Genomic DNA, 57,671 nt, shown 5'->3' with positions numbered 1-57,671 from the left:
ACAACAAAGACAGCGCCGGCGATCTCACCACCTTCGCCTCGGCTGACTCTACCGGCAACGGCATCCTGACCAACAGCCGCGGTAATAACGATGAATTTACCTTCGGCGCGCAGATGGAAATCTGGTGGTAAACCCGCACCGTTTCTGACGGGCGTGCCTGCACGCCTGATGAATCTCTCTGGTCGCGGTGTGCCATTGCCTGGTGCATGCCGCGACCTGTAATAAGGTACGCATAATGAAAATGAAAAAGACGCTGACCGCACTCTGCCTGAGTGCAACATTACTGGCCGGACAGAGCCTGCCCGCCCTGGCGGACGTCAACCTGGTGCCGCAGGATCTCACCTCCGCCCCGGTTGTCCCTGCTGAAACCCTGCAACATCTGAGCTGGCAGCCGCTGGCCGCCTCACAGACCCAGACGACAAAACTCGCCAGCAGCGGGCAGACGCTCAACGCGCCGCACATTGCCGGACCGGTGGCGGCCTACAGCCTGCCAGCGAATATCGGCGAACTGACGCTGACGCTGAGCAGTGAAGTGGCCAACGGGCAGGTTTTTGCGCCTAACGTGCTGGTACTGGATGAAACTCTGCGGCCCGCCGCCTGGTTCCCCAGCCGCTACTTTACCTACCAGAAGCCAGGCGTGATGGCGGCAGACAGGCTGGAAGGGGTGATGAAACTGACCCCGGCGCTGGGCCAGCAAAAAATTTACCTGCTGGTGTTCACCACCGACAGCGATCTGAGCCAGACCACCACCCTGCTCGATCCGGCTAAAGCCTACGCGCAGGGCACCGGCCATGCTGTGCCGGACATCCCCGATCCCATCGCCAGCCACAGTCGGGAGGGCACCCTCAAACTGAAAATGCAGACCAGTTCCGGCTCCTCCATTCTGGTCGGGCCGCTGTTTGGATCGTCCGGTCCCGGCCCGGTCACCGTCGGTAACACCGCGCCTGCGCCCGCTTATCGTTCGGCCCCTGCCGCCACGGCCGCGCCTTTACCCGCGACGAAAACAGCAGCAGAACCGATCATGAGTGACACTGAGCGCTACTTTAATCAGCAGATCACTCAGGCGATTAACAGCGGCAATATCGACAAAGCGCTGAAGCTGCTGGATGAAGCTGAACGGCTGGGCTCCACCTCTGCCCGGCAAACCTTTATCCGTGGTGTTAAAGGCAAGGGGTGAAACTGCCCCGACACCAGGGATGTTGTCCCATCTGGTGCGCTCCGGCGCACCTTTTTTTCGTGTAAAAGTATCCAGGTGAAGGGATCAGGCAGCGGACTTCATGATTGGCTGGCAGGCGTTGGTGCTCAGTCTGAAAGTGACTGTCTGAAGAAATCTGAAAGATCTGAGGCGGAGGTAGCGGCTTTAGCCTCTCTGAGAAGTTGTTCCCAGTCGTCAGGGGGATTGCCCGCTTTTAACATTTTAGCGAACACATTATAGGCGTCCGATTTAGATCCGTAAGCGCGAAGTGAATCAAAATCATTCACCCAGCCAATGACGATTATTTTATGCTCAGCACTGCAGCGATAAAACAGGCGAAATTGCTGCAAAAACTTTACGCGGAACCAGTGTCTGAACTCATCACCTAACGTATCACCCTGACGATACTGAGCGTTGAGAGGATTAGACGCGATGCATTCTTCAATCACGCGTTCAATCGCACGCAGAAGCTTAGCTTCCTTCCTGCGCATAAATTCATCAGGTTTTGCAGCCCTGAGCGCAGAGACCTTTTGAACGAGTTCTTGTATCTGATTCAAAAAACATGCGTGAAAGCAGATTTTCCAGCCATTTATTTCCAAATCTTCCATGTGTTACCGCCGTATTAATCAGGTTAATCATCGGTAAGCGGCGCGTCTAAATCGACCTCAACTCCAGCAGTCAATGTTTTAATACTTTCCCAGACGGCCACGGGTACGGCATGAATGTGCTGTGGGTTTTTCTTCATGTCATTCTCAAGGAAATTCAGAAAATTCGATACAACCGGATCCTCCTGTTCATCCTCCTGGCGGGACATAATGACTTTGCCGCCTGGAAGCAGGCTATATCGGATGTATTCACCGGGCTTGAGATGCAAAGCATCGCGTATTGCTGCCGGGATGGTGGTCTGACTGCGTTCAGTGAGCCGGGACTCAGCGTACAGTGATACGTCCTGGTCTTGTGTTTGAATAGCCATCATTTGACTCCTCTTCATTTCCATCTCTCTCATTACAAGGAAAAGAATGACCGGATGGATAAGACACTATAATGCAATTGCATTTCGCAATGCAATTGCATTACCTGAGGTCTGCTTCAGAGCAGGGACTCAGATCCGCTTCCGTCGCGCCGTCAGATCCCGCAACAGTGCTCGGGTTTCCGCATCACTGAACAGCGCCTCCAGCGTGACGCTCAGCTTGCGTCGCCAGTTCGGGTACTCATCGCTGGTGCCGGGGATATTAACCGGCGTAGCCATATCCAGCCAGTCCTCCGGTTGCAGACCCAGCAGGGCGCTGTGACTGTCCGCCAGATAGCGCTGCATCGCCCGGTTCAGCGCCTTGCTCATCCCGGTACGTCCGGCAGACCATCCAGCCCGTTTCGGCAGGGCGCCCACCTGATGCAGGCTGTTGAGCAGCGCCTGCTTTGCCCGCAGCCGATCCTGATACAGCCCGGCCAGCACCACCTTGTCCGGGTAGAGGCCCAGCCGGGCACCCGTGGTCAGGTCGTCGCTTTGCCACCAGCCGCGCAGCGTCGGGAGATCGTGGGTGGTCGCGACGGCCATCGCCTGCCGCGGCCAGGCGGCGGGTGGTCGGAATCCCGACGGGGAGGTCTGTTCAAACCAGAGCACCTTGTAGGAGTAAACGCCGCCATCCCGCAGCTTATCGACAATCGCCTCCGGCACCGTGCCGAGATCTTCCCCAATCACCATGCAGCGATGTCGCTGGCTCTCCAGCGCCAGAATCGCCAGCAGATCGTCGATGGGATAGTGAACATAGGCTCCGTGCATCGCTGGTTCCCCGGCCGGTATCCACCAGAGTCGCATCAGCGCCATCACATGATCGATGCGCAGTGCGCCACAGTGGCGCATATTCGCGCGCAGCAGGGCAATCCACGGCTCCCAGGCGCGCTGCTGCATGACCTGCGGGTCCATCGGCGGCAGTCCCCAGTCCTGACCGCGCGGGCCGAGGATATCGGGCGGGGCTCCGATACTGGCCTCCATGCAGTAGAGGTCGCGATCGCTCCACGTCTCGGCCCCACCTTTGGCCACCCCGACCGCCAGATCGCGGTAGAGGCCGATGGGCATTGCCTGCTGCTGGCAGCCGTGCCAGCAGTCAGCAAACTGCTGCGCGGCCAGCCACTGCAGCCAGAGCCAGAAACGCACCTGATCGGCATGCTGCTGCAGAAAGGTCTTCACCGCCGGGCTGGCAGGGTCCTGCAACGCCTCCGGCCACATCGGCCAGCCCCAGCGCTGACTATCCTGCGCAATCTGATCGGCGTGCAGGGCATCAAACAGCGCCTGATGCTGCAGACTGATGCCACCCTCTTTGATAAAGGCGTGGAATGCCTGCACCTCAGGATCGGTGACCTCACGCCGGCTGAACTGCGGCCATGCCAGGCTCAGCGCCGTGATTTTCAGGCGGGTAACCGCCGCATAGTCGACCCACTCCGCGGCGCGCGCCTGCGTCAGCGCCTGCTGCGTCTCCGGCTGCTGCCACCAGGCCTGGGCGGCGCTGCTCTGCCGGAAGTCACTGACCGCATTCACATCAATATAGAGGACATTGAGCCAGCGCCGGGAGGAGGGGCTGTAGGGACTGGCACTCTCCGGGCTGGAGGGAAACAGCGCGTGAATGGGATTCAGCCCGATAAACGCGCCGCCGCGTGCCGCGACAGCGGGCAGCATCCGGCGCAGATCGCCAAAGTCGCCAATGCCCCAGTTCTCCGCCGAACGTAATGTATAGAGCTGCACACAGGCTCCCCACAGCGATTCCCCCGCCTGCAACGCTGGTGGCTCATAGCAGCGGGGCGGAGCAATGATGATCCGGCACGACCACTGCCGGGCACCCTGCTGCAGCGTCAGCTGATGGTAGCCCTCCGGCAGCGGCGGCAGATGCAGCGGCTGAGCGGGATGACAGCGACCCGAAGTGACTTCTCCCGCCTCACGGGTGAGTTGCCACTGCGCATCCTGCGTCAGCTGAGGGGAGAGGCTCAGCAGATCGCCGCTGCGAAAGATCACCACCGGCGGCAGCGGCGTGCTCTGCTGACGCGGAGGCTGCATCACCGCCAGCAGACGCTGGCGGGTCAGGGCCGGGATCGCCTGCGGCCTGCCGTGGGCGTTAATATATTCCGCAGCGATACCCGCCACGGAAAAATCATCCTTAACCGGATTCGTTTTCATGGCGTTCCTCAGCGTTTCGCTTGCCAGATGCGCTGCTGGTAATCGCGGATAGCGCGGTCGGCGCTGAACATCCCGCAGCGCGCGGTATTCAGGATAGTGGCACGGGTCCAGGCGTCCTGATCGCTCCAGAGCGCCTCCACCTGCGCCTGGGCCTCCAGATAGGGCTGGAAGTCGGCCAGCACCAGATAGGGGTCACCACCCTCCGGGCCAAGACTGTGCAGCATCGCGTCAAAGGCGTGACGATCGCCCTGGCTGAAGGTGCCATCCTCCAGCGCCTGCAGCACCTGGTTCAGCTGCGGATCTTTTTTACGCCACAGAGCGGGAGCATATCCGCCAGCTTTTAAGGCCACGACCTGTTCCACGGTATGACCAAAGATAAAGATGTTGTCACTGCCAACCTGTTCAGCGATTTCAACGTTTGCGCCGTCGAGGGTGCCGATGGTCAGGGCACCGTTCAGCGCCAGTTTCATGTTACCGGTGCCGGAAGCCTCTTTGCCGGCGGTCGAGATTTGCTCGGAGAGATCGGCGGCCGGGATCAGCCGTTCCGCGACGGAGACGTTGTAGTCGGGGATAAAGACCACCTTCAGACGGTTGCCGATGCGGGGATCGTGATTGACCACCTCAGCCACTTTATTGATGGCATAGATGATGTTCTTCGCCAGGGCATAACCCGGCGCGGCTTTGGCGCCAAACAGTACCACGCGCGGCACACGATTCGCCTGCGGATCGATCACCAGCGTCTGCCACAGGGCGATGATATGCAGCAGGCTCAGATGCTGGCGTTTGTACTCATGCAGGCGCTTAATCTGCACGTCGAACAGCGCCGTGGGATCGATCGTAATGCCGGTGCGGTTTTTGACCCAGCCGACCAGCGCCTGTTTGTTCTGCTGCTTGATGGCGTGGTATTCGGCGCGGAACGCGGCGTCATCCGCAAAGGTTTCCAGCCCCTGCAGCGCATCGAGATCGTTCAGCCAGGGCGTATTGAGGGTTCGGGTGATCAGGGCACTCAGCGCCGGGTTGCACTGATTGATCCAGCGACGCGGGGTAATGCCGTTGGTCACGTTGTGAAATTTCTCCGGCCAGAGCTGGTGATACTCCGGGAAGAGATCCTGCACCACCAGTTTCGAATGCAGCGCGGCCACCCCGTTTACCGCAAAACCACTGGTGACGCAGAGGTTCGCCATCCGCAGCTGATTATTGTGGACCAGCGCCAGCTTCGCCCATTTCGCCTCATCCTCCGGCCAGCGTGCTGAGACCACGGCTTTCAGCCGGGCGTTGAGCGTGTTAATGATCATCATATGGCGCGGCAGCAGGCTGCGTACCAGCCGGACATCCCAGCACTCCAGCGCTTCCGGCATCAGCGTGTGGTTGGTGTAGGCAAAGGTGTGGCGGGTAATCTGCCAGGCCTGATCCCAGCTCAGCTGGTGCTCATCCAGCAGCAGACGCATCAGCTCCGGGATCGCCAGCGTAGGGTGGGTGTCATTCAGCTGAATGACTTCATGATCGGGCAGGGTTTCAATCGACCGTCCGGCCAGATGATGGCGGCGCAGAATGTCCGCCAGCGCACAGGCGCACTGAAAATATTGCTGCATCAGACGCAGTTTTTTACCGTTCTGATGATTGTCATTGGGGTAGAGCACCTTCGTCAGTTTTTCAGCGTCGATGCCCTGCTGCTCTGCGCGCAGAAAGTCGCCGTCGTTGAAGCGATTGAGGTTAAACGGCTGAGCGTGTTTCGCCTGCCACAAACGCAGTGGCTGGGTAATGTTATTCCGGTAGCCAACGACCGGTAAATCCCAGGCCTCACCCACCAGTTCAAACGCCGGTTGCCACTGAGGCTGCCCCTCTGTGGTGACCACTTTGCCGCCGAGTCCGACCCGAACGTTAAGCGCCGCGTTATGATTGAACCAGGGGTAACGATCGCGCTGCCACTCATCTGGCATTTCGTGCTGCGCCCCCTGTTCGAAGCGCTGGCGGAACAGGCCATATTGATAGTTGAGGCCATAGCCGGTTGCAGGCTGGCCCACACTGGCCATAGAGTCGAGAAAACAGGCGGCCAGCCGACCCAGTCCGCCGTTACCCAGCGCCGGATCCGTCTCATTTTCCAGCACGTCAGTCAGCGAAATATGCCACGCAGAGAGCGCGTCATTGACCGCGTCATACCAGCCCAGATTCAGCAGGTTGTTACCGGTCAGACGGCCAATCAGAAACTCCATTGACAGATAGTTAACGTGGCGCTGTGTTGCGGGTGCCGGGGCGCCTGGCTGTGCGGCCAGCATATCCGCCAGCGCACCGCTGAGCGCCTGCCACCACTGTGACGGGGTCATCTCCTGCGCTTCGCGCAGGCCAAAACGCTGCCACTGACGGGTCAGGGCGGCGTTGAACTGAATCGGGTTAAATTCGGGCTGTGTCGTCATGGTTGATCTCCTGGAAAAACAGAAAAAGGGGTCAATATGGCGACATTGTGCCCGCGCGAAAGCTGGCGCTCCTCCTCCTGAACAGAATTAGCGCAGGAGGATAGGGAGGGTGGAGAGGATGAGGCTAATCCGAAATCGGTTCAGGAGTGTGATAGCGCACACTTTTGTAAAGTTTAATTAATGGGTTTGCTTGCATTCATCTGACGAAATGCTGAACCTGTGTAAGGAATAATTACGAAGCGTAAAATAATGCTGCGCTCGACAAACGGAGATACGCGCGCCCATGTTAATACCCGCTAAACTCAGCCGCCCGGTGCGTCTTGATGGCACCGTCATCCGGGAGCGCCTGCTGCAAAAGCTCACCGCAGCCGGAAACTATCGTCTGGTGCTGGTCACCAGTCCGGCGGGCTACGGCAAAACCACGCTGGTGTCACAGTGGGCGGCGGGGAAAAGCGATCTGGGCTGGGTCTCTCTGGATGAGGGCGACAACCAGCCGGGGCGTTTTGCCGATTACCTGATTGCGGCCCTGCAGCAGGCCACCCACGGTGGCTGTCCGCGCAGCGAACAGCTGGCGCAGAAGCGGCAGTATGTCAATCTTAACGCCCTGTTTTCACAGCTGTTTATCGAGCTGGTGGAGTGGCAGCAACCGCTGTGGCTGATCGTCGATGATTACCACCTCATCACCAATCCGGTGATCCACGATGCGATGCGCTTTTTCCTGCGTCACCAGCCTGAAAATCTGACGCTGATCCTGATGTCGCGCAATCTGCCCCAGCTGGGTATTGCTAACCTGCGGGTACGCGAGCAACTGATTGAACTGGGCAGTCAGCAACTGGCGTTTACCCATCAGGAGGCGCGGCAATTCTTCGACTGTCGTCTGGCGGCCCCGCTGGAGAGCGAAGAGAGCAGCCGGTTATGTGACGATGTGGCGGGCTGGGCGACCGCGCTGCAGCTGATTGTGCTGTCGGCGCGGCAGGGAGCCAGTTCGGCTCAGCATTCGGCCCGGCGTCTCTCCGGCATCAATGCCAGCCACCTCTCTGACTATCTGGTGGAGGAGGTCCTGGATCATGTCGATCTCCCCACCCGCCATTTCCTGCTGAAAACCGCGCTGCTGCGCTCCATGAATGATGAACTCATCGCCCGGGTTACCTGCGAAGAGAACGGCCAGATGCGGCTTGAAGAGATCGAGCGTCAGGGGCTGTTCCTGCAGCGCATGGATGATTCCGGCTGCTGGTTCAGTTACCACCCGCTGTTCGGTAATTTCCTGCGGCAGCGCTGTCAGTGGGAACTGGCGGCGGAGCTGCCCGCGCTGCACCGGGCGGCGGCTGAGAGCTGGATGGCGCAGGGTTTCCCTGGCGAGGCGATTCATCATGCGCTGGCGTCCGGCGACGCCAGCATGCTGCGCGACGTGCTGCTGGAGCACGCCTGGACACTGTTCAATCAGAGTGAGCTGCCGCTGCTGGAAAACTCCCTCAAGGCGCTGCCGTGGGAAATGATGCTGGAGAACCCGATGCTGGTGCTGCTGCAGGCCTGGCTGATGCAGACTCAGCACCGCTTTTCCGAGGTGGACAGCCTGCTGGCACGCTTTGAACAGGCCAGCCGCTGCGAGATTGACGCGGCGCTGCGCGGCGAATTTAATGCATTACGCGCTCAGGTAGCGATTAACGACGGCAACATCGACGAAGCGGAGCGACTGGCAAAAGTGGCGCTCGACACGCTGCCCGGCAATCGTCACTACAGCCGTATTGTGGCGATGTCGGTGCATGGCGAAGTGATGCATTGCAAAGGCGAGCTGGAGGATTCCCTCAAGCTGATGCGTCAGACCGAGCAGCTGGCGCGCCGCGATGAGGTGTGGCACTACGCCCTCTGGAGCCTGATTCAGCAGAGCGAAATTCTGTTTGCGCAGGGCTTTTTGCAGGCAGCCTACGAGATCCAGAGTCGCGCCTTTGTGCTGGTGGAAGAGCAGCATCTGGCGCAGTTCCCGCTGCATGAGTTTTTGCTGCGCATTCGCGCTCAGTTGCTGTGGGCTTGGGGACGGCTGGAAGAGGCGGAACAGGCCGCCCGCGACGGCATCAGCGTACTGAACGGTTTTCAGCCGCAGCAGCAGATCCAGTGTCTGGGCCTGCTGGTGCAGTGCTCGCTGGCGCGGGGAAATCTGGATAATGCCCGCAGCTATCTTAACCGGCTGGAAAACCTGCTGAACAACGGCAACTGGCACAGCGACTGGATTGCCAATGCCGATAAGGTCCGGGTGATCTACTGGCAGATGACCGGCGACAGTCAGAACGCACGCGACTGGATGCGCCAGACGCCAAAACCTGCCTTTGCCAACAACCATTTTCTGCAGGGGCAGTGGCGCAACATCGCCCGTGCGCAGATCCTGCTGGGCGATGTCAGCCAGGCGGAAGTAGTGCTGGAAGAGCTGAACGAGAATGCCCGCGCCCTGCGCCTGATGAGCGATCTGAACCGCAACCTGCTGCTGCTGAATCAGATCTACTGGCAGACTGAACGCAAAGCGGAGGCGCAGCGTGTGCTGATTGAGGCGCTGAAACTGGCGCGCAGTACCGGTTTTATCAGTCACTTTGTGATTGAAGGCGAGATGATGGCACAACAACTGCGGCAGTTGATTCAGCTGAATACCCTGAATGAGCTGGACAGCCATCGCGCCCGCCGCATCCTGCTGGAGATCAATAAATATCACCGTCACAAGTTTGCCCATTTCGATGAGGGGTTTGTCAGCCGGTTGCTCAACCATCCTGACGTGCCGGAGCTGATCCGCACCAGCCCGCTGACACAGCGTGAATGGCAGGTGCTGGGGCTTATCTATTCGGGCTACAGCAACGATCAGATTGCCGGGGAGCTGGCTGTGGCCTCCACCACCATCAAGACCCATATCCGCAATCTCTATCAGAAGCTGGGCGTTTCTCACCGCAGTGAAGCGATGAACCAGGTGCAGTCGCTGCTGAAAATGATGGGCTATGTCTGACGTCTGACGCGATGTCCGTCTCCCGGTCAGCATCGCGTCACAGTCCCTGTGACAGAAAGACAATATAGTTTTCCGCCACCCTGTTTAATTATTCATCCGGTACAATTCTTATTAACGCTGTGTTAATATTCCGGCGCTTATTCAGGCGTCCTGCCGAGCGATCTATTTCCGGGAACGCAGTATGACCGTAAAATATCCTTTTTATCTGAATGCCTGTTTGCTGCATTCCCTGCGCCCTGTCTGCAGAAGCGTCCTGACACTCATTATTCTGCTGCTGCTCATTCCTCATCTGGCTTATGGCGAAATACGGGATGGCAAAGCCAATCGTATCGTCAGCGGAATTATCAGCTTCAGCCACTGGCCCGGCCTGAACAGTCCGCCCCAGTTATGTGTCTTTTCATCGGCACGGCATCTCTCCCTGCCGGAAAATATCACTTCGCCTGCTGCAACCTTTACCGTTGTCTATATAGCGACTGTCAGCCAGCTTGCGACGCGCCGGTGCGATGCACTCTATTTTGGCGCGGAAACCTCGCAGCAGCAGGCAAAAACTATTCAGCAGCTACAGGGCAGAGCGGTGCTTACCCTTGCAGAGAATAGCCCGGAGTGCACCGTGGGGGCCGCTTTTTGCCTGATATTTCAACCGGACCGAACGCTTTTTTCCGTTAATCTTGACTCGCTTGCCAGAAGTGGCGTCAGGGTGAGTCCGGATGTGCTTTTGCTCTCCCGCCAGAGAGTCGAATAATATGAAATTCGATAAAGTAAGAAACGACAAATCATCAATACGTAATAAGCTGCAGAAAATAAGCACCATCAATGCGGCGGTAATATTACTGTTGTGCTGGCTGCTGCTCTCCTCGACCTCGCTGCTCTTCATTAAAAATTATGAGAAATGTAATCTCGAACTGATCGGCTCCACGCTCAGCACGACGCTGACCGCCGCGACCGTTTTTGCCGACAGTTACGATGCGCGTAATAAAATTGAACAGCTCGGTGAGCAGGGCCTTTATGCCTCTGCAAAGCTCGTCACCCGGGATAATATTGAACTGGTCCGCTGGCATGCGCAGCAGGAACCGACGGGCTGGTATTCACGCTGGTTACGCGAGTGGATGTATAGCAAACCGCTTAATGTCGCCATCAATCACGCTGACGTCACGGTCGGCACACTGACGCTGGAAGGGACCGTGACCGGCGCGATGCGATTTATTCGCTACTCCTTCCTGATCCTGACCAGCGGAATGCTGTGTGTGCTGATTGTCTCGCTGATGCTGAGCGCCTTTTTGCATCGGGGTATCGTCGCGACGCTGCGCAACATTACCAGTTCCATTCACTATGTGATTCATTCGGGTGATTTTTCCCTGCGCATACCCGGCAGCCCGACGAGTGAGTTTCAGCTGTTCTCCGATGATCTCAATTCGCTGCTGAAGGAGATGCAGTCGCTGAAGGCTTCGCTGATCCGTGACAATCGCTCGCTGGCGGCCAAAGCGCTGGAAGATCCGCTGACCGGGCTGGCCAATCGCAGCGCCTTTACGGCGCATCTCGCCCGCCTTCTGGATCGACAGCAGGAGAGGGGGCGCTTTGCTCTGCTGTTTCTGGATGGCGATCGTTTCAAGAGCATCAACGACAGCTGGGGTCATGCCGCAGGCGATGACGTTTTAAAAGCGATAGGCTCACGCCTCCTGTCTCTGGCGGCCGATCAGGATCTGGTTGCCCGCTTAGGGGGCGATGAGTTTGCCATGCTGGTGAGCAGTCGCGTCAGTGAGGAGGAGCTTCAGCGTCTGGTGCAGTGCATTCATGAGATTATCACGCAGGCGATCACGCTTGCCGGGGATACGCAGATAACGACCTCGGTGACCGTTGGCTATGCCTGGTCACAGCAGGGTGACACGGTCGCGGCCATTCTCGAGCGTGCCGATATGAACATGTACAGGAATAAACGAGCAGGTAAGGCGAAAAGATGAGAATGAAATTTTCCCTGGTATTACTTGTGATGGCGCTGGCGGGCTGTCAGTCGACTTCGCGCTTCAGTGAGGCGCAGATCGCTGCGATGAAAAGCGCCGGCTTTACGCAGAACATGGAGGGCTGGGGATTGGGCCTGTCCGATAAAATCCTGTTTGGTATCAACGAATCCGAACTGACCCCTGCCAGCAAAACGACCATTCAGACGATGGCGAGAAACCTGGCCTCGACCGGTATTGAGCATGTGCGCATTGACGGGCACACCGACAACTATGGCAAACCGGATTACAACCAGCAGCTGTCACTGAAAAGGGCAAACGCGGTTGCGGCGCAGTGGGCGCAGGGCGCCGCGATCCCCCCTGAGAATATCATCACACGCGGGTTAGGCATGAGCGCCCCGGTGGCCAGCAACAGCACTCCTCAGGGGCGGGCGCAGAACCGCCGTGTGGCCATCGTGATCACGGCGCCGTAATCCTTCCGGCAGGCCGGGCGCAGGGTTCCGGCCTCGCTATGATACGACGCTGGCAGCGTGGCGCGCCTGGCGCACGAAGAGAGATTAGCGGATGGTCAGTTCATTCAGCGCCGACAGCAGCGCATCCACTTTGGGCAGAAACTGTTTGCGCCGTGGCCATACCACGCTCAGCGTCAGCCCGTCAGGCTGCAGTTCCGGCAGAATAATGTCGAGTTCACCCGCGTCCACGGCGCGCTGGATCAGCCAGGATGGCATCTGTGCGACACCCAGCCCGGCGATAACCGCCTGCAACTGCGCATCAACGTCCCCGACAGCCAGCCGCCAGGGCACCTCCCGCCAGTGCGCCTGCCCATCCTGAGTAGTAAACAGCCAGGGTTTGGTGCTGCCATCTACCCGCTCATAAAGGATGGCGGGGTGATTCAGCAGCGCCGCCTCATCTTCCGGGCGTCCCTCACGTGCCAGATAAGCGGGTGACGCACAGAACTGCATCTTCTCGCGACCCATATTGCGCCAGCCCAGAGAGGCAGGCAGGTCAGGTGCCCCGCCAATCCGTACCGCGACATCCACCCCCTCTTCAAACAGGTCAACAAAGCGATCGGACAGACTCAGGCTCAGCGCCAGTTCGGGGTGCTGCTGACAAAAGGGCATCAGCAGCGGCATGACGTTAAGGCGGCCATAGGTGGTGGGCACGGCCAGCCGCAGGCGGCCGGAAGGAATGGTGCGCTGCGCCGCCAGCACCGCTTCTGCTTCGGCCAGATCCTCCAGCACCCGCAGGCAGGTCTGGTAATAGGCGCTGCCCGCGTCGGTGAGCTGCAGACTGCGCGTCGTGCGTTCCAGCAGGCGCGAGCCTAAGCGTGTTTCCAGCCGGCTGAGGCTTTTACTGACCGCCGAGCCGGTGACATGCAAACGTTCGGCCGCCGCGGTGAAACTGCCGCACTCGACGCTGGCAACAAACGGCAGGATGTCTTTCAGGCGATGATCGTGCATCGATTCGTGAACTCAGGTTGAGAATGATGTGAATAAATGACAGAGATAAGAACTGAATTCTCTATTAGGCTTAGCATTACGCAAATTGAGGAGAAATCAAATGAAAAAGCACGCTTTGATTGTGGGCATCAGCGGCGTAATCGGTCGCGCACTGGCAGACAAATTACAGCAGGAAGGCTGGCAGGTCAGCGGCCTGTCACGCGGCCGTGGTGCCGTGCCAGCGGGCGCGACCAGCCTGACCGCCGATCTGACCGACGCCGATGCGGTGCGTGACGCGCTGAAATCGGTCAAACCGGATGCGCTGTTTTTCAGCGTCTGGGCGCGTCAGGAGAATGAAAAAGAGAATATCCGCGTCAACGGCGGCATGGTGCGCAACGTGATTGAAGCACTGGGCGATCGCCTGCAGGGTTCTCACGTGGCGCTGGTCACCGGACTGAAGCACTATCTGGGCCCGTTTGAAGCTTACGGTAAAGGTGCGGTGCCGGTTACGCCATTCCGCGAAGAGCAGGGCCGTCAGCCGGTTGATAACTTCTACTACGCGCAGGAAGATGAACTGTTCGCGGGCGCTGAAAAGTATGACTATCGCTGGAGCGTGCATCGTCCGCACACCATCATCGGCTATGCGGTAGGCAATGCGATGAACATGGGGCAGACGCTGGCCGTTTACGCCACGCTGTGTAAAGAGAAGGGCTGGCCGTTTATCTTCCCGGGTTCGCCTGAGCAGTGGAACGGTGTGGCGGATATGACCGATGCGGGTCTGCTGGCTGAGCAGCTGCTCTGGGCCGCCACCTCGCCTAATGCCGCTAACCAGGACTTTAATGCCGTAAACGGCGATGTCTTCCGCTGGAACTGGATGTGGCCGAAACTGGCAGAATACTTTGGTATCGAGGCCGCGGACTATCCGGCGCAGATGATGCCGCTGGAAGGGCGGATGGATGAGGCCGCCAGCGCATGGCAGGCGATTGCAGAGAAGCATCAGCTGCGTGAGGCGGATATCAATAAACTCGCCTCCTGGTGGCACACCGATGCCGATCTGGGACGTCCGATGGAGGCCTTTACCGACATGAGTAAGAGCCGCAAAGCGGGCTTTACCGGCTACCGCAGCACGCTGGACTCCTTCACCCAGCTGTTCGATAAGCTTAAAGCGGAAAAAGTGATCCCTGAGTAAAAACCTGCAGGCGCCCTATCCGGCGCCTGTTTTGTTTCCGGCATATTTGACCAGTCAATGGAGGTTCAGAACCCATGGCGAGATGTTTCATTATCGGGGCTGCGGGCAAGGTGGGTCAGCAGCTGACCCGTCAGCTGAGCAGCAAGGGGCACAGGGTGACGGCACTGCACCGCAAACCGGAGCAGGCTGAGACGTTGCAGGCAGCAGGCGCAACGGCTGTGTCAGGCGACCTTCAGCAGCTGAGCGTCCCGGAGCTGGCACAGCTGATGGCTGAGCATGATGTCGTGGTGTTTACGGCGGGGGCCGGTGGTGCCGGAATCGCGCTGACCAATGCCATTGATGGTGAGGGGCTGACACTGGCCGTGGCAGCAGCAGAGCAGGCAGATGTTCCACGCTTTATGCTGGTTTCGGCCTTTCCCGATGCAGGTCGCGGCAAAACTCCTTCAGAGGGTTTTGAGAACTACATGCGGGTCAAACGACAGGCTGATGCTGAGCTGGTGGCGAGCCGCCTGAAGTGGGTGATCCTGCGCCCTGGCACGCTGACTGACGAAGCGGGCACCGGACGGATTCATGCCGACCTGGCGATCCCCTATGGCGTGGTGCCGCGGGCAGATGTGGCGGCAACCCTGGTCGGGCTGATCGAACAGCCAGCCATTAAATATCAGATCATCGAACTGACTCAGGGCGACAGCCCGATCGATGAGGCGTTGCAGCGGTTGCAGCGTGTCTAAAAAGAATTCGATAGCCTTTTTTGCAGACCGACGCTGAAGACAAAGCAGGGTGAATCTGACAGCAGTAAATTCGCTCAGGGCGCGGGGAACGGGGTCAGAGGAGGAAAGCGTCCCGCGCCAGGACGGCGCGGGCCGAGCGTGTCATGGATGACGGCTTTTGCGTCTTTCCGATCTGACACTGTTCCCTGCGCAGGCTCGCTACCACAGCCAGCATGCCTTCCGGGATCATTGCAGAAAAAAGCCCCGATTCCGGGGCTTTTTCATAACTTAACGCATCTCTTACTTCACACATTTCGCGCAGTGCGCGCGCTCAATATGCTGGAAGAAGTCGTTACCTTTATCATCGACCAGGATAAAGGCCGGGAAGTTTTCGACCTCAATCTTCCAGATCGCTTCCATCCCCAGCTCCGGATACTCCACGCACTCCAGACTCTTAATACTCTGCTGCGCCAGCACCGCTGCCGGGCCGCCGATGCTGCCGAGATAGAAACCGCCATGCTTGTGACAGGCATCCGTCACCTGCTGGCTGCGGTTGCCTTTTGCCAGCATGATCTTACTGCCGCCGTGTGCCTGCAGCAGATCCACGTAGGAGTCCATGCGTCCGGCGGTGGTCGGGCCGAGTGAACCGGAGGCGTAGCCTTCAGGCGTTTTGGCCGGGCCAGCGTAATAGACCGGGTGATCCTTAATGTACTGCGGCAACCCTTCACCGTTATCGATACGCTCTTTGAGCTTCGCGTGCGCAATATCACGCGCCACAATAATGGTGCCGGTCAGAGACAGACGGGTAGAGACCGGGTAGGCGGAGAGCTGCGCCAGAATCTGCTCCATCGGACGGTTCAGATCAACCTGTAAGACTTCACCTTCGCCCTGCTGACGCAGCGCTTCCGGGATCAGTCGGCCCGGGTTGGCTTCCAGTTTCTCAATCCAGATGCCTTCGCGGTTGATCTTCGCCTTGATGTTACGGTCAGCGGAGCAGGAGACGCCCATGCCGACCGGGCAGGAGGCACCGTGGCGCGGCAGGCGAATCACGCGAATGTCGTGCGCGAAATATTTGCCGCCAAACTGTGCGCCCAGACCCAGCTTCTGCGCGGCTTCCAGCAGTTCCTGCTCCAGCTGCACATCACGGAATGCCTGACCATGTTCGTTGCCTTCGGTCGGCAGACCATCGTAGTAGTGGGTCGAGGCGAGCTTAACCGTCTTCAGCGTGCTTTCCGCTGAGGTGCCACCGATAACAAATGCGATATGGTACGGTGGACAGGCGGCCGTGCCCAGGGTGCGCATCTTATCCACCAGGTAATTTTTCAGCTTGCCGGGACTCAGCAGCGCTTTGGTCTCCTGATAGAGATAGGTCTTGTTGGCAGAGCCGCCCCCTTTGGCAATACAGAGGAATTTGTACTCGTCGCCATCCACGCTGTAGAGGTCAATCTGCGCAGGCAGGTTGGTGCCGGTGTTCACCTCTTTGTACATATCCAGTGCGGCGTTCTGGGAGTAGCGCAGGTTATCTTCGATGTAAGTGTTATAGATACCCTGCGACAGCGCGGCCTCATCCCCGCCGCCGGTCCAGACGCGCTGACCCTTTTTACCCATGATGATAGCGGTGCCGGTATCCTGACAGGTTGGCAGCACGCCTTTGGCGGCAATCTCAGAGTTGCGTAAAAACTGCAGGGCGACATATCTGTCGTTGTCGCTGGCTTCCGGGTCAGCAAGGATTGAGGCAACCTGCTGCTGGTGAGCCGGACGCAGCATAAAAGAGGCGTCGTGGAAGGCCTGCTGAGCCAGCAGCGTCAGCGCCTGCGGGTCAACTTTCAGGATCTCCTGACCTTCAAATTCGGCGACTGAGACATGCTCACGGCTCAGCAGATAGTATTCGGTTTCTTCGTGGGACAGCGGAAAAGGGTTCTGATAGACAAAAGGTTTGTTCGACATTTTTTCTCACTTAATGACCGGCTGAACCACCGCGAGCAGGCTGCGGGGCGCAACATCATAGGCGAATTAATCGTTTATTATCCTTCCCCGCCGCGGGTGCCGCGGGGAAGTGCAGGAATGGTATCTTATAACGCGTTGATCTGCATGTTGTATCCGTCAGAACATCCACACCATCCACGGATAGGCAATCACCATCATGGAGACCAGGAAGATAGCGCCGAAGATGGTACCCAGACGCCAGTAGTCTTTAGTCGGCAGATAACCGCTGCCGTAGTAAATCGGACTTGGGCCGGTGCCGTAAGGGGTGATGATGCCCATCACACCCAGAGAGGTACAGAGCATCAGGCAGAAGACCGGCATATTGATGCCAGGAATCGAGGCGGCAATGGTCAGCATGGCCGGTAACAGCGCAGTGGTGTGCGCGGTGGTACTGGCAAACAGGTAGTGCAGCAGGAAGAAGGCGATTAACAGGACGACGGCTGAAATCTGCGGGTCATAGCCCTGCAGCAGCATGCCACCTTCTTTACCTAACCAGGTGATGAAACCGACGCGAGCCAGACCGTCCGCCAGCGCCACCAGGGTAGCGAACCAGGCAAAGGTGTTCCAGGCGGGTTTATTGCTGGTGATGTCGTTCCAGCTGAGCACCCCTGTCCACAACATCAGGACCACGACCAGCAGTGCCGCCAGGGCGGGCTCAATCCACGAGGTCGCGAAGATCCACATCAGCAGGGCGCAGACCACGAACACCAGCAGCAGGATCTCATTGCGGGTCAGTCTGCCCAGTTTCTCCAGTTCAGCCATCGCCCATTTTGGCACTTCATCGTTGATTTTGACTTCAGGCGGATAGAACCAGTAAGCCAGCAGCGGCATGGTCAGAATCAGCAGCAGACCCAGCGGCAGGAAGGCCAGGAACCACATGCCCCAGGAGATATCAAAACCGATGATGCTTTTCACCAGCGCCAGGGCCAGCAGGTTGGGTGCCAGTGCAGAGAGGAACATTGAGCTGGTGATACAGGCGGCGGTAATGGCGACCCACATCAGATAGGAACCGATTTTGCGGGCGCTTGGGTCATTCGGTTTAGAGCCGTAGAGCGGAGGCAGGTTGGCGATAATCGGATAGATGGTGCCGCCACTGCGCGCGGTGTTCGACGGGGTAAAGGGTGCCAGCAACAGGTCAGCAAAGGTGATGGCATAACCCAGCGTCAGGCTGCGGCGACCCAGATATTTGACCAGGATCAGCGCCAGGCGACGACCAAACTGCGTTTTGTCATACCCTGCGGCGAACATAAAGGCACCGAAGATCAGCCAGACCGTGGAGTTACCGAAACCGCTGACCGCCCACTTAAAGGATTCACTGGCGACTTTGAATTTCGGATTAGCCAGCTCTGCCGGGCTGAATAGCAGGAACTGACTGAACAGCGCGATGACGACAACGCCCGTCAGGCCGATCACGGCGCCGGGCAGGGGTTCAAAGATCAGGCCGACGATGACGCCGACGAAGATGGCGAAGAAGTGCCAGGCGTAGGGTTCAAGGCCCGCAGGTGTCGGCACCAGTAACAGCAGCACGGCCACCAGCACCGGCAGAGCCAGCATGATCGCTTTCTTTTTCCCCGCACCCGCAGGTGCGGCTTTTGGGGGTTCAGTTACAGCTGAGAGTGTTTTCATAGTGTTTTATCTGCAAGTTAAGAAGAATACGATTTGCGCCCCGGACCTTCACTGATGAATTTCGTTCTTATTCTTGATAGTGTGAATAAACCGCGATGCACTGATTTTTTTAATCCGCTGCCTGAGGATTGAGCAGCATTTTTAAAAGCCTGTAAATATGATGCGATTTCTGCAAATATAAATTTTGATCCAGATCAAAGAAATTAATTCATTATTCGCGATTTTTTAACATTTATTTTCTATTTATATTTCTGCCACCGGCATTCTGACACTTTTGTGAAGCGGGTCAACAAGTAAGCAGGGCGGAAAAGCAGGAGGTTATCATATAAAGCTATGATAATGAATGAATTTATTTCAATGTAAACAAATGGTTGATTTTTGGTTACCCTTGATTAACAATAAATATAACTTTAGTTCCGCCATTCAGCAAATAAAAACTCCAGATGCTTTAAAAGTTAAATAAGTAAATTTATCGCTTACGTAAGCAAAGAAAGGCGTATATTAACAGCATGACATCGGACCACTTAATTAAGCGATAATTTGCGTCCGCTAAAAAATTTCCAGACTTTTAAATCTTGGAGTTTATCGCAATGAATACACTCACTCCCATCCTTAATCCACTGACCCTGCCAAATGGCGCCGTGTTAAAAAACCGACTGGTGATGGCCCCGATGACCACCTGTACCGGTTTCTATGACGGCACGGTCACCAGTGAACTGGTTGAATACTATCGCGCACGGGCAGGCAGCATCGGAACCGTGATTGTCGAGTGCTGCTTTATCGATAACCGCGGCCCGGCCTTTCCGGGTGCCATTGCCATCGACAGCGACAACAAAATCCCCGGTCTGAAACGCATTGCGGACGCGATCAAATCTGAAGGTTCTACCGCCATTTTACAGATCTATCACGGCGGCCGTATGGTCGAGCCGGAGCTGATTGGCGGGAAAACCCCGGTTGCGCCGAGCGCCATCGCGGCGCCGCGAGAAGGTGCCACCAAACCGCTGGCGCTCAGCGCAGAAGAAGTCGACACCATGATCACCAAATTTGGTGATGCGGTGAACCGTGCAATCAAGGCGGGTTTCGATGGTGTGGAAATTCATGGCGCCAATACCTATCTGATCCAGCAGTTCTATTCACCCAACTCTAACCAGCGCGATGACAAGTGGGGCGGCAGCCGCGACAACCGCGCCCGCTTCCCGCTGGAAGTGCTGGAAATCACCCACAAGATGGCGGAACGCTTCGCCCACAACTCTTTCATCATCGGCTATCGCTTCTCGCCTGAAGAGATCGAAGTGCCCGGCATTCGCTTTGACGACACCCTCTATCTGCTGGAAAAACTGGCCGCGCGTGGCCTGGATTATGTCCACTTCTCTGTGGGCCAGCTGCTGCGTCCGTCGATTGTGGATACCCAGGACCCGACGCCGCTGATCGAGAAGTACCTCGCCATGCGGTCGCCTGAACTGGCAAAAGTGCCGGTGATTGGCGTCGGCGGCGTTGTGAACCGGGCCGATGCCGAGATGGCGCTGGAGAAAGGCTACGATCTGGTGGCGATTGGTAAAGCCTGTATCGCCTACCCGAACTGGGCTGACCGGATCATCAACAACGAGCACCTTGAACTCTATATCGACAGCAACAAACGCGAAGAGCTGCAGATCCCGGAACCGCTGTGGCGCTTCTCGCTGGTCGACGCGATGATCCGCGACATGAGCGAATCGGGCCGTAAATACAAAGCGGGCGTTTATCAGGAAAAAGTGGAAGCAGAAGCGCTGAAGCTGAAAATCAACGTGACGCTCGACACGGACCGTATCACCGACATTTCACTGGTGCCGGATGACACCCTGGATGTCGATTTCACCACCACGTTTGAAAGCCTGCGTAACCGCATTCTGGTGGCAAACAGCCCGCACGTGGACGCCATTACCGGCGCAACCACCCAAAGTGAGGCGCTGAAAAAAGCGGTTTCACGCGCCATGACCACCTCCAGCAAAGCGCATGTGATTGAAGAGGGGGGCAACCCGAATGCACCGCAGAATTACGATGTGGTGATTGTCGGCAGTGGCGGGGCAGGTCTGGCTGCGGCGATTCAGGCGCACGACGAGGGCGCTCGCGTCGTCATCATCGAGAAGATGCCGACCATCGGGGGTAACACCATCAAGGCGTCGGTCGGTATGAATGCTGCCGAAACCCGCTTCCAGAAACTCAAAGGCATCGAGGATAGCAAAGAGCTGTTCTATGAAGAGACGCTGAAGGGCGGTCAGTTCAAAAACAACCCGGTGCTGCTGCGTGAGTTTGTGGATCTGGCACCGGAAGCGATCGAATGGCTGGCTAACCACGGCATCGAACTCAACGACATTACCATTACCGGCGGGATGAGCATTGACCGGACTCACCGTCCGGCTGACCGTTCCGCGGTGGGGGGCTTCCTGATCAGCGGTCTGGTGAAAAACATCAACAGCCGTAACATCGAAGTTCTGCTGGAGACCTCAGTCGCAGAAATCCTGTATGAAAATGGAGCGGTCACCGGTGTGAAGGTGGTCGATGAGTACAACGACAGCCGCATCCTCTACGCGAAAAGTGTGATTGTGGCGACCGGCGGATTCAGTGCCAACCGCGAGCTGGTGGTGAAATACCGCCCTGAACTCGATGGCTTTGTTACCACTAACCATAAAGGCGCTACCGGCAGCGGGATTGCGATGCTGGAGAAAATCGGCGCGGGCACGGTGGATATGGGCGAGATCCAGATTCACCCAACGGTGGAGCAGACCACCTCTTATCTGGTCTCTGAATCCATTCGCGGCGGCGGGGCTATCCTGGTCAGCCAGGCGGGCAAGCGCTTCTATAATGAAATGGAAACCCGCGACAAAGTCTCGGCGCAGATTATCGCCCTGCCTGAGAAGAGCGCCTGGATTGTGTTTGACGAACAGGTGCGGATGAATAACAAAGCGGCCGACGAGTATATCGCTAAAGGCTTTGTCATCAGCGCGCCTACCGTGGCGGAGCTGGCGGTGAAACTTAACATGGGCGAACATCACACCCTGGAAGCGACACTGGCCCGTTACAACAACTTTGTTATCCAGCAGAAAGATGAAGATTTTGGTCGTCAGACCGCGCTGCGTCACCCGTTGAGTGAAGGCCCCTTCTACGCGATTCGTATCGCGCCGGGTGTTCACCACACCATGGGGGGCGTGACCATCGACACCACGACAGCGGTGCTGGACACTCAGAAACAGGTAATCAACGGTGCCTGGGCCTGTGGTGAAGTGGTTGGCGGTATCCACGGCGCGAACCGTATCGGCGGGAACGCCGTCGCCGATATCATCATCTTTGGTATTCTGGCCGGTGGTAACGCCGCCGCTTACGCCCGACGTTAACGGTCCTCCCCGGCATCCGCCTCTGGCGGGTGCCGGTTTTCCCTTTCTGAAGCAGAGTCGCCTATGTTAACTGAAGCGCGTGTCTATGCTTACTCCGCCATCCTGATGGGATCGCCCATCCTGCTCAAACTCTTCGAAGACAATCAGACCCTGGCCGCACAGGTTTTCCGGCTTATCAGACAGCAGGAGAATCTCTTCACCGTGAACCGCGCCGCCTCTGAGGTGATGGCGATCAACCATGCGGCAGGGCAGCATCCGGTGGTGGTCAGCCAGCCGGTGTTCGATCTTATCGCCTGCGCGCATGCGGTGAGCCTGCTGCCAGACAGCCTGTTTAATCTGGCGATTGGTCCACTGGTGAAGTGCTGGAAAATCGGCTTTCAGGGGCACAGCGTGCCGTCACCAGCGGAGCTTCAGGCTCGCAGGGCGCTCATCGATCCTCATGAGGTCATGCTTGACGCCGACGCCCGCAGCGTAATGCTGGCCAGACCGGGCATGGAGATTGACCTGGGGGCCATCGCCAAAGGTTATATCGCCGATCTTGTGCAGGCCTTTCTGCGCCAGCAGCAGGTCAGCCATGCGCTGATCAATCTGGGTGGCAACGTGCAGACCGTGGGGGCACCCCCTGATGAACAGGGCTGGGCAATCGGCCTGAAAAAACCGTTTGGCGCAGCCGACGAGCTGATCGGCGTGATTGGCGTGAACAATCGCTCCGTGGTGACATCCGGCATCTATGAACGTTACTTCGAGCTGAACGGGATCTGTTATCACCACATTCTGGACCCGCGCACCGGGTATCCGCTGGATAACGAACTGCTGAGCGTTACCGTGATTTCTGACCGGTCGCTGGATGGCGATATCTACACCACGCTGCTGTATGGTCTGGGCGTGGAACAGGGCATTGCCTGTCTGGCGGACAAACCGGGTATCGAAGCCCTGTTTGTGACCCGCGACAGGCGGGTCATCTGTTCGTCACAACGTCACTTTTCATTTCAGCTGCTGGATGACGACTACCGGCTGGTTCACTGACAGTACTGTTTGAGCAGGGTGTGATATTCCGGCTGCAGTCGGTAGCGGTAGACCGGGCGACCGGTGACGCCATAGTGAATGCTGGTGAACAGAATATTGATCTGCGCCAGCCAGATGAGGTATTTGCGGCAGGAGACGCGGGAGATATTCACCTCGGTTGCCAGCTCGTCGGTCGAGAATTCGGTCCCCGGATGGGCGTCGATCCACAGGCAGAGCGTCCGCAGCGTCTGCGGCGTCAGTCCCTTCGGCAGGCGTTTCTGTTCGCTGGCCCCCGGCGGGTTGCCATGCAGAAGCTGGTCCACGTCTGACTGCTGGTAAAACTGATGATTATCCATCAGCGACTTCTTCTGTCGCCAGCCGGTGAGCGCCTCTTCAAACCGGGCAAACTGGAAAGGTTTGATCAGGTAATCGACCACCCCGTAGTTAAGTGAGGTTTTGATGGTGGCGGCATCGGCAGCAGACGAGATAATAATCACGTCAACAGGACGGCCTGCGCTGCGCAGCTCCGGGAGCAGGTCGAGACCGTTTTCCTGCTGCATATAGATATCCAGCAGAATCAGATCCACCTGCGGCTCGGCCTGGGCCAGCCGCTCTTTCGCCTGCTGTAACGTCGAGGCCGTTCCGCAGCAGGTAAATCCCGGGATCTGCCCGATATAGCAGCGGTTCAGCTCCGCGACCATGGCGTCATCATCGACAACTAACACATTAATCATTGGGTAATCATTCCTCTCTCCCACGGAAGTTGTACTAAGAATTGGGTAAAGACGCCGGGTTCTGACTCGACGCTGACGCTACCCCCCAGGCTTTCGGTCTGCTGTCTGACCAGAAACAGTCCGACACCGCGATCCTCACCCTTTGTGGAGACGCCCCGTTCAAAGATGGTGTTCAGCTGCGCGGCATCAATGCCGGGACCATCATCACTCACTTCGCAGGCTAACCAGCCATTCTGATAGTGCAGCATGAGGTGGATTTCACCCTCGGTCTCCGGATCCAGCGCCTCAAGCGCATTCTCAATTAAATTGCCCAGCACCGTAATCAGCACCGCGCTCTGCTCCTCACTGCCGCAGTCGGGCAAAAAACTGGCCTCATCGATAATCAGCTGATGGCCCTCATCGGTAACCCGGTTGATTTTACTGAGCAGGAAACCGGCAATGATCGGCGATTTGATCTTCTGCAGCAGCGAACCGATCTCCGTCTGATAGGCGTTGGCGGTTTTGAGAATGTACTCTTCCATCTGCGCATAGTTTTTCATATGCAGCAGGCCCAGAATGACATGCAGCTTATTCATGAATTCATGGGACCGCTCACGCAACGCATCCACATAGTTTACCATGCCGTCCAGACGCTGCATCAGCTGGCTGATCTCGGTTTTGTCCCTGAAGGTGGTCACCGCCCCGATAATCCGGTCACGGCTGCGCACCGGTACGGTGTTGGTGATTAGGATGCGATTTCCCAGCGTCAGCTCTTCATCATACCAGGCTTTCCCGGCATGCAGCGCATCCTGCTGGTGGCGGTGCATCACGCTCTCTTCAGCAATCAGATCGCCGCTGGCTGGCGTTTTCTGCGTGGTCTCATGCAGCAGTTGCTGCGCGGCCTGATTGATCAGGCTGACGCGGGAGTGATCGTCTACCGCGATCACCCCCTCTTTGATGGAGTTAAGAATGGCCTGGCGCTGCTCAAACAGACTGGAAATCTCGTGTGGCTCCAGGCCCAGCAGGATGGTCTTCAGCCGCCGGACCAGAATCAGGATACCCAGCAGCCCGACCACGCCGCCAAACAGGCTGGTCCAGACGATGTTCCAGCGGCTTTTCGCTATCTGCGCCGCCACATCATTCAGCGCAATGCCGATCGCCACCACGCCAATCTGCTGATGCTGCGCGTTAAACACAGGCGTAAAGACCCGCAACGCTTCCACCAGCACACCATGATTGACCGCCACATTCTCCCGACCGCTCAGGGTGGGATAGATATCGTTACCGACAAAGTGCTTGCCGATCACCGCAGCATTGGGATGCGAAAAGCGAATGCCGCGCATATCCGTCACCACCACAAACAGCAGGCCGTTGCGTTTACGCGCCGCCTCGGCCAGCGGTTGAATCTGGCTGCTGCCGTCAGGCAACAGCAATCCCCGCTGAATTTCCGGGCTGTCCGCCAGCGTTCGGGCGACCGCCATCGCCTTATCTTTCAGGTGCGACTGGGCAAAGTTATCGATCTGAACGAAATAGAGCAGATGGACAGCCAGCAGTACGGTGAAGATAACCGCGGTCATCATCAGTGTGGTCAGGGTACTGAGTTTCATGGGTCGTTTCGTCACGGCGTGTCGGTTCTGTGGTTGGCTTGTCATAGGCTTTCAGTACGGATGGGAGATCGCCGGGAAACATACGCTAACTCGCCGCATCAGTACAGTTTTAGCGGCCTGACCGCCGTCGGTTTCAGTAAGAATATTTGTGTTAGGGGATTGTATAATTCAAAGGACACCCTTAATGTGTGGTTAAAATAATCGCTCAATAAAGTAAGCCTTTTGTAATTAAATTAAGGCTAAATTGCTATTTTTAATTTTATAACTAATTTCGCATTAACTCGTAAATAACATTATTTTAAACTTTGAGGACTTTTTTTAACCAGTACGGTCCGAGCTGTAGATTAAAATGATGAATTCACAAAAAGTTATTCCCGCGCTGTCTCTTGCGGCCCTGTTAGTTTCATCCGCACTTCACGCTGAAACCTCACCAGAAAAAACCGATGTTCTGTTAATTGGCGGTGGCATCATGAGCGCCTCCATGGGCACCATGCTGGAAGAGCTGCAGCCTGGCTGGAAACAGATCATGGTTGAGAAGCTGGATGGCGTGGCGCTGGAATCCTCAAACGGCTGGAACAACGCCGGTACTGGTCACTCTGCCAACATGGAGCTGAACTACACACCTGAGCGTAAAGATGGCTCTATCGACGTGTCCAAAGCGCTGGAAATTAACGAAGCCTTTATGGTTTCACGTCAGTTCTGGACCGCACAGGTCAAAGAGGGCGTGATGCACGATCCGCGCTCTTTCATCAACTCTACACCACACATGAGCTTTGTCTGGGGCGACAACGTCGACTTCCTGACCAAGCGCTATGCTGCACTGCAGAAAACCGCGCTGTTCCAGGGCATGAAATTCTCCACCGATCACAAGCAGATCGAACAGTGGGCGCCGCTGGTCATGGAAGGTCGTGATCCGCAGCAGAAAGTCGCCGCAACCTGGACCCCGGTCGGCACCGATGTTAACTACGGTGAAATTACCCGTCAGCTGATCGGCAGCCTGAAGAAGAATAACAACTTCCGTCTGGAAACCTCATCTGAAGTCACCGAGTTCAAGCGCAACGGCGACAATTCCTGGCACGTCACCATTAAAGATGTCAAAAATGGCAGCGAGCGCGCGGTCGATGCGAAATATGTCTTTATCGGTGCTGGTGGCGGCGCGTTGAAGTTACTGCAGAAAACCGGCATCCCGGAAGCGGACAACTACGCGGGCTTCCCGGTTGGCGGCTCGTTCCTCGTGACCGAAAACAGCGCGATTGCGAATCGTCACCTGGCGAAAGTCTATGGTCAGGCTTCCACCGGTGCACCACCGATGTCTGTTCCGCATCTGGATACCCGTTATCTGGATGGCAAGCGCGTCGTGCTGTTCGGACCGTTTGCGACCTTCTCTACCAAGTTCCTGAAAAACGGCTCGCTGTTTGACCTGCTGAGCACCACCACGACCCACAACATCGTGCCAATGACCGATGTCGGTATCGATAACTTTGACCTGGTGAAATACCTGATCGGTCAGGTGATGCTGAGTGATGAAGATCGCTTCGACGCGCTGAGAGAGTACTATCCGGACGCGAAGAAAGAGGACTGGAAACTGATTCAGGCCGGTCAGCGTGTTCAGATCATCAAGAAAGATGCTGAGAAAGGTGGCGTGCTGAAACTGGGTACAGAAATTGTGACCGATCAGCAGAAAACTGTCGCAGCCCTGCTGGGTGCCTCGCCGGGCGCGTCAACCGCTGCTCCGATCGCGTTAAGCGTGATGCAGAAACTGTTCCCGGAAGAGTTTAAGTCAGCAGAGTGGCAGGCCAAGATCCACAAAATGATCCCTGGCTACGGTCAGAAGCTGAACGACAACGTGCCGTTGCTGCAGCAGGTTTGGAATGACACTGCGGCAACCCTGCAGCTGACCACGCCGCCTGTGATCAACATGGATGGCAAATCAGCACCGGCGCCAGCGGCTCAGCCTGAGCAGGCAGCGCCTTCAGCCAAACATGACATGGCGCTGTAATCGCGTCCTGATGTGAAAAGCCCGCGCGGGTCACCCTGCGCGGGCTTTTTTATTGCGTGCTGTTCAGTGCCTCAGGCTGACGGCTTGCCACGTCACGGATTCCCGGCAGGCGGGCAGTTGTGTTTAGTGTCAGGCAAAGAGGGTGTTTTAAGGCTTGTGGTGGTTTCAGGTGATGGATGTCTGATTTGAGCTAAGAGCAGAAATTACCCCAAACAATAATAGCTGTCGGCTGAAGCATTCGCCCTGCAAATTGAAAAAGTAATTGATACAAGTGAGGTAGTACAATAGATCTCGTATGAGATGCGTTATTACATACTGAGCAGCCAGACTATAAGTCATCACGATGGGTGCGAAAGTGAGGTAAAGTAACTGCAGAAAGGGTGCAACAGTGGCATTCATGGTGATAACGAATGTAGTCGTGCTCCGTTCACTTAGACTTGAACAGCTGCTCCCGGCTATTATAAAGGCTGTAATTAAATCTTAAAAATTATGCAGACTAATCATGAATAACAAGCAACTTAGCGAAATAAGCAAGTTCCTGAGTTATATCTTGCGCCATGAGCCTCACACTATCGGATTGCAACTCGATGCAGAAGGCTGGGCAGACATTAACTCTTTGATTACCGGCGCAGCGAATGAAGGTCATATACTTGATCTGGCACTGATTCAGACAATTGTGAATAGCAGTGATAAGAAACGGTTTACCCTCTCCGACGATGGTCAGCGTATACGTGCCGCCCAGGGGCACTCAGCACCAAACGTGAATCTCCAGCATAGAGAAAAAGAACCGCCAGAACTCCTCTACCATGGCACTGCAACACGCTTCATTGAATCTATTTTTCAGCAAGGATTGATTGCAGGCTCACGCCACCATGTGCATCTATCGCAGGAAACCCGGACGGCTATTGCTGTCGGACAACGCTACGGTAAACCAGTACTGCTGGAGATTGAATCCCAGCGAATGTACCAGCATGGATATAAATTTTTCCAGGCTGAAAACGGGGTTTGGTTAACCGAAACAGTTCCCATTAATTTTATTTCATTAAAAAGTTAATCACCTGGTAGTTCATTAGATACCTTCTCTGTTAGCAGTTATTGTTCAGCAATAATGATTATGTCGGCTTTTGCCATAGAGCGGACGATGTGCAGGCCAATGTCCGCTAAGAGCGAAAAGCGGACATTGATAACAGCCTTCTGTGTGAATTATCAGGTAGCAGGTCAGAAGGTGTAAAGAACACCTTTGCATTAGATCAAATTTAAATCAGTATCATCTAGGGATCATTTTATAAACGTTGATATTCTGGTCCGGACTCACGGACCGGAGAAGCTTTACATGTCTGAATATACCCTGCAGGACTGCAACATTACGGTGCCTGACGTATTTCGCGATCGCACCATGAACCTCTTTACCCTAAGCCATACGAATGCCAATGAATTCACCTTTGTGATTTCACGTGCAACCGCTGCTGCAGAAGACACGCTTCAGTCAGTATCCCAGAGACTGTCTTCCGAACTGCAGGCGACTTTGCAGGATCTCTCACTCAATCATGCCCGGCTCACTGAACTGAATGGCAGGCAGGCCCTGGAACTGTTTTACAGTTTCAAATCTGGCGAAAGAATCATCTTTCAGAAGCAGAGGGTGGTACTGACATCTGAAAATAATACGGGTAAAAAGCTGCTCTGTTTCATTGGCACCTGCCCGGATGCGTTTGACGATTACCATGGCCGTATCTATGACAACATCACGGACAGCATTACCTTTCCGGACGATGCACCAGATTCTACCGCAAGGGGGAGCCAGATCCCCGCCGACAGCCAGGAACTCTTCTTTAGCTTTGACCGTGATAGCCGCGAACTGAATGTGTTCCCTTCAATTTCTGACCTCTACTCATCGATTGATCTCAGCCGGGCCAGGAACGGCAACTATCTGTTCTTTGACGCTGTCGGTGAACCACTGATGTTGTCTCCGATACCTGATGGCGAGCATGCTGGCCGCTTTGCGCTGTGGGAGATGGCAGGTACCAGGAGACCTGGACTGATATCAAGTTTGCTTCTGGCCAGAACTGTCCGGGGTATTGACGGCCTTGATACCACTGAAGTCGTTGAGGCTTACCTCCGCCAGCGGATAAATGAAAAATGAGTGGTGCCGCTGAAGCTTTTTCCGCTGCACGCGTGGGGGACGGCATAGAACACTCCGCCTCTAAAGGCTGGCTGGTGCTCGGTCTGATAGGCGGGGCCATTGCCGGTGCGGCGTTCACGCTGGCCACGGGGGGCGTCGGAACAGTAGTCCTGGCCGCGACGGTCGCAGGCGCAGCTGGCGGCGGCGGACTGGGAGAAGTTCTCGGCAGTATGTCATGGGCACCCCACCACGAAACCGGCCATCTGGTTACTGGTTCATCAAACGTATTCATCAACGGAAGACCGGCGGTGATGTCGCATATGTCTGTAGGTGACTGTGACGAGCATGGCCCGGCTTTACAGCGGGTGGCAGAAGGATCTTCACGCGTCTGTATCAACGGACTACCCGCTGCCAGGATGGGGGACCGCCTGACTTGCAGTGGGGTCATCAGCGGCGGATCTACTAACGTCATTATTGGTGGCATTAAAGAGCAGACTGACGTAATCAGTCCTGAAATTCCTGACTGGGTGGACAGAGTACTGCTGGGCGTGGGCCTTGCGGCCACGACCGTTCTGGCAGGACCGGCGATAGCCCTGCTGGGTTTTGCGGGAGGTCTTGGTGGAGGTTATGGCGGCGCTTACATAGGCGGGAAATTATGGGGAGAAGGCTCTGACGGTCAGAAGTGGCTTTCATTAGGCGGTGCGTTTGCAGGCGGCCTTGCAGGTGCAAAAGGAGGCGCAGCCTTTAATGCGTGGCGTAACACGCCTAAGAGCCTCATCAACCTTAAAGAAATAGAACCCCAACTGGCCACTGATCCGGACAGTGCCTTTTTCTGGTCAGGACGTACTGAAGGTGTCGGCGGTCCTGACGTCGCAGAAGCCATCGCGAAGTCCCGGGGCGGTGTCACGCTCGAATCCATAATCAAAGATAAAAATATTAAAATGCCTGAATGGGATTTCGATAACCCGCAGAGCATCAAGGCCTGGGAGGATGTCTCCGCGTCTTATGCAAAACAGGTCTCTGGAGAAGTCAGGGCCGTAGTGGGGCAGTCCCTGCGTGAAGGTAATATATGGGAAAACGTTGAGTTACCGCGCCTGATGGGCAATGATAATGTCACGAAAATCAGTACAATCGATCCGATATCACAGACGGAAAAAGTCATTTTTGTAAGGGATAACTGATATGAAAATTACAGGCACAAGTTCATATGTGATGCTTGATATCGAGGGCAAAAAAATCAGGGCAGAAGGTGAAATGGTCGTGGGTGGTTTTGTGGCTGAAAAAAGCACCATGAAACAGTTTGAACCCCCCTATGAAAGTGAACCTGTGACTGATGCTGTTCGCCAGCATTATATTGATGAAGCAGTCAAAAAAACCCAGGGATCTCATATGGTCCTGAAATTTGTTTAAATCTGTACGGTGAAGGTAGCCTGCTAATTACTTTCACATATTACTTCCGCCACAGTATTGAGACAGGTGGTGAGGGAGGATAAGCCCTTTTGACCAGCCCTCCGTAAACTAACATACCATGTTGCAAGCAATGTCCGCTTCTGGCCCATAGCGGACATGCCCCCGCTTCAACGCGATTGCCCCAGGCTAAACAGCGAACCGGCAACACTCCCCACTGGGCATATCATGCTCCCGAGCGCCGCTGCCGCCCTGAAAACGGTATCAGCCGTCAGCTATCATTAGCGCGCCGCCCGCAGCAACCGGGTCTTGCATAAACTGAAATTGATCAGGTGCTGTTAAAAAGGGGACTTGTGACGGCACGCGGTCTGGCCTTTAAGCGGAAAGTAAGGCGCGCTTAAATGAGAAAATATGCGCACGTGCGGCTTCGGCTGCACGTTGCGTGTCCCCTGATTCCAGCGCGGCAATGATTTCATTATGCTCAGCGATCACTTCATCCATATGCGCCACGTTGGAAAGGGTGGTGGCCCAGAAGCGCTGCGCTTGTGCATGAATCACGCTAAGGATATCGGCAAGATGGCGATTACCGGCAATCTCGGCCAGGACCTGATGAAACTCGCGATCCAGCAGCATCATCTGTTCGCGGCTGCGTAACTGGCTCGCCTCATCAATTTGCTGATTAAGATGACGCAGACGCTCAAGCTGCGCCTCCGTCACCTTCTGGCTGCCAAGCTCAACACAGAGCGTTTCATTTACCAGCCGTACTTCAATCAACTCCAGTGCATCATCAATCGATAATGGCGCCACCATGACACCTTTACGCGGGATAATTTGCAGTAAACCTTCGGTTGCGAGGCGATGGACCGCCTGATTAACCGGTGTGCGGCCTATCGCCAGATCATCCATCACCTGAGCGGTATTAAGGTATTCACCAGGTTTGTAACGCAACGTAATGAGCTTGTGCCTGAAAGCCAGATAGGCTTGTTCATTAAGAGAAAGGCTTTTATCTGCACTGCCTGGGTTCACATTTTCCGCCACTGATTCACTCATCACCACGTTCCTTTTTTTACCTGTAAGACATCTTACACAAAAATCTGGCATGAAAATCGCTAGTTTAAAATTACTGTGAAATTTCACTGTGATTTTTCAATCGGAGGTTTTCTCATGCAGTTGCGATTCTCTACGGGCGACAAAGCCGCGACCACACTGAACGTAGACATTACGCATTTCATTATTGCTGGCTGGGCCGGCCGCGATAAGGAAGCCGTGTTGCACCATATTCGTGAATTAGAAGCCCTCGGCGTGCCCGCACCCGGTGCAGTTCCGCTTTTTTACCGGGTTGCGGTTAATCAGCTCAGCCAGCAATCAGAGCTTGAAGTGGTAGGCGAGCAGACCTCCGGCGAAGCCGAACCCTTCGTTTTCTCGCATCGCGGCGAATTGTGGGTGTCCCTCACGTCTGATCATACCGACCGCCATCTGGAAACCTTCAGCGTTGCGCTCTCTAAGCAGGCGTGTATCAAGCCGGTTGCCAGCGCCGCATGGCGCATGAGCGACGTTACCGAACACTGGGATGTGCTTGAACTCAGCTCATGGATTAAAGAGCAGGGTAAATGGGTCATCTATCAGCAGGGCACGCTGGCCTCTCTGCTGACACCACAGGATTTGCTCGCTCGCTATTTTGCTGGCGGTGTCGTGGAAGAGGGCGTTGCTATGTCCTGCGGCACGCTGGGCGCCATTGGCGGCATCCGGCCATCCAGCCAGTTCCGCATGGCGCTGCACGACCCGGTGCTTAATCGCACGCTGGAACACACTTACACCACCGGCGAGCTGCCGGTGGTGGCATGAGGAGAGCGCCGATGACCACACTCTGGCAAGCCAGTCAGCAGTTGCAGAGCGGCGATGCTCTGCCCGAAGCCTTTACTGAATCCGCGTTGCAGGCCGCGCAGGATCCTGAACAACAGGGGGCACTGGTGTTCACGCAACGCTACGCCGCGTCTTGTAGCGCGGCAAACGCCCGCTGGCAGGCAAAGCAGGCGCTAAGTCCCATCGATGGACTGCCAGTCAGCATTAAAGATCTGTTCGATGTCGAGGGAGAGGCGACCACGGCCGGGTCACGCTTACTGGCCGATGCGCCCGTGGCGGCTGCCAATGCCAGCGTCGTCGATAAGCTACTGCTGGCGGGCGCCGCCATCGTCGGTAAAACCACGATGACGGAGTTCGCTTTTTCCGGCTTAGGCATCAATCCCCATTACGGCACGCCAGTCAATCCGTGGCAGCGCGAACAGCAGCGTATCCCCGGCGGATCGTCCTCTGGCGCGGCCGTTGCGATTGCTGAGGGCATGTGTCTGGCTGCCGTTGGCACCGATACCGGCGGTTCAGTGCGGATCCCTGCTGCACTCTGTGGCCTGACCGGCTTCAAACCCACGGCAAAACGCATCAACCAGCGAGGAACGTTACCGCTTTCGACCTCTCTCGACAGCATCGGGGTGATCGCGGACGACGTGCGCAGCTGCTGGCTGCTGGATAGCGTCATTGCCGATCGGCCGCTGGCGTTACAGTCGCTGGATCTGCGAAACGCGCGCTTTGCCGTGCCACAAACGCGCGTACTGGATGGTCTGGATCAGCATGTGGCGCAGGCCTGGCAGCATGCCATCACGCTTCTGAAGCAGGCGGGTGCGACGGTTACCGACATCACGTTGCCTGAGCTGGATGAGCTGAATGCTATGAATGCGCGTGGCGGCATTACGGCTTATGAAGCCTGGCAATGGCATAAAAAAAGCGCGCAGGCACACCCTGAAGCTTACGATCCCCAGGTGCTGGTGCGTATCCAGCGCGGCAGCCATCTCACCGTGCAGGATGCCACCGAGCTTTACCAGCAGCGTGCTGCATGGCAACAGCACATCAACGCAGCGCTAGGGGATTTTGATGCGTTACTCATGCCAACCGTTCCGCTTGTCGCGCCCACTATCGCGTCACTCAGTGATGCGCAGCGCTTTATGGATATCAACGCGCTGATGCTGCGCAACCCCAGCATTATCAACATGCTGGACGGCTGTGCGCTCTCTTTACCCTGCCACCGACCGGGCACTGCTCCGGTTGGCCTGAGCCTTGCTTCGATTCATGGTGATGACGCCCGCTTAATCAGCTGGTCGCTTGCCGTGGAAACTGCCCTTAACCGGAGATCCTGATGATGACTCAACCCCACGGCATGCTGTATGTCGCCACCAACATTGGCGCTGAAGATGAGGCTGACTTTAACCAGTGGTATGACCATGAACACGTAGAGGAGCGTGTAGCCATTACGGGATTCCTGAGCGGTACACGCTATCAGGCAGTTAACGCTGAGTATCAATATCTCGGTTTATATGAAACCGACTCGCTGGACGCCTTTACCAGCGCCGATTATCACGCCGCATTCACGCACCAGACGGCATGGTCGGTACAGAATCTGCAAAAAATGGTTAACCCCATGCGCCGGGTGAGCACGGTCGTGCACAAGCATGGCAAAGGCACGGGCAATCAGTTAGCGGTGTTGACGCTGCAGGCGATCGATGGCAGTGCGCTAAGCGCCTGGCAGCAGCAAATAAGCCAGACGCCGGGCTACATCTCCTCCTGCGTGCTGATGCCAGACAGCGTCCTGAGTTCGCCGCTACCGAAGGAAAGCCAGGAACAGCGGAAAATGCAGCCGATGCTGCTGATTCATTGCAGCGATGCACGGAGCTGCGATCGCCTCGCTGCGGCCGCGGCACAGGTGTTTGCGGGAGAGATACAGCGTTATGCCCTCAACTGGCAGTTAACACAACAGGAGCTGACCCATGGCTGATACCGATTCTCTGCAACATGCAGCAGGCGCCGTGCGCACCAAATCGAAGACCGGGCGTCTGGCTGCTGCCAGTTCGATTGGCACCGCGCTTGAGTGGTACGACTTTACCGTTTACAACATTATGGCCGCGCTGGTGTTTAACCATATCTTTTTCCCCAGCTTCGATCCGCTGGTCGGCACCATTCTGGCGTTTTCAACGTATGCGGTAGGCTATATTTCACGTCCGCTGGGGGGCTTTGTGTTCGGCCACCTTGGCGATGTCGCGGGGCGTAAAGCGGTGTTGATCATCACGCTGGTGATAATGGGCGTGACCACGGCGCTAATGGGCCTCCTGCCGGGCTATGCCGTCTGGGGCATCTGGAGTCCGGTTCTGTTAGTCGCACTGAGGTTTGTGCAGGGCATCGCGCTGGGCGGCGAATGGGCAGGGGCCGTATTGTTATCGATGGAGCATGGCGACGCGAATAAACGCGGGCGTAACGCCTCCTTTGCGCAGGTTGGTCCATCCTGCGGCACGCTGATCGGCACGGGCTTTATTACGCTGGTTACGGTGATGATGAGCGCCGATCAGTTTCAGGCGTGGGGCTGGCGCATTCCGTTCCTGCTAAGCCTGGTACTGGTCATATTTGGTCTGTGGCTGCGGCGCGGTGTGGAAGAGACACCCACCTTTGTCGCTATGCAGGAACAGGAGAAAACCACGCACACCCCGTTAAAAGAGGTTTTCGTAAACTATCCGAAACAGCTATTTATTGCCGGAGGATCGCGTATCGGCTCTGATGTCCTTTACGCGCTGGTGGTCGTTTTTACGCTGACCTACGTCACCACCGTGCTGCAATTACCGCGTCCCCTGGCGTTGATGGCTACAATGCTGGGCGCAATAGCTAACGCGATTACGGTGCCGATGTTTGGCGCACTTTCAGACAGGTGGGGACGACGCCCGGTTTACATTACCGGCGCACTGCTGGCGGTTGTATGGTCATTTCTGTTCTTTGTGCTGCTTGATAGCGCGCATCCGGTGTTGATCGTGCTGGCAGTGATTGGCGGTTTGCTGATCCATGCGATGATGTACGGGCCGCAGGCCGCGTTTGTCACTGAACAGTTTCCGGGACATGTGCGTTACGCGGGTTCATCCCTGGCCTATACCCTGGCGGGCATTGTCGGCGGGGGCTTTGCGCCCCTGATCATCACCACGTTATTTAAAGAAATGGGCAGCACGCTGTGGGTCTCTTTGTACGTCAGTCTGGCACTGGCGATTACGCTATTCGCGTTGTGGAAAGCCAGAGAAACTGCTCATCGTCAGGATTAAGATTGTCAGGGCGAAGGATTGCCCTTGTCCCGGCTATCGCTGAAAGCGATGCTGCGCATAATGTTCACCCGCGGGCTTGTTCATGCCGGGATGTGCAGCATCAGTAACAACAGAGGATAAGCTCAGACTTACCCCGGTTCTGCTTCAGAGAGACAAGTGTGCCGCGTTACGCTTTTAGCGAGGCGAGATAGAGCGCTTCCACTTCCGCCCGCGCCCAGGGGGTGCGTCGCAGAAACTTCAGGCTAGATTTCACGCTGGGATCGTTTTTAAAGCAGTTGATGTTGACCCGATTTCCCAGTTCCGCCCAGCCATACTTCGCGACTAAATGGTTGATCTGCATCTCCAGGGTGACGCCGTGCAGAGGATCTTTTGAGGTGTGCGCGTTCATTATCTTTTCGCCTGATTCAGTCAATGGCGCACATCCTGACAACGGTAAAGCGGATGTGCAAGGGCTGAGGATGAAAAAGGTCTGTCACACCGTGCTATCGCCCTTTTTCTGTGTTCGCGCTAACGTGACGGGCAGAAGCGTGCGCAGCCGGGCAGCGATTGTGCTAATCATAAGCGACCCATGATTGAGTGAGGATCGCCTGCCATGTCCGCTTCCGATACTGATCTGCTCAGCTCCCCCCGCCGCAAACGTGCCCTGATTGCCGGTTCGGTCGGAAATTTCATTGAATGGTATGAGTTTGCCGTTTATGGCTTTCTGGCTACCCTGATTGCGGAGAACTTCTTCCGGCTTCAGGGCGAATCCGCGCTGACCGGTATCCTGCTGACCTACGCCTCTTTTGCCATCACCTTTTTCTTCCGTCCACTTGGCGCCGTACTGTTTGGCCGGATGGGCGACAGGATTGGGCGCAAGCCCACCCTGATTTTTGTGCTGATCATGATGACGCTGGCCACCGCGGCTATCGGCCTGGTGCCGACCTATGCCCAGCTGGGCGTGCTGGCTCCCCTGATCGTTACCGGGCTGCGTATTCTGCAGGGGCTGTTTGCCGGAGGCGAGTATGGCGGGGCGGTGTCGCTGATGACCGAATTTGCTCCGCCCGGCAGGCGTGGCCTGTATGGTGCCTGGCAATCCTTTACCGTTGCGCTGGGATTGCTGGCGGGTGCAGCGATCGTTGCGCTGCTTTCGCGGCTGCTGACGCCGGAAGAGATGCTGAGTTGGGGATGGCGGATTCCGTTCTTTATTGCCCTGCCGCTGGGGGGCATCGCGCTCTGGCTGCGGGCTGGCATGGAGGAGACCCCGGCGTTTATCCGGCAGCAGGCGCAGCCCCGCGAAAAAGTGACCGCCAGCCTGAGTGACACCCTGAAAACGATTCTGCTCGGCATCTGCCGGCTGATGGTGTGGTCGGCGGCCGGGTACACCTGGCTGGTGATCATGCCGACCTACCTGCAGGCCTCACTGCACACCGGCTTTAATGAGGCGCTGCTGATTGCGGTGATTTCGAACCTCGGTTTTGCCGTCACGATTATTCCGGCGGGAATGCTGAGCGACAGGATAGGCCGCCGGACGGTGATGGTCTCGGCGGCGATCCTGCTGCTGGTGCTCTCTCTGCCGTTGCTCAACCTGTTGCAGGCTGAGAACACCGCAACCGGGCTGAAAGGGCTGGTGGTCTTTATCGCAGGGGGTGTGGTGGGCCTGCTGGCCGGGCCGGGACCGGCGATGCTGTCAGAGATGTTTCCGACGCGGGTGCGCTACACCGGTCTGGGCCTGGCCTATTCACTCTCTAACGCGCTCTTCTCCGGCTGTGCCGGTCTGATCATCACCGGGCTGATTAAAGAGACGGGCAATCCCGATATTCCCGCCTGGTATGTCATGGCGACCGCACTGGTCAGTATTGTGGCGCTGATGACGCTGAACAAAGACGATCATGAGCGAGCGCTGGATGAGGGGTGACCGCAGGCTCAGCGCCCGGAGGGGGCATTCAGGCTGAAAATCTGATCGCGGTTGTGAACCTTGGTCCCGTGACTATCGGCGATCAGGATGATGGCGGCCATCGCTAACGCCAGAAGGAGGATGAAAATTTTACGCATGATAGTAAATGTATATTCCTGACAGTTCAGTGAGGTCTGATACCGGGGCCGTAACGGCTGGCCATCTCGGCTTTAATTACAACACCCATAGAGAGTGCCTGATGGCGGGATCGCATTCTTTGATCCTGATACTGAAATGGCCGGAAAGCGGGAAAAGAGGGAAACAGCGGCATAAAAAAAGGGCGCCTTAAGGCGCCCTTCAGAGTTTTAGCAGAACTGTTAAACCAGCTGCTGAGCCGTGGTTTCTACCAGCGTCAGCAGGATTTTAATGTCTTCCAGCGTCACGGTCGGGTTGAGCAGCGTCATCTTCAGACAGGTCACGCCATCGTGCTCGGTCACGCCGACGTTAGCGCGGCCCGACTCCAGCAGGGCATCCCCGATACGCTGGTTCAGCAGCGCGATATCCGCGTCGCTGAGGTGCGCCAGATGCGCCGGACGGTAGCGGAACAGCACGCTCGCCAGCTGCGGCTTCATTACCAGCTCCAGCGCCGGCTGCGCATCCACATACGCTGCAACGTCCTGTGCCAGCGTCACACCGTGGTCGATGATGGCGGCATACTGTTTCTGACCCAGGGCTTCCAGACCCATCCACAGTTTCAGTGCATCAAAACGGCGGGTGGTCTGCAGGGATTTCGACACCAGATTCGGTACGCCCTGCGCTTCGTCAAACTCAGAGTTCAGATACGCAGCCTGGTAACGCATCAGCTCGTAGTGACGTGCTTCCTTCAGCAGGAAAGCGCCACAGCTGATGGTCTGGAAGAACTGCTTGTGGAAGTCCAGCGTAATGGAGTCCACCAGCTCAATGCCGTCCAGATAGTCGCGATACAGCTCGGAGAGCAGCAGTGCACCGCCCCACGCCGCATCCACGTGAACCCAGATGTTCTCTTCAGCCGCCAGCGTGGCAATTTCACGCAGCGGATCGATCGCACCGGCATCGGTGGTGCCTGCGGTGGCAACAATCGCCAGAATATGCTCGCCGTTGGCTTTAGCTGCGGCCAGCTTGCGACGCAGGTCATCCATATCCATGCGGGCAAAGCTATCGGTTTTCACCTGCGTGACGGACTGATAACCCAGACCCAGCAGCGCCATGTTCTTCTGAACGGAGAAGTGCGCATTTTCTGAACAGAAGACTTTCATCTTCTTCAGGTCACCGGTTAAGCCATCCTGCTGAACAGAATGACCCTGACGGGCATACCACGCGTCGCGCGCCAGCATCAGGCCCATCAGGTTGCTCTGGGTGCCGCCGCTGGTGAAGACACCGGCATCGCCCGGCTGATAACCCACCTGAGTACGCAGCCATTCGATCAGCTTCATCTCAATCAGGGTTGCAGAGGGCGCCTGATCCCAGGAGTCCATACTCTGGTTGGTGGCGTTGATCAGCACTTCCGCCGCCTGGCTGATCACCAGGCTAGGGCAGTGCAGGTGCGCCACACACTGTGGGTGATGCACCGACAGGCTGTCTTTCAGGAAGTACTCAATGGCACGTTCAATCGCAGCCTGGTTGCCCAGGCCGTCAGGATTGAAGTCCAGCGTAATACGCTCGCGCAGCTCTGCGACGGTTTTTCCCTGATACATCTCAGGTTGTTCCAGCCACTTAACGACCGCCGCGCTACTCTGGGCGATCGCCTGCTGGTAGGCCTCGGTACTCTGAGATGAGGCCGCCAGGATTGGGTTTAACCGGGACATTGCATTCACTCCACTTATACTGGTTTCACGCCAGCTGACAGCAGGGCGTTTTCAAATTTATCCATAAACACGTCAAGTTCAGCATCGGTGATCAGCAGGGAAGGCAGCAGGCGCAATACGCTACCGTGACGTCCGCCGCGCTCCAGGATCAGGCCGTTCTCGAAACATTTCTTCTGTACCAGCGCTGAGAGCTCGCCGTCAGCCGGGAAGCTGCCCATGTGATCAGCGGCTTCGTCAGGTTTCACCAGCTCGATACCGATCATCAGACCCAGGCCACGGACGTTGCCAATTACCGGGTAGCGCTGCTGCAGTTCGTTCAGTTTGCCTTTCAGCAGTTCGCCCTGTGCCGCGACTTTATCTGCGATGTTGTTCTCTTTCAGCAGTTTCAGCGTGGTCAGGCCGGTTGCCATCGCCAGCTGGTTTCCGCGGAAGGTGCCGGTGTGATGACCCGGTGACCAGGCATCGAACTCTTTCTTAATGCCCAGCACGGCCAGTGGCAGACCGCCACCCACAGCTTTGGACATCACGATGATGTCTGGCTCAATACCCGCGTGCTCGAAGGCGAAGAATTTACCGGTACGGGCAAAGCCTGCCTGAACTTCGTCGAGGATCAGCAGGATGCCGTGCTCCTGGGTGACTTTACGGATGCGCTGCAGCCATTCCGCCGGAGCCGGGTTCACGCCGCCTTCACCCTGAACGGCTTCCAGAATGACCGCCGCAGGTTTACGTACACCGCTCTCAACGTCGTTGATCAGGTTTTCGAAATAGTAGGTCAGCGCTTTCACGCCCGCTTCGCCGCCAATGCCCAGCGGGCAGCGGTAGAGGTGCGGATAAGGCATGAACTGAACTTCCGGCATCATGCCGTCAACGGCTTCTTTCGGTGACAGGTTACCGGTCACTGACAGCGCGCCATGGGTCATACCGTGGTAGGCACCGGAGAAGCTGATAACACCTGAACGGCCGGTGTGCTTTTTCGCCAGCTTCAGCGCCGCTTCCACGGCGTCGGCGCCGGACGGGCCGGTAAACTGCAGGCAGTAATCCTTGCCCTGGCCTGGTAACAGGGAGAGCAGGTACTCAGAAAACGCGTCTTTTAACGGCGTGGTTAAATCCAGAGTATGTAACGGCAAGCCGCTGGTAATGACATTTTGAATGCTCTGCAGAACGTCTGGGTGGTTATGGCCCAATGCCAGCGTTCCGGCACCCGCAAGACAATCAAGATACTGATTGTTCTCGACGTCGGTGATCCAGACACCCTGTGCTTTCGCAATCGCGAACGGCAATTTGCGCGGATAACTTCGAACGTTAGATTCAAATTCGGCCTGACGGGCTAAATAGGTCTCATTGGTTGCGTTTAATGTCTGTGCATTCGAACTGTCAATACGGACTTTATCCGTCATCATATCTCTCCTACAACCGCGACGGGAGTAACGTCTCAGTTGAATAAATGAATTAAAAAAGTCATGGGTATGTTTAAAGCGCGGCCAATATAGGGGTTTTTAAGGTCCGACTCAATGATTAATTTGATCAGAAAAAAAGTACTTCTTTGCTATAGTTATCAACCAGTTGTTGAGTTTGTGACCGCATGCTTTACTGCCGCTTCGCTAATGGTTAAATAATAAATGGCGAAAAAACACCGGCTTACAGCTCACAGCCTGTGCTAAGTCAATGATAATAATCTGTGTAAACAGCTGTTTCGGAGCCGAAACGCTATCAAAAAGGGCACTTTTCAGACAGAAAAAGCATAAGTCAGTTTAATTAGCGAAGCTGCATATATCCCGCTATAGATGTAATGACCAATTAAAATAATAAACCTTTTTTTAACATTTAATTAAAAACGTCCCGTTGCAGTTGGGTCAGTGCGCGGTTTATTCGCTTTATCCCAGCACACAATCTATAAACTGGTTTAAATCCGCCAGCGCTTCACGCGCCTTCGCTTCTGAGGGATTAACCGTCAGTAAGTCGGCATAACCGTTAAGCATGGCGCTGATCTGCCTGGCGGTGCGGGCGATATCGGCGCAGCGCAGTGTCCCGTCAGTGACGCCGTCACGGATAATCGTCTCCATCAGTTCCTGCCACTCTGCCGTCATCGTCTCTGCCAGCCCGGCATAGGGCTGATAGTGTGCTGCACTCTGCCAGAAGGAGGCATAAAGCTGCCAGGTGGCATCCGGTGCGGCGGGCAGATGGCTTTCAAAGAGGCGCAGCAGTTTCTGACGCGGCATGAGGCCGGACAGGGAATCTGCGAAGGCTTCATAATCCTGCCGCATGAAGCGCTCCAGTGCGGCCAGACAGAGGCTCTGCCAGTTACTGAAGTAGTGATAAATGTGGCTGCGTGAAATGCCCACCGACTCGGTCAGCTCGCGGGTGGTGACCTTTTCTATCCCTTTCTCAATAAATAATGCTATCGCGGCATCCAGGATTTTTGTCTTCAGTGCTTCTGCTGACGCTTTCATCATGACTCTCACATTGACTTTGAGCAAATGCTCAAATAGACTCTTTTTCATACTTGAGCAACCGCTCAAGGATAACACTATCAGAAACAGAAACGATGTCTTCCTCTAAACTTATCTTTCCCGTTACGGCTCCCCGCAGCGCTATTCTGACACTGAAAGCGCTCGGCCGTCGCCATCGCCGCAAGCTCTTCTTTACGCTGCTGCTGGTGGTCGCGGAAAATGTCATGTATCTGCTTTATCCGCTGCTGGCGGGCTTTGCTATCAATGCCATCCTCTCCGGCAGAACCTGGCAGGCGATACTCTATGCGGCGATGGTGTTTACTATGTGGGCGATTGGCGCAGCCCGGCGCAGCGTCGACACCCACACCTTTGCCCGCATCTATGCGGAGCTGGCGGTGCCAGTGATTGTGGCGCAGCGCAGCGAAAATCAGAGCGCGTCGACGATTGCGGCAAGGGTGGCGTTATCACGCGAGTTTGTCGATTTCTTTGAGAAGCATCTGCCGTTGCTGATTACCTCGCTGGCGTCGATGACCGGGGCGGCGGTGATGCTGCTGGCCATTGAGTTCTGGACTGGCGCAGGGTGCCTGGCGATCCTGCTGTTTTTCGCCTGTTTTCTGCCAGGCTTTAACCGCAAAAATGATGCGTTGTTTAATCGACTTAACAACCGGCTGGAGAAAGAGGTGAATTTCGTTACCCATGCGAACGCCGCTTCACTCAGCCGTCATTATGGGGTTTTAGCCAGCCTGCGTATCCGTCTCTCTAATCGGGAAGCCTGCGGTTATCTGGCCATCGGCAGCATGGCCGCGCTGCTGTTTGCTGGCACCATCGCGTTAATGGCGGGCCGGGGTGGCACCAGCGCGGGTCACATCTATTCGGTGATGACCTATATGTGGATGTTTGCCATGAGCCTCGATGATGGCCCTCAGCTGCTGGAGAAGTATTCCCAGCTGAAAGACATCGGCCGTCGGGTGAATACCGGCATGCCATAGTCGCCTGTGCGGATGGAATGTGCGCCAGATCACAAAATGGGTTGCCATAGGCGGCCTGACTTTTTATAGTCTGGCCGCTTCATCCGGACGGAACACGCTCTGCTTCCTTCCTCCGGCTCACTTCAGTTTTTCAGCTCAGGCCATTGGGAATCCATTTTGTTAAGAAAAGATCATAAAACCGACGATGCCGGTTTTGTCCGCTGGGCATTGCTGGCCCTTGCACTGGGCGGCTTCGGCATCGGAACCGGCGAATTCATCATGATGGGCCTGCTGCCGGACGTGTCGCGCTCGCTCGCCATCACCGAACCGCAGGCGGGCAACGCTATCGCCAGTTATGCGCTGGGGGTGGTGGTTGGCGCGCCATTTATTGCGGTGCTGGCGGCGCGGATGGCGCGTAAATCGCTGCTGCTCATCCTGATGGCACTGTTCAGTATCGGCAACGTCGCCAGCGCGATGGCCGACAGTTATCACGGCCTGATCGTGGCACGTTTTCTGACCGGCCTGCCGCACGGCGCTTACTTTGGAGTGGCCTCACTGGTCGCGGCGTCACTGGTGTCGCCGGCGCGACGGGGGCGTGCGCTGGCCTCGCTGATGCTGGGACTGACGGTGGCCACGCTGATCGGGGTGCCGCTCGGCTCCTGGATAGGTCAGCTGTTCAGCTGGCACGTGGTCTTCACCTTTGTCGGCGCGATTGGTCTGCTGACCTGTCTGCTGATTGGCCGCTATGTGCCTTATACACCTGGCGATACAGAGGCTCATCCGCTGCGTGAACTGGGTGCGCTGAAAAACGCGCAGGTGCTGCTGACTCTGCTGGTGGGCGCCGTCGGTTTTGGCGGCATGTTTGCGATCTTCAGCTATATCGCGCCGACGCTGATCAATATTGCGGGTATCTCTCCCTCGCTGATCCCGTGGGCGATGGTGGCGTTCGGGCTGGGGATGATCATCGGTAATCTGGTCGGTGGCCGTCTGGCGGACGGGCCGGTGCTGAACATTATCGGCTGGACACTGCTCTGGAACGTGCTGGTGATGCTGGCCTTCCCGGTGCTGGTCCAGCATGTGGCAACCGGCCTGCTGGCGACCTTCCTGATCGGTACCTGTTCAGTGCTGCTGCCATCACTGCAGATCCGCCTGATGGATGTTGCCAATGAGTCACAGACCCTGGCAGCCGCGATGAACCATTCGGCGCTGAATATCGCCAATGCGATGGGCGCCTATCTCGGTGGCCTGACGGTGTCGCTGGGTTATGGCTGGCTGTCAACGGCGTGGGTTGGCGTGGCGCTGGGGGTCGGCGGCCTGATGGTCTTTGTGATGACGGCGCGGCATGCCGCCCGCCAGCAGGCTGAACTGGCCTGATAGCCGCCGGGCAGGGCGCAGCGGCAGCCGGGGTTGTCGCTGCGTGGGGCTGGCTGAGACCCGAGGGAAACGGGGTGCAGCCAGCCTCAGAACCGGGTTGCGGCTTTAAAGATTCAGCGTTCGTTATCTTTTCCGCAATCCCGGAAATAAAAAAGGCCAGACAAATCAGTAAAGATGCCTGGCCGTCTGGATGTTAAAATTAAATTAAAATAATGTTTGCTAATGTCGGTCAGGCATGACTTAATAGCGTCATCGGTTTGGAACACAGACCTTATCAAAGCAGTTTTAGTCAAGCAGTCCTCAGTGCAAGCGATATCTCAAGATACCCCTTCTTCGTGAGTCTCCTCCTAAAATCCTGGTAAGTTTATTTCTGGAAGACAGGCCATCTCTGCCACCTTGTGGCTCATTATTAAGGAAGTATCGATGTCGAATAAAATGACTGGTTTAGTAAAATGGTTTGATGCGGGCAAAGGTTTTGGTTTTATCTCCCCGCAGGATGGCAGCAAAGATGTATTTGTTCATTTCTCTGCCATTCAGAGCAACGATTATAAAACCCTTGATGAAGGTCAGCAGGTCGAATTCACCATTGAAAACGGCGCGAAAGGCCCATCAGCGGCAAACGTTGTCCCGATGTAACGTCTGATGATCAATGCGGCTTACGATAGCGATGACGGCAACAGCCTGAGCAGTTAAGCGAGCATTGATGATTGAAAAAACCCGCCCTGTGCGGGTTTTTTGCGTTCTGATGCCTGCCACTAAGCCATTCCCTCCTGACAGCGGATCAGCCGCTGACCTCTTCATGCCGTTAAACGGTGAGAAAAAAAGATAAAATGCCGTCAGCAGGCTTATCGCGGCAGATAGCCGTTTATGGCTGTGCGACTATAGAGGCAAAGAACTTCTCCTGCTGACGTTTACCACCCGGAAGGTTATCTGCTCTATGAACGCCTCTGCTGGCATCGCAATGAAGGTCATGGCTGCGCTGAGCTCCACGCTGATGCTGGCCTGTGTAAAACAACTGGATGGGGCGATACCGGTTGGCGAAGTGATCTTTTTTCGCTCGCTGCTGGCGCTGGTGCCGCTGCTCATCTGGCTGCGTATCCAGGGCAGCGTGCTGGACGGCATCCGCACCCGTAACATTCGCGGCCACGTTGTGCGCGGGCTGGCGGGGACCGGTGGGCTCTATTTCAGCTATCTTTCGCTGCTTTATATCTCACTGACGGATGCCACCGCGATCAACTATGCCGCGCCGCTGTTTACCGTGCTGCTGGCGGCACTGCTGCTGCGTGAAAAAGTCCGTCATCACCGCTGGGTTGCCGTCTTTATGGGATTCACCGGCATTCTGGTCATGTTCTCCGGGCATCTCTCGCTGACGCAGCAGGGCAGCTTCTCGCTCTCCGCGTCGGCCGGGATCCTGCTGGCGTTAATGGCCGCATTCTGCACCGCCTGTGCGCTGGTTCAGATCCGCTTTCTTAACGGCAAAGAGAAACCGGGCGCTATTGCTTTCTGGTTCGCCATCACCACCGCCTTAACGTCGCTGGTTACGCTGCCTGCCGGATGGAAGGTGCCGCAGGGCAATCAACTGGCGTTGCTGGTGGGCTGCGGGTTGCTGGGCGGCATCACCCAGATTCTGATGACGCTGAGTCTGCGCTACGCCGAGGCCTCACTACTGGCCCCGTTTGACTACACCACCCTGATCTGGTCGGTGGCGGTGGGCTATCTGCTGCTGGGCAACCTGCCGGACTCTGCCACCGTGGTCGGTGCGATTCTGGTGGTAACAGGGGGTCTCTACGCCGTGCTCTATGAGCGTTATCGTTTCCGCAAAACGCAGATGGCGAATGTCAGCTCATGATCTGCAGCGTCCGGCGCGTGTGTAAAGCGCGTAATGATAACGCAGCGTTAATAATTTGTGATCCCGGCGAGAGAAGCTCATTTTGTAATCGATTACTTTTACACTCAGACAAGGTAATCGATGACTCACGGGTGAGGTTCCTATGATTGCAACGGTGCAGGAGAGTGCAGGCCAGCGGGTGCAGCATAAGCTGCTGGTTCCGCGCCTCTCTCTGATGATGTTTATGCAGTTCTTTATCTGGGGCAGCTGGTCGGTGACGCTGGGCCTGGTCATGACCCGCCACAACATGCCGTTGCTGATCGGGGATGCCTTCTCTGCCGGGCCTATCGCCTCGATTCTGTCGCCGTTTGTGCTCGGCATGCTGGTGGATCGCTTTTTCCCTTCCCAGAAGGTGATGGCGGTGATGAATCTGGCCGGTGCGATGATTCTCTGGTTTGTGCCACAGGCGCTTATGGCAGAGAACGGAGCGCTGCTGATCGCGCTCTTATTTGGCTACACGCTCTGCTTTATGCCGACGCTGGCGCTCGCAAACAACATCGCTTTTCACAGCCTCGCCAGCAGTGAGAAGAGTTTTCCCATCGTCAGGGTTTTCGGCACTATCGGCTGGATTGCGGCGGGGATCTTTATTGGCGTGGCCGCCATTGCCGACAGTGTGGCCGTGTTCCAGCTGGCCGCACTCTGTTCCGTGCTGCTCGCTCTTTACAGCCTGACGCTGCCGCACACGCCAGCGCCCGCTAAAGGTCTGCCGGTGAAAGTCCGCGATCTCTTCTGCGCGGATGCCTTTGCCCTGCTTAAACAGCGTCATTTCTTTGTCTTCGCGCTGTGCGCCACCCTGATCTCGATTCCGCTGGGCACCTACTACGCCTTCACCGCCTCCTGGCTGGCGGATGCCGGTGTCCGCAACGTCAGCACACTGATGTCACTGGGCCAGATGTCTGAAATTCTCTTCATGCTGATCATCCCGCTGCTGTTTCGCCGCCTCGGCGTGAAGGCGATGCTGCTGATTGGCATGTCAGCGTGGTTTGTGCGTTATGCCCTGTTTGCACTGGGCATGAGTGATGAGACGCGCACCCTGATCTACCTCGGCATTCTGCTGCATGGCGTCTGCTACGACTTCTTTTTTGTGGTGGGATTTATCTACACCGATCGCATCGCCGGTGAAAAGGTCAAGGGACAGGCGCAGAGCATGGTGGTGATGTTCACCTATGGCATCGGCATGCTGCTGGGTTCGCAAATCTCCGGCGCGCTCTACAACCATCTGGTTGCGGGTCAGGTGAGTGCGCAGAACTGGGCGCTGTTCTGGTGGATTCCTGCGGGCGCCGCCGCGCTGATCGCGATTATTTTCTTCTTCTCTTTCCGTTTCCGTGAATAAGCGCTGGCGGCGCGCAGGAGCGACAGATGAAAACAGTTAAAGGGCCGGGACTCTTCCTGTCACAGTTCATTACCTCTCAGCCTCCGTTCAACTCGCTGGCCGGGCTGGCGGAATGGGCGGCGGGACTGGGATACCGGGCGCTGCAGATCCCCTGCCATCAGCCCGCCATTTTTGACCTCGAACAGGCGGCGGTGAGCCAGACTTACTGTGATGACGTGCGGGGGGTGCTGGCCGATTCTGGCCTCGAAATCAGCGAACTGTCGACGCATCTCGAAGGGCAGCTGATTGCCGTCAATCCCGTCTTCGATAGCGCTTTCGATAATTTTGCACCGGCAACGCTGCGTGGCGATCCTGCCAGGCGCACGGAGTGGGCGATGACCACACTCAGACGTGCCGCAGCCGCGTCGGAAAGGCTCGGCCTGCGCGCTCACGCCACCTTCTCCGGCTCGCTTGCCTGGCCCTGGTTCTATCCCTGGCCGCCCCACAATGCCGCGCTGTTTGCAGAAGCCTTTGCCGAACTGGCGCGCCGCTGGTTGCCGCTGCTGGACGTTTTTGACCAGCACGGTGTTGATCTCTGTTATGAGATCCATCCCGGCGAAGATCTGCATGACGGTGTCACGTTTGAACGTTTTCTGGCTGAGGTCAATCATCATCCCCGCTGCAATATCCTGTTCGATCCCAGCCATCTTCACCTGCAACACATCGATTATCTGCAGTTCATCGACCACTACCATTCACGCATCAAAGCCTTTCACGTCAAGGACGCGGAGTATCAGATTAACGGGCGTAGCGGGGTCTATGGCGGCTATCAGCCCTGGCTGACGCGCGCCGGGCGTTTTCGCTCGCCAGGCGACGGCCAGATAGACTTCGGCGGCATCTTCAGTAAGCTGGCGCAGTATGACTATGACGGCTGGGCGGTACTGGAGTGGGAGTGTTGCCTGAAGGCGGGTGAGACGGGCGCGCGGGAAGGTGCGGCGTTTATCCAGCGTCATATTATTCCGGTGGCCGATCGCGCCTTTGATGATTTTGCCGCGTCCGGTGAAAACCGCCCGTCAGTGCGTCAGCAGCTGGGGCTGGATCGCGACGCGTGAAGGGCGCGGATAACCGGAACCGCACAGGATTAAAACAGGGAGCGCTATGTCTGTTCAGAAAATCGCCCGGATGGCCGGGGTGTCCGTCGCCACGGTTTCCAGAGTGCTGAATAACAGCGACCGGGTTAAACCGGCCAACCGGGAGAAAGTGCTGGCGGCGATAGAAGAGAGCCGCTATCAGCCCAATCTGCTGGCGCGACAGCTGCGCACCGCCCGCAGCTCGATGATTCTGGTGCTGGTCTCCGATATCTCTAACCCCTTCTGCGCTGAAGTGGTGAAAGGCATTGAGGCGCAGGCGGAGCAACAGGGGTATCGCATTCTGCTCTGTAATTCGGGGGCCGATATCGCCCGATCGCGTTCCAGTCTGCAACTGCTTTCCGGCAAGATGGTGGATGGCATCATCACCATGGACGCTTTCAGTAAGCTGCCGGAGCTGAGTCAGCTGATTGGCGCGGCACCCTGGGTGCAGTGCGCCGAACACGATGATGAGGGGCGGGTCTCCTGCGTCGGCATTGACGATCAGCGTGCCGCGCAGGCTGTGGTGCGACATCTGGCCGCCCAGGGACGCCAGCGTATTGCGCTGATCAATCATGATCTGAGCTACAAATATGCCCGGCTGCGGCAGCAGGGCTACCTCCGGCAACTGGAAGAGGAGCAGCGGGAATGGCAGACCATCATCTGCGCCAGCGCGTTGAGTTTCAGCGCCGGTAAAGCGGCGATGCTTGCGCTGCTGGCCGGGGAGACGCGGCCCGATGCGGTGTTTGCCGTGTCTGACACGCTGGCGGCAGGGGCGATGGCGGCGATCCAGCAGGCGGGCCTGCGGATCCCGCAGGATATTGCCGTAGTGGGGTTCGATGGCAGCGACCTGGCGGAGATGGTGTCACCCCCGTTAACGACCCTGGCACAGCCTTCAGGCGTGATGGGGCGCCGGGCCTGCGAGCTGCTGCTGCAAAAAATCGCTCAGCCCGATGTGCCGCCGCAGCGGGTAGTGATGCCGGCTGAGCTGGTGGTGCGGGCCAGTGGTTAAAGATGCGGATTCCGGCACAATGACGGGAGGTTAAGCGACAGCGGGGGACAATCCGGCATGAACCGGCTGCCGCTGGCAAGGCGCGCAGGCGGGTGAAAAGGGCGCAGTTGCGGCTGCGCCCTGTGTGGGTCAGCGTGCGTTCAGGAAGGCCAGCAGATCCTGATTCAGCTGATCCTGATGCGTCACCGCAAAACCGTGTGGCGCATTGTCATAAACCTTCAGTTCCGCCCCCTCAATCATCTCCGCCGCCACTTTGCCGGTAGACTCAAACGGAACGACCTGATCGTTGCTGCCATGAATCACCAGCGTCGGCACCTTCACCTTCGCCACGTCTGCACGGAAATCGGTTTCGGCAAAAGCCGTCACGCAATCCACGGTGCTTTTCAGCGAGGCCAGCAGGGCAATGTTCAGCGTCTGCGTCAGAACGCCCTCGGAAACGGTCTGCCCGGCGTTGGTGCCATAGAAGGGGGTGGCAAACTCTTTAATAAACTGGGCGCGATCCTTAAGCAGGCCGTCGCGGATACCTTCAAAGACCGACATATCCACCCCCTGCGGATAGTCTGCCGTTTTACCAAAGATGGGTGTGACTGCACCCAGCAGCACCAGCGCCGCCACGCGATCGCTGCCATACTGGCCGATGTAGCGCGTCACGTCGCCGCCACCCATAGAAAAACCGACCAGCGTCACCTGCTGCAGATCCAGATGGGTGATGAGATCGTTGATATCTGAGGCAAAGGTGTCGTAATTATTGCCGTTCCAGGGTTGATCGGAGCGACCAAAACCGCGGCGGTCAAAGGCAATCACGCGATAACCGCGCCCGGCCAGGAAGTTCATCTGGCTATCCCACATATCCGCGTCCAGCGGCCAGCCGTGACTGAATAAAACAGGCTTACCGGTGCCCCAGTCCTTAAAATAGATTTGCGTGCCGTCGGTTGCTTTAAAGGTGCTCATGATATTGCCCTCTGTCTGACGTGATGGATGATATGTCGGTGATGCGCCCGTTAAACCGGGGCCACCAGATAGCGAACTTCAGGGGCGGTTTCACCCTGATGAAAGGCGAAAACCCGCCGCTCAATCTTTTTATCGTTCATGGTGTAGCGCGCCTTCTGCCGCAGATGTTCGACCCAGGAGCCCACCACAAACGTTTCCACGAAAATGCCGGGCTGCAGAATATCTTCATAAAGAGACCAGCTGATGGCGCCGCCGCGACGCCTCACCCGCCGCATATCCTGCATGCAGATCGTAAAGGCGTGTACATCATCAAGCGTAACCCGATATTCGTAATTCACCATCACCGGTCCGCGTTCATGGCGGATATCCAGTGCGGGGGGTGTGACGCCATCCCCGATTATGTCGAGATTGAGATCGGGGTCCTGATCGAGCCGCCAGCGCCAGACGGTCGCGCTGGCGATGACCATCCCTGCCGCGGCGATGCAGAGTGACAGTGGAATGCTGAAGCGGGAGGCGAGCTGTCCCCAGATTGCGCTGCCTGCGGTCATGGAACCGAAGAAGAGCGTCAGATAGACCGCCAGCGCACGCGCTTTCACCCACTTCGCGGCACTGCGCTGTGCGCCGAGATTCAGCGTCGACAGCACCGTAATCCAGGCCAGCCCGGTGAAAAACTCACACGCATTCAGCAGCCAGAAGTGGCGCACAAAGGCGAGTGCCAGCAGGGTCAGGGCGAAGATCAGGCTGGCGATGACCATCAGGCGATCGGAACTGAAATGACGCCGCAGACGCGGCAGCAGCACCGCGCCGGTAATCGCGCCGACACCGATGCAGGCCAGCATAATGCCGTAGCCGCCGGGGCCAAGGCCGAGTTCACGCCGCGCCACCAGCGGCAGCAGCGCCCAGCCCGCACTGCCAAACAGAAAGAATGCCAGGGTGCGAACCAGGACGTTTCGCAACACCGGTGCAGCGTGAACATAACGCAGACCGGCGCGCACCGCCGAAAAGAAGTGCTCAGGGGGCAGACGCTGAATGGCCGGCTCCGCTTTCCAGCGCCAGAGCACCCAGGTCACACCCAGCACCGACAGCGCATTGAGCAGAAAGACCATCCACGGGCCGGTAAACGACAGGATCAGGCCGCCCAGCGCCGGACCTATCGCGCGGCTGATATTGATACCCAGCGAGTTAAGGGCAATCGCGGCACCCAGCTCCTTTTTTGCGACCAGATCCGGCACGATTGCCTGGAAGGGGGGCGAACTCATGGCAGCCCCGGCGCTCAGTAAAAAGGCGGCGGCCAGCAGGTATTCCGGTGTCACCTGTCCGGTCCAGGCGAGCAGCGTCAGACCGGCGGCGGCAATAAATGTCCAGATCTGAGAAAAGAGCAGGTATTTACGACGGTCAATGATATCGGCCATGACGCCGGAAGGCAGCGCGAACAGAAACATCGGCAGGCTGCTGGCCGCCTGAACCAGCGCGACGGCCAGCGGGTCAGCACTCAGCGTCAGCATGCTCCAGTTGACCCCCACATCGTTCATCCATGACCCAATATTGGAAACCACGGTCGCAATCCAGAGCATGCGGAACACCGGCTGGCGCAGTGGCGCTAAGGGCGACACCTCGCCAGCGGGCTGTTCACCAGGCTGGGCCTGTTCAGACAGCTGAATATCCTTAGCCTGCGCCATGACGAACCTCCCGGGGTTTTGCCGCGCCCGGCCGCCAGTCGCCCGGCCCGGTCAGTGCCAGCGTGGTAAAGATGATCAGCAACAGCCAGCCGAACTGGCCCTCCGCCAGTGACCAGTCCGGATGCACCACCAGCATCGCGACCAGCAGAACCCCGATGATGGGCAGGCAGGCAATCCGACTCCCCCAGCCGAAGATAATGAGGATCGGGCAGATCACTTCCGCCAGAATGGCCGGCAGCAGGCTCATCATCGGGCCCAGCCCAAACGGGTCCTCGATACGCGTCAGTTCTTCGCTGAAATGCAGAATTTTCGGCACGCCATGCACCTGTAACAGCAGCAGGCTGCCGGTCAGGCGCAGGAAGAACAGCCCCGCATTAAGACGGGGCGAGTAAGCAGATACGTTCTTCATCATCAGAATGCAAAGCAGCTGCAGCCCAGCGCCCCCCAGAAGGCGTTATCCTCAGCGACCGGCACGCCGGCACCACGGGCAATTTCGTGCGAATGGCGATGGACACCGCACGGGCCACTGCAATGGTGCGCGGCAGGCATCATCCCGGCACGGCTCTGTGCCACCGGCGGCGCGCTGCGATAGTGGCCGGGAACCCTGACCACCGGCGACCACTCTGGCAGAACCGGAATGCCGGGCGGTGCCTCCGTGCTGAATGCACCGGCGGCATAGACGATATTGCCATCCACCACGGTCAGCACGGACTCGATGCCCTTGATCTCCTCTTCCGGCACGCTGAAGTAGTCTTTGCTCAGCACCGCCAGATCCGCCAGCTGTCCGACCTGGATCTGACCTTTTTTGCCCTGCTCACTGGAGAACCAGGCGCTGCCCTGGGTCCAGAGCATCAGCGCCGTGTCGCGGTCAAGGCGGGCATTGACGTCATACATCTGCATGCCGCCCACGGTGCGGCCGGAAACCAGCCAGTAGAGTGCGGTCCAGGGGTTGTAGCTGGCCACGCGGGTCGCATCGGTGCCGAGTCCGACCGGAACGCCGGTTTCCAGCATTTTCTGCACCGGCGGCGTATGGCGGGTCGCCTCGATGCCGTAACGCTCCGCAAAATATTCCCCCTGGAAGGCCATGCGGTGCTGCACGGCAATGCCGCCGCCCAGCGCTTTGATACGGTCGATATTTCGCTGCGTGATCGTCTCCGCGTGGTCGAAGAACCAGTGCAGCCCGTTGAACGGAATGTCACGGTCGACCTTCTCGAATACATCCAGCATCCGGCTAATCGATTCGTCATAGGTCGCATGCAGGCGGAAAGGCCAGCGATGTTCCACCAGATGACGCACCACGCGCTCCAGTTCATCCTCCATGCCGGGGGCCAGGTCGGGTCGCGGCTCCAGAAAGTCTTCAAAGTCGGCGGCTGAGAAGACCAGCATTTCACCTGCACCGTTGTGACGGAAATAGTCGCTGCCCTGACCTGGCGTCAGCATGTCAGTCCACTTTTCGAAGTCCTCCAGCTCATGGCCCGGACGCTGGGTAAAAAGGTTATAGGCGATGCGCACCGTCATCTGCTTTTTCTGATGCAGCTCTGCTATCACCTCGTAATCTTCGGGATAGTTCTGGAAGCCGCCGCCCGCATCAATGGCGCTGGTCAGTCCCAGGCGATTCAGCTCACGCATAAACTGTCGGGTTGAGTTGACCTGCTGCTCCAGTGGCAGCGTCGGGCCTTTCGCCAGCGTGGCGTAGAGGATCATGGCGTTGGGACGGGCGATCAGCAGGCCGGTAGGGTTACCGTTGCTGTCGCGCTGGATTTCTCCCCCCGGCGGGTTGGGCGTCTCCCTGGTGTAGCCGACCGCTTTCAGCGCGGCGCGGTTGAGCAGGGCGCGGTCATAGAGGTGCAGCAGGAAGACCGGTGTGTCGGGCGCGGCTTCATTGATCTCATCCAGCGTCGGCATGCGCCGCTCGGCAAACTGAAATTCCGTCCAGCCGCCCACGACCCGTACCCACTGAGGCGTCGGGGTTCGCAGCGCCTGATCTCTCAGCATCCTCAGCGCATCAGCGACAGAGGGAACGCCCTCCCAGCGCAGCTCAAGGTTGTAGTTCAGGCCACCGCGGATCAGGTGCAGGTGAGAGTCATTAAGACCAGGCACGGCGGTGTGACCTTTAAGATCGATCACCCGGGTGCCGTCGCAGTGAAACGCCATCGCGTCGGCAAGCGTCCCCACCGCAACGAATTTTCCGTCACGAATCGCAACGGCTTCTGCCACCGGATTGCTGCGGTCAACAGTATGAAATTTGCCATGGGTCAGTATCAGTTCAGCTTTACCCAGCGTAACCATAGATCCTCCTCAACGGGGTTGTCCGGCATCGCGCCGGACAGGAAGTGCCGCAGACAGGCGGCCTCGAATCAGGCGGATTATGGTGAGCGGGCTGAGGGCGCGTCTAGTTATACAGAGGGATACCTATACCTTCGTATAGTTATACGCAGAGATAATAGTTTGCCGTGACAGCTCACCCTAAACTGGGTTCAGACAGCCAGCAGCGGGGTGTTAACCCGGTACAGGCTGCTCCTTTTGCTCCGCGCCGGTTGGCGGAATTCCGTTACTTAACCTCTATGGGTGAACGCATGTCCAACGCTAAGCTTGAAGTCCTTACGCCACATAACAGCCAGATTATTTTTATCGACCAGCAGCCGCAGATGGCCTTTGGTGTGCAGTCCATTGACCGTCAGGTGCTGAAAAACAACACGGTCGCCCTGGCGAAGGCGGCGAAAGTCTTCAATATCCCCACCATCATCACGACGGTCGAAACGGAAAGTTTCTCCGGTCATACCTATCCGGAGCTGCTGGATGTATTCCCGGGACAGGATATTCTGGAGCGCAGCTCAATGAACTCCTGGGATGACCAGAAAGTGCGTGACGCGCTGGCGGCAAACGGAAAGAAAAAGGTGGTGGTGTCAGGCCTCTGGACGGAAGTGTGCAATAACAGCTTTGCGCTGTGCGCGATGCTGGAAGGGGATTACGAGATCTACATGGTGGCGGATGCTTCTGGCGGCACCACCAAAGAAGCGCACGACTACGCCATGCAACGCATGATTCAGGCGGGCGTGGTGCCGGTCACCTGGCAGCAGGTGATGCTGGAGTGGCAGCGTGACTGGGCCAACCGTGACACTTACGATGCGGTGATGAACATTGCCAAAGAACACTCGGGAGCCTACGGCATTGGTGTGGATTACGCCTATACCATGGTGCACAAAGCGCCATCCCGTCAGAAGAGTGAACACCGTACCCTGGCTCCGGTGCACGCACCCGTCCGCTAAGTCGCGTGCTGCTGACCGGTGCCCCTGTTCCGGTCAGCAGCGTGGCAAAACAGGAGTCCGGTGATGAATCCTTTTCTTCTTTCCCTGGCGGCAGGGAGTGTAATCGGTGTGCTTTATGGCCTGCTTAAGGTGCGTTCGCCCGCTCCGCCAGCGATTGCGCTGGTGGGACTGCTGGGGATGCTGCTGGGCGGGGCGCTGATTCATGCGATCCTGCCTGCTGAGCAGCCTGCCACTATTCAGCAGCAGAGTTTTGCGCGGCCTGTGACAGCCACAACGGGATAAGCCGATCATGTTGAAATCCTACATTATTTCTCTCGCGGTGGGTCTGCTGGCTGGGGTAATCTATGCCCTGATCAACGTCAATTCACCGGCACCGCCTGTCATGGCGCTGCTGGGACTCTTTGGCATGCTGGTGGGGGAGCAGCTGGTTCCGCTGGCGACGCGTCTGTGCCGCCGCCAGCCCGTCACGCTGAGGTGGTTTCGCCATGAATGTGTGCCAAAAATCAGTGGCACACCGCCGCCCGACGGCGATAAAACGCCCTAAGTCCTCGCCTGCCACAGGGTGAGGCGTTCCAGAGGATATCTGCATGACGCTGTCACAGCGTATTATCATTGTTGATGATGAACGCGCGGTCCGCAGTGGACTGAGCAATCTGTTGCATTCAGACGGCTACGCCACCCGATTATTTGAGTCCGGTGAGGCGCTGCTGAACGATGATGATGCGCTGGCCGGGGCGGCGATGCTGATTATTGATATCGGACTGAAGGGGATGTCCGGTTTTGAGCTGTTTACGCTTCTGAAACAGCGGCCCGGCCTGCCGCCGGTCATTTTTATCTCGGCCGATCAGGAAGAGACAACGCTCTGGTATGCCGTGGCACTGGGTGCCGTGACCTTTTTGCGCAAGCCCATTGATGTTGATACGCTGCTGACGCTGATCCGTTGTGCGTTATCTCAGGGAGAAGCGCGCTGATGAGCACTCTTTCACTCACTGTTCATGAGGGTGACGACGCGGGCACCACCCCTGACGAAACCGACACGCTGACCACGCTGGCGCAGGATGGCTGCCTGTGCTGGATAGCAGTTCACCGTCCTTCCGGCGACGCATTCATTATCGCGACGCCTCAAAGTGACGAGGTCACGTATCAGGCCACGCAGCGGCTTAAGAATGAACGGGCGCTGGCGGGATATCTTTCACCACGCTGGGCCATCACCGCCACAGGCTCCACCCGCTACCAGAATCGTTATGCGCTCGTTTATCCCGCCTTTCCCTTTCAGACCCTGGCGCACAGGCTGGCGCATCCTCCTGGCACCCTGGCGGATTTCCTCGAGGTGGCACTGCGACTCTGCGCCACGCTCAGTCAGGCGCATCATCAGGGCATCGTCCATGGGGATATCAAGCCAGACCATTTCTTCATCGGTGACGATGACCGCTTTCTGCTGGGTAATTTCGGGCTCGCCTCCCTGGCGGGGCAGTCGGCGGAGGGTCTGCGCGCCTCAGGCGGAACCCTGGCCTACATGTCACCTGAACACACCGGGCGGACACCCCATCCGGTCAGCACGCTCAGCGATCTCTATAGCCTGGGCGTGGTGCTCTATCAATACCTGACCGGCAGGCTTCCTTTTGGCTCTCCCTGTGCGGGTGAGGCGGAGTGGATCCACCATCACATTGCCACCGCTCCCCGGCCTGCCGATCAGGTCAGAGAGGCTGTGCCAGCCATTCTCTCTGCCATTCTGCTGCGCCTGCTGGCCAAATCACCCGCTGAGCGATACCAGACGGCTCAGGGCGTGATGGCTGACTTACGCCGCTGTCAGGCGACGCTGACAGCAGAGAACACCATCAAACCGTTCACGCCCGGCCTGCAGGAACCGTTTATCGCCGGGTTTCGCGCCATGGGTCTGTTTAT

At 57.1% G+C, this 57,671-nt stretch carries 50 protein-coding genes and 1 pseudogene (2 of these 51 only partly in view); 32 read left to right on the top strand and 19 right to left on the bottom strand.

Annotation, left to right across the window (positions count from 1 at the left end):
- Both AC1V0D_RS15060 and malM read left to right on the top strand, forming a co-directional pair.
- On the top strand, positions 1-131 hold the 3' portion of the coding sequence (locus tag AC1V0D_RS15060; protein WP_009093047.1) for a maltoporin. It extends 1,171 nt beyond the left edge of the window; only the last 131 of its 1,302 coding nucleotides appear in the window; its start codon lies beyond the left edge, outside the window; the stop codon is at positions 129-131.
- A gap of 104 nt (positions 132-235) precedes the next feature.
- Positions 236-1,177: a maltose operon protein MalM gene (gene malM / locus AC1V0D_RS15055; RefSeq protein ID WP_154928971.1), complete on the top strand. Its 942-nt coding sequence runs from the start codon at positions 236-238 to the stop codon at positions 1,175-1,177.
- Positions 1,178-1,302: 125 nt separating this feature from the next.
- Here the strand turns inward: malM and AC1V0D_RS15050 are convergent, their stop codons facing one another.
- From AC1V0D_RS15050 to malP, 4 genes are all read right to left on the bottom strand, one after another.
- Complete coding sequence (locus AC1V0D_RS15050) at positions 1,303-1,803, bottom strand: type II toxin-antitoxin system YhaV family toxin (RefSeq protein WP_058957804.1); 501 nt, start codon at positions 1,801-1,803, stop codon at positions 1,303-1,305.
- Between the two features lie 23 nt (positions 1,804-1,826).
- Positions 1,827-2,171, bottom strand: a complete 345-nt coding sequence (locus AC1V0D_RS15045; RefSeq protein WP_482907685.1) for a type II toxin-antitoxin system PrlF family antitoxin — start codon at positions 2,169-2,171, stop codon at positions 1,827-1,829.
- Positions 2,172-2,297: 126 nt separating this feature from the next.
- The gene (malQ, locus tag AC1V0D_RS15040) at positions 2,298-4,364 is read right to left on the bottom strand and encodes a 4-alpha-glucanotransferase (protein ID WP_482907684.1); all 2,067 of its coding nucleotides are present in this window, start codon (positions 4,362-4,364) and stop codon (positions 2,298-2,300) included.
- Positions 4,365-4,372: 8 nt separating this feature from the next.
- Complete coding sequence (malP, locus tag AC1V0D_RS15035) at positions 4,373-6,778, bottom strand: maltodextrin phosphorylase (protein ID WP_482907683.1); 2,406 nt, start codon at positions 6,776-6,778, stop codon at positions 4,373-4,375.
- Between the two features lie 283 nt (positions 6,779-7,061).
- Between malP and malT the strand changes: the two genes are divergently transcribed.
- Positions 7,062-9,764: an HTH-type transcriptional regulator MalT gene (gene malT, locus AC1V0D_RS15030; RefSeq protein ID WP_482907682.1), complete on the top strand. Its 2,703-nt coding sequence runs from the start codon at positions 7,062-7,064 to the stop codon at positions 9,762-9,764.
- Positions 9,765-9,852: 88 nt separating this feature from the next.
- On the opposite strand, the gene AC1V0D_RS15025 is transcribed toward malT, so the two are convergent.
- Positions 9,853-10,122, bottom strand: coding sequence for a hypothetical protein (locus AC1V0D_RS15025; protein WP_233501014.1), 270 nt, complete (start codon positions 10,120-10,122; stop codon positions 9,853-9,855).
- On the opposite strand from AC1V0D_RS15025, the gene yfiR reads away from it, so the two are divergent.
- The 3 genes from yfiR to yfiB are packed head-to-tail and all read left to right on the top strand — an operon-like array spanning position 10,018 to position 12,192.
- Complete coding sequence (gene yfiR / locus AC1V0D_RS15020) at positions 10,018-10,506, top strand: regulatory sequestration protein YfiR (protein WP_482907736.1); 489 nt, start codon at positions 10,018-10,020, stop codon at positions 10,504-10,506. The two genes, AC1V0D_RS15025 and yfiR, sit on opposite strands and share 105 nt — an antisense overlap.
- 1 nt (position 10,507) lies before the next feature.
- Entirely contained in the window at positions 10,508-11,722 is a 1,215-nt protein-coding gene (gene dgcN / locus AC1V0D_RS15015; RefSeq protein WP_482907681.1) for a diguanylate cyclase DgcN/YfiN, read from the top strand.
- Positions 11,719-12,192, top strand: coding sequence for an outer membrane lipoprotein YfiB (yfiB, locus tag AC1V0D_RS15010; RefSeq protein ID WP_033736773.1), 474 nt, complete (start codon positions 11,719-11,721; stop codon positions 12,190-12,192). Before dgcN ends, yfiB begins: the two co-directional genes overlap by 4 nt.
- An 84-nt stretch (positions 12,193-12,276) precedes the next feature.
- Here the strand turns inward: yfiB and AC1V0D_RS15005 are convergent, their stop codons facing one another.
- Complete coding sequence (locus tag AC1V0D_RS15005; RefSeq protein WP_009093037.1) at positions 12,277-13,179, bottom strand: LysR family transcriptional regulator; 903 nt, start codon at positions 13,177-13,179, stop codon at positions 12,277-12,279.
- A gap of 100 nt (positions 13,180-13,279) precedes the next feature.
- On the opposite strand from AC1V0D_RS15005, the gene AC1V0D_RS15000 reads away from it, so the two are divergent.
- Entirely contained in the window at positions 13,280-14,347 is a 1,068-nt protein-coding gene (locus tag AC1V0D_RS15000; protein WP_046102918.1) for an SDR family oxidoreductase, read from the top strand.
- Positions 14,348-14,421: 74 nt separating this feature from the next.
- Positions 14,422-15,078 carry an SDR family oxidoreductase gene (locus tag AC1V0D_RS14995; RefSeq protein ID WP_482907680.1) on the top strand — a complete coding sequence of 219 codons (657 nt, stop codon included), beginning with the start codon at positions 14,422-14,424 and terminating at the stop codon, positions 15,076-15,078.
- Positions 15,079-15,357: 279 nt separating this feature from the next.
- Here the strand turns inward: AC1V0D_RS14995 and fumA are convergent, their stop codons facing one another.
- Together fumA and AC1V0D_RS14985 are read right to left on the bottom strand one after the other, a co-directional pair.
- Entirely contained in the window at positions 15,358-17,004 is a 1,647-nt protein-coding gene (gene fumA, locus AC1V0D_RS14990; RefSeq protein WP_009093034.1) for a class I fumarate hydratase FumA, read from the bottom strand.
- A gap of 156 nt (positions 17,005-17,160) precedes the next feature.
- A complete protein-coding gene (locus tag AC1V0D_RS14985; protein WP_033736769.1) occupies positions 17,161-18,669 on the bottom strand; it encodes a DASS family sodium-coupled anion symporter in 1,509 nt (502 codons plus the stop codon).
- A 590-nt stretch (positions 18,670-19,259) separates the two neighbouring features.
- Between AC1V0D_RS14985 and AC1V0D_RS14980 the strand changes: the two genes are divergently transcribed.
- Positions 19,260-22,040, top strand: coding sequence for a flavocytochrome c (locus tag AC1V0D_RS14980; RefSeq protein ID WP_140029214.1), 2,781 nt, complete (start codon positions 19,260-19,262; stop codon positions 22,038-22,040).
- A 63-nt stretch (positions 22,041-22,103) separates the two neighbouring features.
- Positions 22,104-23,066: an FAD:protein FMN transferase gene (locus AC1V0D_RS14975; protein WP_482907679.1), complete on the top strand. Its 963-nt coding sequence runs from the start codon at positions 22,104-22,106 to the stop codon at positions 23,064-23,066.
- On the opposite strand, the gene dcuR is transcribed toward AC1V0D_RS14975, so the two are convergent.
- A complete protein-coding gene (dcuR, locus tag AC1V0D_RS14970) occupies positions 23,060-23,779 on the bottom strand; it encodes a two-component system response regulator DcuR (RefSeq protein ID WP_009093030.1) in 720 nt (239 codons plus the stop codon). The two genes, AC1V0D_RS14975 and dcuR, sit on opposite strands and share 7 nt — an antisense overlap.
- Positions 23,776-25,410, bottom strand: coding sequence for a sensor histidine kinase (locus AC1V0D_RS14965; protein ID WP_071987833.1), 1,635 nt, complete (start codon positions 25,408-25,410; stop codon positions 23,776-23,778). The genes dcuR and AC1V0D_RS14965 overlap by 4 nt, the downstream gene beginning before the upstream one ends.
- Positions 25,411-25,714: 304 nt before the next feature.
- On the opposite strand from AC1V0D_RS14965, the gene mqo reads away from it, so the two are divergent.
- The 5 genes from mqo to AC1V0D_RS14940 all read left to right on the top strand — a co-directional run bounded on the left by mqo (position 25,715) and on the right by AC1V0D_RS14940 (position 30,893).
- Positions 25,715-27,364, top strand: a complete 1,650-nt coding sequence (gene mqo, locus AC1V0D_RS14960; RefSeq protein ID WP_009093028.1) for a malate dehydrogenase (quinone) — start codon at positions 25,715-25,717, stop codon at positions 27,362-27,364.
- Positions 27,365-27,866: 502 nt separating this feature from the next.
- Positions 27,867-28,418 (top strand): RNA 2'-phosphotransferase, encoded by a 552-nt coding sequence (locus AC1V0D_RS14955; RefSeq protein WP_482907678.1) that lies wholly within the window; start codon positions 27,867-27,869, stop codon positions 28,416-28,418.
- Positions 28,419-28,697: 279 nt separating this feature from the next.
- The gene (locus AC1V0D_RS14950; protein WP_046102947.1) at positions 28,698-29,504 is read left to right on the top strand and encodes a DcrB-related protein; all 807 of its coding nucleotides are present in this window, start codon (positions 28,698-28,700) and stop codon (positions 29,502-29,504) included.
- Positions 29,501-30,664 carry a PAAR domain-containing protein gene (locus tag AC1V0D_RS14945; protein ID WP_471803782.1) on the top strand — a complete coding sequence of 388 codons (1,164 nt, stop codon included), beginning with the start codon at positions 29,501-29,503 and terminating at the stop codon, positions 30,662-30,664. The genes AC1V0D_RS14950 and AC1V0D_RS14945 overlap by 4 nt, the downstream gene beginning before the upstream one ends.
- A gap of 1 nt (position 30,665) precedes the next feature.
- Positions 30,666-30,893, top strand: a complete 228-nt coding sequence (locus AC1V0D_RS14940; RefSeq protein ID WP_111207136.1) for an Imm74 family immunity protein — start codon at positions 30,666-30,668, stop codon at positions 30,891-30,893.
- A 372-nt stretch (positions 30,894-31,265) separates the two neighbouring features.
- Here the strand turns inward: AC1V0D_RS14940 and AC1V0D_RS14935 are convergent, their stop codons facing one another.
- On the bottom strand, positions 31,266-31,940 hold the full coding sequence (locus AC1V0D_RS14935) for a GntR family transcriptional regulator (protein WP_426607132.1): 675 nt from the start codon (positions 31,938-31,940) through the stop codon (positions 31,266-31,268).
- A 114-nt stretch (positions 31,941-32,054) separates the two neighbouring features.
- Between AC1V0D_RS14935 and AC1V0D_RS14930 the strand changes: the two genes are divergently transcribed.
- The 4 genes from AC1V0D_RS14930 to AC1V0D_RS14915 are packed head-to-tail and all read left to right on the top strand — an operon-like array spanning position 32,055 to position 36,016.
- Positions 32,055-32,735, top strand: a complete 681-nt coding sequence (locus AC1V0D_RS14930) for a DUF2848 domain-containing protein (RefSeq protein WP_482907677.1) — start codon at positions 32,055-32,057, stop codon at positions 32,733-32,735.
- A gap of 11 nt (positions 32,736-32,746) precedes the next feature.
- Positions 32,747-34,078 (top strand): amidase, encoded by a 1,332-nt coding sequence (locus tag AC1V0D_RS14925; protein WP_482907676.1) that lies wholly within the window; start codon positions 32,747-32,749, stop codon positions 34,076-34,078.
- The gene (locus AC1V0D_RS14920; protein ID WP_482907675.1) at positions 34,078-34,713 is read left to right on the top strand and encodes a hypothetical protein; all 636 of its coding nucleotides are present in this window, start codon (positions 34,078-34,080) and stop codon (positions 34,711-34,713) included. The genes AC1V0D_RS14925 and AC1V0D_RS14920 overlap by 1 nt, the downstream gene beginning before the upstream one ends.
- The gene (locus AC1V0D_RS14915; RefSeq protein ID WP_482907674.1) at positions 34,706-36,016 is read left to right on the top strand and encodes an MFS transporter; all 1,311 of its coding nucleotides are present in this window, start codon (positions 34,706-34,708) and stop codon (positions 36,014-36,016) included. The genes AC1V0D_RS14920 and AC1V0D_RS14915 overlap by 8 nt, the downstream gene beginning before the upstream one ends.
- Positions 36,017-36,191: 175 nt before the next feature.
- Here the strand turns inward: AC1V0D_RS14915 and AC1V0D_RS14910 are convergent.
- Positions 36,192-36,404: pseudogene (locus tag AC1V0D_RS14910) on the bottom strand (VF530 family protein); the annotation flags it as partial.
- A gap of 204 nt (positions 36,405-36,608) precedes the next feature.
- On the opposite strand from AC1V0D_RS14910, the gene AC1V0D_RS14905 reads away from it, so the two are divergent.
- Complete coding sequence (locus tag AC1V0D_RS14905) at positions 36,609-37,913, top strand: MFS transporter (protein WP_482907673.1); 1,305 nt, start codon at positions 36,609-36,611, stop codon at positions 37,911-37,913.
- Positions 37,914-38,269: 356 nt separating this feature from the next.
- On the opposite strand, the gene AC1V0D_RS14900 is transcribed toward AC1V0D_RS14905, so the two are convergent.
- From AC1V0D_RS14900 to AC1V0D_RS14890, 3 genes are all read right to left on the bottom strand, one after another.
- A complete protein-coding gene (locus tag AC1V0D_RS14900) occupies positions 38,270-39,736 on the bottom strand; it encodes a pyridoxal phosphate-dependent decarboxylase family protein (RefSeq protein WP_482907672.1) in 1,467 nt (488 codons plus the stop codon).
- A 14-nt stretch (positions 39,737-39,750) separates the two neighbouring features.
- Complete coding sequence (locus AC1V0D_RS14895; protein ID WP_009093017.1) at positions 39,751-41,136, bottom strand: diaminobutyrate--2-oxoglutarate transaminase; 1,386 nt, start codon at positions 41,134-41,136, stop codon at positions 39,751-39,753.
- A gap of 474 nt (positions 41,137-41,610) precedes the next feature.
- Complete coding sequence (locus tag AC1V0D_RS14890; RefSeq protein WP_058957823.1) at positions 41,611-42,186, bottom strand: TetR/AcrR family transcriptional regulator; 576 nt, start codon at positions 42,184-42,186, stop codon at positions 41,611-41,613.
- A 95-nt stretch (positions 42,187-42,281) separates the two neighbouring features.
- Between AC1V0D_RS14890 and AC1V0D_RS14885 the strand changes: the two genes are divergently transcribed.
- From AC1V0D_RS14885 to AC1V0D_RS14855, 7 genes are all read left to right on the top strand, one after another.
- Positions 42,282-43,175, top strand: a complete 894-nt coding sequence (locus tag AC1V0D_RS14885; RefSeq protein WP_482907671.1) for an ABC transporter six-transmembrane domain-containing protein — start codon at positions 42,282-42,284, stop codon at positions 43,173-43,175.
- Between the two features lie 156 nt (positions 43,176-43,331).
- On the top strand, positions 43,332-44,528 hold the full coding sequence (locus tag AC1V0D_RS14880; protein ID WP_140923454.1) for an MFS transporter: 1,197 nt from the start codon (positions 43,332-43,334) through the stop codon (positions 44,526-44,528).
- Between the two features lie 423 nt (positions 44,529-44,951).
- On the top strand, positions 44,952-45,164 hold the full coding sequence (gene cspE / locus AC1V0D_RS14875) for a transcription antiterminator/RNA stability regulator CspE (protein WP_003855207.1): 213 nt from the start codon (positions 44,952-44,954) through the stop codon (positions 45,162-45,164).
- 301 nt (positions 45,165-45,465) lie between these two features.
- Entirely contained in the window at positions 45,466-46,377 is a 912-nt protein-coding gene (locus tag AC1V0D_RS14870; RefSeq protein WP_154928713.1) for a DMT family transporter, read from the top strand.
- Between the two features lie 142 nt (positions 46,378-46,519).
- Positions 46,520-47,749 (top strand): MFS transporter, encoded by a 1,230-nt coding sequence (locus AC1V0D_RS14865; protein WP_265135362.1) that lies wholly within the window; start codon positions 46,520-46,522, stop codon positions 47,747-47,749.
- Between the two features lie 26 nt (positions 47,750-47,775).
- Positions 47,776-48,840 (top strand): sugar phosphate isomerase/epimerase family protein, encoded by a 1,065-nt coding sequence (locus AC1V0D_RS14860; RefSeq protein ID WP_150029032.1) that lies wholly within the window; start codon positions 47,776-47,778, stop codon positions 48,838-48,840.
- 46 nt (positions 48,841-48,886) lie between these two features.
- A complete protein-coding gene (locus tag AC1V0D_RS14855; RefSeq protein WP_140923452.1) occupies positions 48,887-49,867 on the top strand; it encodes a LacI family DNA-binding transcriptional regulator in 981 nt (326 codons plus the stop codon).
- 129 nt (positions 49,868-49,996) lie between these two features.
- On the opposite strand, the gene AC1V0D_RS14850 is transcribed toward AC1V0D_RS14855, so the two are convergent.
- Genes AC1V0D_RS14850 through AC1V0D_RS14835 form a run of 4 tightly spaced genes read right to left on the bottom strand, consistent with a single transcriptional unit; the run spans position 49,997 to position 54,786 of the window.
- Positions 49,997-50,818: an alpha/beta fold hydrolase gene (locus AC1V0D_RS14850; protein ID WP_482907670.1), complete on the bottom strand. Its 822-nt coding sequence runs from the start codon at positions 50,816-50,818 to the stop codon at positions 49,997-49,999.
- Positions 50,819-50,868: 50 nt separating this feature from the next.
- Positions 50,869-52,497 (bottom strand): MFS transporter, encoded by a 1,629-nt coding sequence (locus AC1V0D_RS14845; protein WP_265135359.1) that lies wholly within the window; start codon positions 52,495-52,497, stop codon positions 50,869-50,871.
- Complete coding sequence (locus AC1V0D_RS14840; protein WP_265135592.1) at positions 52,484-52,906, bottom strand: DoxX family protein; 423 nt, start codon at positions 52,904-52,906, stop codon at positions 52,484-52,486. Before AC1V0D_RS14840 ends, AC1V0D_RS14845 begins: the two co-directional genes overlap by 14 nt.
- 2 nt (positions 52,907-52,908) lie before the next feature.
- Complete coding sequence (locus AC1V0D_RS14835; protein ID WP_482907669.1) at positions 52,909-54,786, bottom strand: amidohydrolase; 1,878 nt, start codon at positions 54,784-54,786, stop codon at positions 52,909-52,911.
- Positions 54,787-55,073: 287 nt separating this feature from the next.
- On the opposite strand from AC1V0D_RS14835, the gene AC1V0D_RS14830 reads away from it, so the two are divergent.
- From AC1V0D_RS14830 to AC1V0D_RS14810, 5 genes are all read left to right on the top strand, one after another.
- The gene (locus AC1V0D_RS14830; protein WP_010670331.1) at positions 55,074-55,766 is read left to right on the top strand and encodes a hydrolase; all 693 of its coding nucleotides are present in this window, start codon (positions 55,074-55,076) and stop codon (positions 55,764-55,766) included.
- Between the two features lie 63 nt (positions 55,767-55,829).
- Positions 55,830-56,048 carry a DUF1427 family protein gene (locus AC1V0D_RS14825; protein WP_140923450.1) on the top strand — a complete coding sequence of 73 codons (219 nt, stop codon included), beginning with the start codon at positions 55,830-55,832 and terminating at the stop codon, positions 56,046-56,048.
- A 7-nt stretch (positions 56,049-56,055) separates the two neighbouring features.
- Positions 56,056-56,310 (top strand): XapX domain-containing protein, encoded by a 255-nt coding sequence (locus tag AC1V0D_RS14820; protein WP_009093001.1) that lies wholly within the window; start codon positions 56,056-56,058, stop codon positions 56,308-56,310.
- A gap of 43 nt (positions 56,311-56,353) precedes the next feature.
- Positions 56,354-56,737, top strand: a complete 384-nt coding sequence (locus AC1V0D_RS14815) for a response regulator transcription factor (RefSeq protein WP_009093000.1) — start codon at positions 56,354-56,356, stop codon at positions 56,735-56,737.
- On the top strand, positions 56,737-57,671 hold the beginning of the coding sequence (locus tag AC1V0D_RS14810) for an ATP-binding sensor histidine kinase (protein WP_482907668.1). The gene runs 4,600 nt beyond the window's last position; the window shows 935 of its 5,535 coding nt (coding positions 1-935); it begins with the start codon at positions 56,737-56,739; its stop codon lies beyond the right edge, outside the window. Before AC1V0D_RS14815 ends, AC1V0D_RS14810 begins: the two co-directional genes overlap by 1 nt.

The sequence above is a fragment of the Pantoea sp. PA1 genome (assembly GCF_056856975.1).
The sequence above is the reverse complement of the archived record's forward strand: the minus strand, read 5'-3'. Positions and strand labels throughout refer to the sequence as shown.

Bases quoted from the DNA above. Each gene is read 5' to 3' on its own strand.
- malM (WP_154928971.1), top strand. From the start codon at position 236: ATGAAAATGAAAAAGACGCTGACCGCACTCTGCCTGAGTGCAACATTA.
- AC1V0D_RS15050 (WP_058957804.1), bottom strand. From the start codon at position 1,803: ATGGAAGATTTGGAAATAAATGGCTGGAAAATCTGCTTTCACGCATGT.
- AC1V0D_RS15045 (WP_482907685.1), bottom strand. From the start codon at position 2,171: ATGATGGCTATTCAAACACAAGACCAGGACGTATCACTGTACGCTGAG.
- malQ (WP_482907684.1), bottom strand. From the start codon at position 4,364: ATGAAAACGAATCCGGTTAAGGATGATTTTTCCGTGGCGGGTATCGCT.
- malP (WP_482907683.1), bottom strand. From the start codon at position 6,778: ATGACGACACAGCCCGAATTTAACCCGATTCAGTTCAACGCCGCCCTG.
- malT (WP_482907682.1), top strand. From the start codon at position 7,062: ATGTTAATACCCGCTAAACTCAGCCGCCCGGTGCGTCTTGATGGCACC.
- dgcN (WP_482907681.1), top strand. From the start codon at position 10,508: ATGAAATTCGATAAAGTAAGAAACGACAAATCATCAATACGTAATAAG.
- yfiB (WP_033736773.1), top strand. From the start codon at position 11,719: ATGAGAATGAAATTTTCCCTGGTATTACTTGTGATGGCGCTGGCGGGC.
- AC1V0D_RS15005 (WP_009093037.1), bottom strand. From the start codon at position 13,179: ATGCACGATCATCGCCTGAAAGACATCCTGCCGTTTGTTGCCAGCGTC.
- AC1V0D_RS15000 (WP_046102918.1), top strand. From the start codon at position 13,280: ATGAAAAAGCACGCTTTGATTGTGGGCATCAGCGGCGTAATCGGTCGC.
- AC1V0D_RS14995 (WP_482907680.1), top strand. From the start codon at position 14,422: ATGGCGAGATGTTTCATTATCGGGGCTGCGGGCAAGGTGGGTCAGCAG.
- fumA (WP_009093034.1), bottom strand. From the start codon at position 17,004: ATGTCGAACAAACCTTTTGTCTATCAGAACCCTTTTCCGCTGTCCCAC.
- AC1V0D_RS14985 (WP_033736769.1), bottom strand. From the start codon at position 18,669: ATGAAAACACTCTCAGCTGTAACTGAACCCCCAAAAGCCGCACCTGCG.
- AC1V0D_RS14980 (WP_140029214.1), top strand. From the start codon at position 19,260: ATGAATACACTCACTCCCATCCTTAATCCACTGACCCTGCCAAATGGC.
- AC1V0D_RS14975 (WP_482907679.1), top strand. From the start codon at position 22,104: ATGTTAACTGAAGCGCGTGTCTATGCTTACTCCGCCATCCTGATGGGA.
- dcuR (WP_009093030.1), bottom strand. From the start codon at position 23,779: ATGATTAATGTGTTAGTTGTCGATGATGACGCCATGGTCGCGGAGCTG.
- AC1V0D_RS14965 (WP_071987833.1), bottom strand. From the start codon at position 25,410: ATGACAAGCCAACCACAGAACCGACACGCCGTGACGAAACGACCCATG.
- mqo (WP_009093028.1), top strand. From the start codon at position 25,715: ATGATGAATTCACAAAAAGTTATTCCCGCGCTGTCTCTTGCGGCCCTG.
- AC1V0D_RS14955 (WP_482907678.1), top strand. From the start codon at position 27,867: ATGAATAACAAGCAACTTAGCGAAATAAGCAAGTTCCTGAGTTATATC.
- AC1V0D_RS14950 (WP_046102947.1), top strand. From the start codon at position 28,698: ATGTCTGAATATACCCTGCAGGACTGCAACATTACGGTGCCTGACGTA.
- AC1V0D_RS14945 (WP_471803782.1), top strand. From the start codon at position 29,501: ATGAGTGGTGCCGCTGAAGCTTTTTCCGCTGCACGCGTGGGGGACGGC.
- AC1V0D_RS14940 (WP_111207136.1), top strand. From the start codon at position 30,666: ATGAAAATTACAGGCACAAGTTCATATGTGATGCTTGATATCGAGGGC.
- AC1V0D_RS14935 (WP_426607132.1), bottom strand. From the start codon at position 31,940: ATGAGTGAATCAGTGGCGGAAAATGTGAACCCAGGCAGTGCAGATAAA.
- AC1V0D_RS14930 (WP_482907677.1), top strand. From the start codon at position 32,055: ATGCAGTTGCGATTCTCTACGGGCGACAAAGCCGCGACCACACTGAAC.
- AC1V0D_RS14925 (WP_482907676.1), top strand. From the start codon at position 32,747: ATGACCACACTCTGGCAAGCCAGTCAGCAGTTGCAGAGCGGCGATGCT.
- AC1V0D_RS14920 (WP_482907675.1), top strand. From the start codon at position 34,078: ATGATGACTCAACCCCACGGCATGCTGTATGTCGCCACCAACATTGGC.
- AC1V0D_RS14915 (WP_482907674.1), top strand. From the start codon at position 34,706: ATGGCTGATACCGATTCTCTGCAACATGCAGCAGGCGCCGTGCGCACC.
- AC1V0D_RS14905 (WP_482907673.1), top strand. From the start codon at position 36,609: ATGTCCGCTTCCGATACTGATCTGCTCAGCTCCCCCCGCCGCAAACGT.
- AC1V0D_RS14900 (WP_482907672.1), bottom strand. From the start codon at position 39,736: ATGTCCCGGTTAAACCCAATCCTGGCGGCCTCATCTCAGAGTACCGAG.
- AC1V0D_RS14895 (WP_009093017.1), bottom strand. From the start codon at position 41,136: ATGATGACGGATAAAGTCCGTATTGACAGTTCGAATGCACAGACATTA.
- AC1V0D_RS14890 (WP_058957823.1), bottom strand. From the start codon at position 42,186: ATGAAAGCGTCAGCAGAAGCACTGAAGACAAAAATCCTGGATGCCGCG.
- AC1V0D_RS14885 (WP_482907671.1), top strand. From the start codon at position 42,282: ATGTCTTCCTCTAAACTTATCTTTCCCGTTACGGCTCCCCGCAGCGCT.
- cspE (WP_003855207.1), top strand. From the start codon at position 44,952: ATGTCGAATAAAATGACTGGTTTAGTAAAATGGTTTGATGCGGGCAAA.
- AC1V0D_RS14870 (WP_154928713.1), top strand. From the start codon at position 45,466: ATGAACGCCTCTGCTGGCATCGCAATGAAGGTCATGGCTGCGCTGAGC.
- AC1V0D_RS14865 (WP_265135362.1), top strand. From the start codon at position 46,520: ATGATTGCAACGGTGCAGGAGAGTGCAGGCCAGCGGGTGCAGCATAAG.
- AC1V0D_RS14860 (WP_150029032.1), top strand. From the start codon at position 47,776: ATGAAAACAGTTAAAGGGCCGGGACTCTTCCTGTCACAGTTCATTACC.
- AC1V0D_RS14855 (WP_140923452.1), top strand. From the start codon at position 48,887: ATGTCTGTTCAGAAAATCGCCCGGATGGCCGGGGTGTCCGTCGCCACG.
- AC1V0D_RS14850 (WP_482907670.1), bottom strand. From the start codon at position 50,818: ATGAGCACCTTTAAAGCAACCGACGGCACGCAAATCTATTTTAAGGAC.
- AC1V0D_RS14845 (WP_265135359.1), bottom strand. From the start codon at position 52,497: ATGGCGCAGGCTAAGGATATTCAGCTGTCTGAACAGGCCCAGCCTGGT.
- AC1V0D_RS14840 (WP_265135592.1), bottom strand. From the start codon at position 52,906: ATGAAGAACGTATCTGCTTACTCGCCCCGTCTTAATGCGGGGCTGTTC.
- AC1V0D_RS14835 (WP_482907669.1), bottom strand. From the start codon at position 54,786: ATGGTTACGCTGGGTAAAGCTGAACTGATACTGACCCATGGCAAATTT.
- AC1V0D_RS14830 (WP_010670331.1), top strand. From the start codon at position 55,074: ATGTCCAACGCTAAGCTTGAAGTCCTTACGCCACATAACAGCCAGATT.
- AC1V0D_RS14825 (WP_140923450.1), top strand. From the start codon at position 55,830: ATGAATCCTTTTCTTCTTTCCCTGGCGGCAGGGAGTGTAATCGGTGTG.
- AC1V0D_RS14820 (WP_009093001.1), top strand. From the start codon at position 56,056: ATGTTGAAATCCTACATTATTTCTCTCGCGGTGGGTCTGCTGGCTGGG.
- AC1V0D_RS14815 (WP_009093000.1), top strand. From the start codon at position 56,354: ATGACGCTGTCACAGCGTATTATCATTGTTGATGATGAACGCGCGGTC.